Origin of the sequence: Xenophilus arseniciresistens (assembly GCF_028023875.1) — a bacterium.
In the GTDB taxonomy this organism is placed as follows: Bacteria; Pseudomonadota; Gammaproteobacteria; order Burkholderiales; family Burkholderiaceae_C; genus Xenophilus; species Xenophilus arseniciresistens.
Map to the genome: position 1 here is coordinate 223,893 of NZ_JAQIPB010000009.1, position 43,723 is coordinate 267,615.

36 protein-coding genes are annotated in these 43,723 nt (G+C 65.5%); 9 read left to right on the forward strand and 27 right to left on the reverse strand.

What is annotated here, in order from left to right; all coding sequences use genetic code 11:
• Positions 1 to 71: 71 nt before the first annotated feature.
• Positions 72 to 632 carry a YaeQ family protein gene (locus tag PGB34_RS18770; RefSeq protein WP_271429633.1) on the forward strand — a complete coding sequence of 187 codons (561 nt, stop codon included), beginning with the start codon at positions 72 to 74 and terminating at the stop codon, positions 630 to 632.
• A gap of 260 nt (positions 633 to 892) precedes the next feature.
• Here PGB34_RS18770 and PGB34_RS18775 read toward each other — a convergent pair whose 3' ends face one another.
• A complete protein-coding gene (locus PGB34_RS18775) occupies positions 893 to 2,572 on the reverse strand; it encodes a type IV secretory system conjugative DNA transfer family protein (RefSeq protein WP_271429634.1) in 1,680 nt (559 codons plus the stop codon).
• Positions 2,573 to 2,605: 33 nt separating this feature from the next.
• Here PGB34_RS18775 and PGB34_RS18780 point away from each other — a divergent pair, with 33 nt between their 5' ends.
• Positions 2,606 to 2,845 carry a hypothetical protein gene (locus PGB34_RS18780; protein ID WP_271429635.1) on the forward strand — a complete coding sequence of 80 codons (240 nt, stop codon included), beginning with the start codon at positions 2,606 to 2,608 and terminating at the stop codon, positions 2,843 to 2,845.
• A gap of 41 nt (positions 2,846 to 2,886) precedes the next feature.
• Here PGB34_RS18780 and PGB34_RS18785 read toward each other — a convergent pair whose 3' ends face one another.
• From PGB34_RS18785 to PGB34_RS18865, 17 genes are all read right to left on the reverse strand, one after another.
• The gene (locus PGB34_RS18785; protein WP_271429636.1) at positions 2,887 to 3,957 is read right to left on the reverse strand and encodes an XVIPCD domain-containing protein; all 1,071 of its coding nucleotides are present in this window, start codon (positions 3,955 to 3,957) and stop codon (positions 2,887 to 2,889) included.
• Between the two features lie 39 nt (positions 3,958 to 3,996).
• Positions 3,997 to 5,052 (reverse strand): lysozyme inhibitor LprI family protein, encoded by a 1,056-nt coding sequence (locus PGB34_RS18790; RefSeq protein ID WP_271429637.1) that lies wholly within the window; start codon positions 5,050 to 5,052, stop codon positions 3,997 to 3,999.
• A gap of 86 nt (positions 5,053 to 5,138) precedes the next feature.
• On the reverse strand, positions 5,139 to 6,578 hold the full coding sequence (locus PGB34_RS18795; RefSeq protein ID WP_271429638.1) for an XVIPCD domain-containing protein: 1,440 nt from the start codon (positions 6,576 to 6,578) through the stop codon (positions 5,139 to 5,141).
• Entirely contained in the window at positions 6,578 to 7,168 is a 591-nt protein-coding gene (locus PGB34_RS18800) for a hypothetical protein (RefSeq protein ID WP_271429639.1), read from the reverse strand. The genes PGB34_RS18795 and PGB34_RS18800 overlap by 1 nt, the downstream gene beginning before the upstream one ends.
• 3 nt (positions 7,169 to 7,171) lie before the next feature.
• Entirely contained in the window at positions 7,172 to 7,672 is a 501-nt protein-coding gene (locus PGB34_RS18805) for a DUF4189 domain-containing protein (RefSeq protein ID WP_271429640.1), read from the reverse strand.
• Positions 7,669 to 8,781: a type IV secretion system protein gene (locus PGB34_RS18810; RefSeq protein ID WP_271429641.1), complete on the reverse strand. Its 1,113-nt coding sequence runs from the start codon at positions 8,779 to 8,781 to the stop codon at positions 7,669 to 7,671. Before PGB34_RS18810 ends, PGB34_RS18805 begins: the two co-directional genes overlap by 4 nt.
• 287 nt (positions 8,782 to 9,068) lie before the next feature.
• A complete protein-coding gene (locus tag PGB34_RS18815; protein WP_271429642.1) occupies positions 9,069 to 9,890 on the reverse strand; it encodes a hypothetical protein in 822 nt (273 codons plus the stop codon).
• Positions 9,891 to 9,970: 80 nt separating this feature from the next.
• A complete protein-coding gene (locus tag PGB34_RS18820; protein ID WP_271429643.1) occupies positions 9,971 to 10,321 on the reverse strand; it encodes a hypothetical protein in 351 nt (116 codons plus the stop codon).
• Positions 10,322 to 10,388: 67 nt separating this feature from the next.
• Positions 10,389 to 12,869 carry a VirB4 family type IV secretion/conjugal transfer ATPase gene (locus PGB34_RS18825; RefSeq protein ID WP_271429644.1) on the reverse strand — a complete coding sequence of 827 codons (2,481 nt, stop codon included), beginning with the start codon at positions 12,867 to 12,869 and terminating at the stop codon, positions 10,389 to 10,391.
• A gap of 120 nt (positions 12,870 to 12,989) precedes the next feature.
• Positions 12,990 to 13,298: a type IV secretion system protein VirB3 gene (locus PGB34_RS18830; protein WP_271429645.1), complete on the reverse strand. Its 309-nt coding sequence runs from the start codon at positions 13,296 to 13,298 to the stop codon at positions 12,990 to 12,992.
• A 42-nt stretch (positions 13,299 to 13,340) separates the two neighbouring features.
• Complete coding sequence (locus tag PGB34_RS18835; protein ID WP_271429646.1) at positions 13,341 to 13,712, reverse strand: TrbC/VirB2 family protein; 372 nt, start codon at positions 13,710 to 13,712, stop codon at positions 13,341 to 13,343.
• A gap of 34 nt (positions 13,713 to 13,746) precedes the next feature.
• Entirely contained in the window at positions 13,747 to 14,697 is a 951-nt protein-coding gene (locus PGB34_RS18840; protein ID WP_271429647.1) for a lytic transglycosylase domain-containing protein, read from the reverse strand.
• A 38-nt stretch (positions 14,698 to 14,735) separates the two neighbouring features.
• A complete protein-coding gene (virB11, locus tag PGB34_RS18845) occupies positions 14,736 to 15,776 on the reverse strand; it encodes a P-type DNA transfer ATPase VirB11 (RefSeq protein ID WP_271429648.1) in 1,041 nt (346 codons plus the stop codon).
• A 12-nt stretch (positions 15,777 to 15,788) separates the two neighbouring features.
• Positions 15,789 to 17,039 (reverse strand): TrbI/VirB10 family protein, encoded by a 1,251-nt coding sequence (locus PGB34_RS18850; RefSeq protein ID WP_271429649.1) that lies wholly within the window; start codon positions 17,037 to 17,039, stop codon positions 15,789 to 15,791.
• Positions 17,036 to 17,797, reverse strand: coding sequence for a TrbG/VirB9 family P-type conjugative transfer protein (locus tag PGB34_RS18855; RefSeq protein ID WP_271429650.1), 762 nt, complete (start codon positions 17,795 to 17,797; stop codon positions 17,036 to 17,038). Before PGB34_RS18855 ends, PGB34_RS18850 begins: the two co-directional genes overlap by 4 nt.
• Positions 17,794 to 18,750 (reverse strand): virB8 family protein, encoded by a 957-nt coding sequence (locus tag PGB34_RS18860; protein WP_271429651.1) that lies wholly within the window; start codon positions 18,748 to 18,750, stop codon positions 17,794 to 17,796. The genes PGB34_RS18855 and PGB34_RS18860 overlap by 4 nt, the downstream gene beginning before the upstream one ends.
• The gene (locus PGB34_RS18865) at positions 18,750 to 19,313 is read right to left on the reverse strand and encodes a hypothetical protein (RefSeq protein WP_271429652.1); all 564 of its coding nucleotides are present in this window, start codon (positions 19,311 to 19,313) and stop codon (positions 18,750 to 18,752) included. Before PGB34_RS18865 ends, PGB34_RS18860 begins: the two co-directional genes overlap by 1 nt.
• Positions 19,314 to 19,635: 322 nt before the next feature.
• Between PGB34_RS18865 and PGB34_RS18870 the strand changes: the two genes are divergently transcribed.
• Together PGB34_RS18870 and PGB34_RS18875 are read left to right on the forward strand one after the other, a co-directional pair.
• Positions 19,636 to 19,893, forward strand: a complete 258-nt coding sequence (locus tag PGB34_RS18870; RefSeq protein ID WP_271429653.1) for a hypothetical protein — start codon at positions 19,636 to 19,638, stop codon at positions 19,891 to 19,893.
• A 269-nt stretch (positions 19,894 to 20,162) separates the two neighbouring features.
• A complete protein-coding gene (locus PGB34_RS18875; RefSeq protein ID WP_271429654.1) occupies positions 20,163 to 21,332 on the forward strand; it encodes an MFS transporter in 1,170 nt (389 codons plus the stop codon).
• 69 nt (positions 21,333 to 21,401) lie between these two features.
• Here the strand turns inward: PGB34_RS18875 and PGB34_RS18880 are convergent, their stop codons facing one another.
• The 3 genes from PGB34_RS18880 to PGB34_RS18890 form a co-directional block, all read right to left on the reverse strand.
• Positions 21,402 to 27,383, reverse strand: a complete 5,982-nt coding sequence (locus PGB34_RS18880; RefSeq protein WP_271429655.1) for an autotransporter outer membrane beta-barrel domain-containing protein — start codon at positions 27,381 to 27,383, stop codon at positions 21,402 to 21,404.
• A 96-nt stretch (positions 27,384 to 27,479) separates the two neighbouring features.
• Positions 27,480 to 29,351 (reverse strand): sensor histidine kinase, encoded by a 1,872-nt coding sequence (locus PGB34_RS18885; RefSeq protein WP_271429656.1) that lies wholly within the window; start codon positions 29,349 to 29,351, stop codon positions 27,480 to 27,482.
• The gene (locus tag PGB34_RS18890) at positions 29,339 to 30,031 is read right to left on the reverse strand and encodes a response regulator transcription factor (protein ID WP_271429657.1); all 693 of its coding nucleotides are present in this window, start codon (positions 30,029 to 30,031) and stop codon (positions 29,339 to 29,341) included. Before PGB34_RS18890 ends, PGB34_RS18885 begins: the two co-directional genes overlap by 13 nt.
• Positions 30,032 to 30,391: 360 nt before the next feature.
• On the opposite strand from PGB34_RS18890, the gene PGB34_RS18895 reads away from it, so the two are divergent.
• Entirely contained in the window at positions 30,392 to 30,628 is a 237-nt protein-coding gene (locus tag PGB34_RS18895; RefSeq protein ID WP_271429658.1) for a toxin-antitoxin system YwqK family antitoxin, read from the forward strand.
• Between the two features lie 38 nt (positions 30,629 to 30,666).
• On the opposite strand, the gene PGB34_RS18900 is transcribed toward PGB34_RS18895, so the two are convergent.
• The 4 genes from PGB34_RS18900 to PGB34_RS18915 all read right to left on the reverse strand — a co-directional run bounded on the left by PGB34_RS18900 (position 30,667) and on the right by PGB34_RS18915 (position 34,686).
• Positions 30,667 to 31,176 (reverse strand): hypothetical protein, encoded by a 510-nt coding sequence (locus tag PGB34_RS18900; RefSeq protein WP_271429659.1) that lies wholly within the window; start codon positions 31,174 to 31,176, stop codon positions 30,667 to 30,669.
• Positions 31,177 to 31,361: 185 nt separating this feature from the next.
• Positions 31,362 to 32,777: an IS1182 family transposase gene (locus PGB34_RS18905; protein ID WP_271429660.1), complete on the reverse strand. Its 1,416-nt coding sequence runs from the start codon at positions 32,775 to 32,777 to the stop codon at positions 31,362 to 31,364.
• A gap of 101 nt (positions 32,778 to 32,878) precedes the next feature.
• Positions 32,879 to 33,748 carry a LysR substrate-binding domain-containing protein gene (locus PGB34_RS18910; RefSeq protein WP_408647920.1) on the reverse strand — a complete coding sequence of 290 codons (870 nt, stop codon included), beginning with the start codon at positions 33,746 to 33,748 and terminating at the stop codon, positions 32,879 to 32,881.
• A gap of 26 nt (positions 33,749 to 33,774) precedes the next feature.
• The gene (locus PGB34_RS18915) at positions 33,775 to 34,686 is read right to left on the reverse strand and encodes an SMP-30/gluconolactonase/LRE family protein (RefSeq protein ID WP_271429662.1); all 912 of its coding nucleotides are present in this window, start codon (positions 34,684 to 34,686) and stop codon (positions 33,775 to 33,777) included.
• A 332-nt stretch (positions 34,687 to 35,018) separates the two neighbouring features.
• On the opposite strand from PGB34_RS18915, the gene pgaA reads away from it, so the two are divergent.
• The 4 genes from pgaA to pgaD are packed head-to-tail and all read left to right on the forward strand — an operon-like array spanning position 35,019 to position 41,551.
• Positions 35,019 to 37,643, forward strand: a complete 2,625-nt coding sequence (pgaA, locus tag PGB34_RS18920; protein ID WP_271429663.1) for a poly-beta-1,6 N-acetyl-D-glucosamine export porin PgaA — start codon at positions 35,019 to 35,021, stop codon at positions 37,641 to 37,643.
• Between the two features lie 23 nt (positions 37,644 to 37,666).
• A complete protein-coding gene (pgaB, locus tag PGB34_RS18925; protein WP_271429664.1) occupies positions 37,667 to 39,700 on the forward strand; it encodes a poly-beta-1,6-N-acetyl-D-glucosamine N-deacetylase PgaB in 2,034 nt (677 codons plus the stop codon).
• A 2-nt stretch (positions 39,701 to 39,702) separates the two neighbouring features.
• On the forward strand, positions 39,703 to 40,977 hold the full coding sequence (pgaC, locus tag PGB34_RS18930; protein WP_271429665.1) for a poly-beta-1,6-N-acetyl-D-glucosamine synthase: 1,275 nt from the start codon (positions 39,703 to 39,705) through the stop codon (positions 40,975 to 40,977).
• The gene (gene pgaD / locus PGB34_RS18935) at positions 40,970 to 41,551 is read left to right on the forward strand and encodes a poly-beta-1,6-N-acetyl-D-glucosamine biosynthesis protein PgaD (RefSeq protein WP_271429666.1); all 582 of its coding nucleotides are present in this window, start codon (positions 40,970 to 40,972) and stop codon (positions 41,549 to 41,551) included. Before pgaC ends, pgaD begins: the two co-directional genes overlap by 8 nt.
• A gap of 172 nt (positions 41,552 to 41,723) precedes the next feature.
• On the opposite strand, the gene amt is transcribed toward pgaD, so the two are convergent.
• Both amt and glnK read right to left on the reverse strand, forming a co-directional pair.
• Positions 41,724 to 43,154, reverse strand: coding sequence for an ammonium transporter (amt, locus tag PGB34_RS18940; RefSeq protein WP_271429667.1), 1,431 nt, complete (start codon positions 43,152 to 43,154; stop codon positions 41,724 to 41,726).
• 40 nt (positions 43,155 to 43,194) lie between these two features.
• Positions 43,195 to 43,533, reverse strand: coding sequence for a P-II family nitrogen regulator (gene glnK / locus PGB34_RS18945; protein WP_225781936.1), 339 nt, complete (start codon positions 43,531 to 43,533; stop codon positions 43,195 to 43,197).
• Positions 43,534 to 43,723: the final 190 nt, after the last annotated feature.

Here is a 43,723-nt window from a genome sequence, read left to right on the forward strand (position 1 = left end):
GGTTTGCGTTCAGCGTTCGGCGTCAAGCGGGCGCCACGCAAAACGCGCAACGCCCAACGCACGACCTCCCCATGGCCCTCAAATCCACCATCTTCAAGGCCAACGTGGCCGTGGCCGACATCGACCATGGCTACTACGCCGACCACGCGCTGACCCTGGCGCGCCACCCCAGCGAGACCGACGAGCGGATGATGGTCCGCCTGGTCGCGCTGGCGCTCAACGCGCACCAGTTGCAGGACACCTGCGGCGGCGACGGCACGCTGGCCTTCGGCGCCGGCCTGTCGGACCCGGACGAGCCCGATGTATGGCTGCGCGACTTCACGAGCCGTCCGCGCCTGTGGGTGGAAGTGGGCCAGCCCGAGGAAAAGCCCGTCATCAAGGCCTGCGGCAAGGCCGACGAGGTGCGGGTCTATGCCTTCAGCCACTCGGCCGACATTTGGTGGCGCGGCATCGAAACCAAACTCACGCGACCACAGAACCTGCAGGTTTGGCGCATTCCCACGGCGGCTTCGCAGCAGTTGACGGCATTGGCCCAGCGCAGCATGCAACTGCAGGCCACGGTGCAGGAGGGCGTGCTCACGCTGGGTGACGCCAGCACCACGGTGGACATTGAGCCGCTGCGCTGGCGCTAGCTGTGATGCGTTAATAGGTTGTTCATGGCCGAACTACGCGTGACCCGAGCCTTTGGGGTGACCCGTACCCGAATCAGTACCGCATTGAAGTAAAAACTTCCGGCTCCTCTGACATCGCCGTTGCGGTCTGCAGGCCGCAACGGCGCGCGAATTCGGCAGGTGTCTTTGAAACCGGCAGCAGCCCACTCAGACCGGCAGCGGATGCAGGCTTACTCCGCAGCATCGCACAATGCTGGAAGGCAGCGCCCGCGGCTCGGCGCTCAGATCGTCAGTTGCGGCACGCCCACCTTAGGCAAGAGTCGCTGTGTGAAGTGCTTGTCCTGATAGTAGCGAATCTTGTCGCATCTGATCGGATGAGGAACCCCTTCGAACAGGATCACCTCCTTGTCAGTGCCAAGCGCCTTGAGCTCCTGGGGCAGCATCAGGGCCCGACGCTCTTCGGACTCGCTTCGGCTCACCTCGCGGCCGCGGGTGATGTTCTTCTTTCGGATCGTGACGTATCCCATCATCTCCGAATAGTCGCTGGCATCTTGCTGTTCGCGCGGCGCATAGACGATCTGCAGAGCATGATTGGTGATCAGCGTACGCGCAACCTCCTTGCCGTAGGTCGCATCCAGTTGGGCCATGCTCTGGATGATCGGCAACAGGCGGACGTTGTAGCCGGCCATGTAGCTCACCGCCTGAGCAATGATGTTCACCTTCCCGATGCTGGTGAACTCGTCCATCAATAGCAGGCATTGATGCTTTAGCGCAGGATTGTTCTGAGGCAGCTCCTTGGTGTTGACGTTGATGAGCTGGCTGAAGAACAGATTGATGATCAATCGGCTTTCGGCCAACTTATTGGGCTGTATGCCGATGTAGACCGTCATCTTCTTGCGGCGAACGTCCGTCAACAGGAAGTCGTCGCCGCTCGTCGCTGCATCGAGCACCGGATTGATCCACGCGTTCAACGGCTCTTTAAAGGAGCCAAGTATCGAAGCGAAGGTCTCGGCCGCCTGCGAAAGCAGGTTCGCAAAGGCGGACCGTGCAGCTCCACCAAGGAACGGAGACTGGGCCAGACCCTCATAGAACTGTCGCAGATCGGTTCCATTTCCTGAAGACAGTTGATAGATGTGGCCGAGGGTTGGGACCACGCGGAACTTCTCTGGTACGCCGTTGCGGGCGTCTTCGTCTCGCCTCTCGAAAAGGTACAGCGAGAACGCCATGAACGCGTTGCGTGCCTGGCTGACCCAGAACTTCTGATCGTCAGAGCCATCCGGGTAGAGCATGGTTGCGATGCTCATGAGATCCGACACGCGGAACGCTTCATCGCTGGAGACGTAGGTCAATGGGTTCCAGCGGTGCGTGCGGCGGTCTTCGGCAAAGGGGTTGAAAAGAAAAATCTCCTGCCCCTGACTGGCACGCCATCCGCTCGTAAGGTCGAAGTTCTCTTGCTTGATGTCGAGCACCACGATCGACTCGCGGTAGTCCAGCAGGTTGGGAATAACCACACCGACGCCCTTGCCGGACCGAGTGGGCGCCGCAAGGATGACAAACTGCTGCCCCGACAACCGGAGGAATCGATCCTTGAATTTTCCCACCAGGACTCCCGAGTCCGAGGCCTTGAACAGGCCAAGTCTGGCAATATCAGCTTGGGTTGCAAAGCGCGCGTCGCCATGCAAGGAAGGACTTCGACGTCTGAGAAGCAACCCGAGCACCCCTAACCACAGTAGCAAGGCAGCCCCACCTCCCAGGTACCCGCCCCATTGGATGCGGTGCTGGTAGGGGCGATAAGCGGGCTGGTCCAACACGCGCAGATAGTCGATGTATGTTCTCCATGTCAGCGCGTCTGTGTCCACCTTGAGGAACAGCAAGGTGAGCCATCCCGCCATAAAGAGCCCCAATCCCGACAAAAGCGCGAGCGCAGCTGCACCCACAATCCATCGGCTTTTTGTGCTCATAGGTGATCCCGTCGCTTCTGAGTGAAGCGGAACATGCGTGGGAAGGCCGAGACCTTCGGCTCTGAACAACAGACAGCCGCTTCAGCAGCGGCGACGGTCGTCGCGTCGAGCCAGGATTCAGATGACTTCAGTCTGGCTATGACTGGCGCGAGTGGCCCGCTGTTGCGCATCGCCAGCCAAGGTTTACGCGGCGACGTCGCGGGCAACAGCCCGCGCAATCCGCGCATCTGCAACGTTCGCAACATCGCGTGGCCGGCACCAATCGCACGCTGACCAAACGCCTTTGAAACTGGCGCGCCCGTCACGAGAAGGCCTCAGTGCGTCGGCGCTAACTGAGGCGTGATTGCATGAGCCAAGGTGGGCCCGTCATGCTTTTGCAACGGTTCCTGAGCCTGCTCAAAGGCCTTGGCACTTGAGGCAAGCGAAGTGTCCAATGCTTGCAAGGTGGACGTATACGCCACCTTCGAGTGCACTGAGCCAGGTTTGCCTTGCAAGGCGACGAGCTTGCTGCCATCCTCGCTGGGCTCCAGTTGGTCGATGCGGCTGAGCCCCTTGATTGCAGCTGCCGCGGCAATCGCACCCGCGGCCTGCGTGGTGCGGTGGTCTGTGGCGATGCCGTGTGCGTTATTGAACGTCTGGAGGTGCACCAAGGCGTCTTTGAACAGGGGACTTGCTTGCAAGCGCTCGGCCGACAACGATGCGCCTTGCGCCCTAAGGCTCTGGGCCCCTCTTTCCACCAGGCTCCAATCCCCAGGCTGAATGCCGTCACCAATCTGTAGCGACCAAGCACTTTTGGCGTGTGCGAGCGTCGGCGCAGCATGGGTTTGCAGGGCATTGGAATAGGCGACGAGATTGCCGCTTCGATTGGCTGCCGAGACAACGGACGCCACAGCCGTCGCGTAGTCGGGGGACTTCGGGTCAAAGACCCCGCTGTGGTGCTTCTTCAGAAATTCATTTACCTGCGGTACCACGCCGATGGCCAGATGATTCTGCTGGTGCTTTTCGATGATCGCGTCCACCTTTGCGGCAATGGGGCCTTGCGGGTTGAAAACCGTCTCGTTCAGCGTCTTGCGCGCTTCCCTATATGAATCCGGGAACGCGACGTCGGGTCGCTTCACCGCATACTTCGCAAGATCGTCCGCCTGCGCTTGGGTGATGACCTTGTCAGTGACGCCCAGCGCTAGAATTTCTCTGTACGCTGCTTTGGCTTCTGAATTGTTGCCAATGTCGAGTTGGACCTGCCCGAAGGCAAAGCCAGATGCATAGCCATGGCCAGGCTTTCCTAAGACCGAATTCGGCACCGCGAGCGGCGCAATCTTGTTGTCGGCGGCGCCTTCAGATCCCTTTAGAACGGCGAGCGCTTCTTTGCTTGTGATGGAAGACATTCCGTACTCCTTGACTCAACGTGACAGTGTTTAAGGAATTTACTTTGGCAAAGGAAAGCTCTTTTTGGCAAGAGGCCTGAGAATTGAATATGGAATTTCACAAATGCAATTGCACGCGCCGTATCCGCCAAACGCATTGACGCCGTAAGTGACAATTGCTTTTTTCGCAGTGAAGGTCCAGTTCCGTAGGTCACCTGTCAGATCCGCGGTTTCACTCAGCGCGACATCTCCGCGATTGGCGTCGCCGTCCCAGTTCTTGATTTTCTGACTATTGGCTCGGTCGCGACAGTAAGAGAAAATTGTGTTGGCGTTGTCGGTGCCGAGTAGATCACCGAATTGAAGAATTTTCCCTGACTGCATTTCAATGTGAGTCGACTGCCTCCATGACTGGGGATGAGCTTGTCCGGTGTAGTAGTTTCCCTTGACGGTGGCAGAAATTATTTTGCTCGAAACAAAATTCAAACTCGGCTCAAGTGTCGAATAATATTGCTCGTCCTTTGCGGGCGCACTTGTGCTGCCTGCATGCCGAACGGCCTCCTGGAATTTTTCCTCCATAAAGGCATTTAAAGCCAGTTGTGCCTGGGTTGCCGGTTCCTCAAACTTCAAAAGCGTTGCCGTAATTTCTGCCCTTCCCTTGATGGCCGGCTGATGATGGAAATAGGGCCTGATCGGTGAAGGCGCGCTTCGCCCATCCTCCGAGCGCCCCTCCAGAAAATTGCGCCTTTGGATGTTGAGTCCAGCCAGGCAAGTACTTTCCTGGCCCGCACAAGCTCGATCTCGATCCTTGAGCCAAGCGCGCTGCGAAGCCTCTAAAGCGGCCTTCTCCTGGCCTGTGGCGATCCGAGTGTGGAGTCGGTCATAGGCCGATTCCATCGCGGCAGCCGCGGCCGCACTCTTTTTCTGCTGCGCTTGTGAGGCAGGCGCCTGCGCTGCCGCCATCAAGGGGAACACCAGTAGCGCAACAACCAGGTACCGATGCGCTCGCCGTGAGACTGGCCGCGGTGAAAGGCGCGCAACAAAGCGAAGCAATAGCTTTTGACCTTCCTGTGTCTCGGAGGACGCAAAAAGCATGGGATGAGTTGCGGCTATGTTCATATTGCTTCCCTGATCGATTAACTTCTTGTTTGGGCCACTCCGGGCCATTGCCGCTAGGCTACGGCGCCGACATCCCCATGAGGCATTCAATGCGCCATCGCTGGGGGCTGGACTTGGCCGCGCCCTTGACTGTGGCCTTGAGCCGGCGCCAAGCTCTCGCGCTGCGTCTGCTCAAACGCTCTGGAGCTGTCGGCCAGCGAAGTGTTCAAAGCCTGCTGTGTGGACACATCCACCAGCTTTGAATGCACGTGGCCGGGCGCGCCCTGCACGGCAATGAGCTTGCTGCCGTCTTCGCTGGGCTCCAGATGGTCAATGCGGCTCAAGCCCTTGGCGGCGGCCGCGGCAGCGATGGCGCCCGCAGCCTGCTCGATGCGCCGGTCGCTGGGGATGTCGTGGGCTGTGTTGTAAGCCTTCAGTTGGCCCAGGGCGTCTTGGTACAGAGGCTGGTCCACCAAAGCCCCCCGACCAGGGGGTGCAGGCGGCTGCACGACGCCTTGTATCCACGAGAGCCCGTCGTTGGCAGCGCCCCCGACTGCGCCTGCAGCCGTCTGCACCTGCGTGGCCGTGAACTGGGCGGCACCCACCATGGTCTGCTGCACCTTTTCGAGTGCGCTGCTCGAGATCGCATCGCTGGCTTGCATGGCCAGCCGCGCACGGGCCACGGTGGCGATGGGCAGCGGAAGGATGGCAGGGACCTCAGCGATCTTGTCCAGGTCGATGCGCCCCTGAATCACATCGCTTCGGTATTGCGCGATGGGCCCGGCATACGCCCGCGCACGCGCCTCGTTGGCCTCGCTCATGACCGATTCGCCAAGGATCTTGTTGGCTGGCAGGAAGTTGGCAATGGAATGGGCCGAGAGCTCGGCGGCCAGCAAGGGGTTGGCCGGCAGCAGTGAGCTACCGATGTAGCGCCCGCGCTGAAGGCCCTCGATGTCCTGGGCAGCGGCGTAGGTCTTGACCTGGCCCAGGTGATGGCCCCCCGCGCCCACCACGTCGGTGGCGCGCACGTGGTTGACGATGTTGGGAAAGCTGGCGTGCACATCAACCCCGTAGCGCCCGAGGTTGGTCAGGCCCCCGGGGCCGTAGGCGTTGAAGGTCTGCGCGGGGACGCCATACTTGGCGGCGGTGATCTGGGCCAGCGTGCCGCCCAGGGAGTGGCCGGTGATGGACAGGCTCAGAGGTTCGCCCTTCTTCTGCGCCTCCTGCCGAGCCAGCGCCATGGCCAGCTCTGTGAACTTCATGGCCTCGTCGAGTTGGTTGTTTCGACCGTGAAAAACCATGCCCAGGTCGGTGGCAGCGTCCTTCATGCTGGGCTCGGTGCCGCGGTGGGCGATGATGACTTGGCCTGTTCCGTCGGTGCGCCGATACGCTGTGCCCTGAAAACCCGTCTTGGGATCGTCCGCGACAGCAAGGATGGTGTATTTGACGCCGCTGATCGCGACGTCTTCACCACTCAGAAGCTCCTTTGATCGGTCCCTGTATGAATCGCTGGCCAGCCGCGCATTCTCGTTCGGGTCGTTCTTCATCACAGATCCCCCTTGGGCTCCAGAATCGTCGAGAAGAATTTTCCAGGGTCACGTCGAACGGCCTCGGTCAATGGCATTCCCCCTGTTTTTGTGTTTTTTATGACGAAGGGATCGTTGAAGTAGGACTTGGGAAAGTACTGAACCCTGGGGGAGCCAGTAGCGACTTCTTTCCCATCAAGACTTGCACCAAAAGTTACCTCTCCGGCCTTCATCTGCGCGTTGAAGGACATCAGACTCCATCGGCAAACCCCCAAGCCGTAATAGTCCTCATCCTGGAGCAGATCCAGATACACCGTGCCCCGATAGGTCTTAGGCGCTGTCTGGTGCAGCGTGACAGGCACACGATGGTCCACGCTAAGAACGGCTCCACTTATCAGCTGCATGGGCACGCAGTTCTCGTCGGTTTGGTAGTAAGAGAATGCGATCACCGACTCGAACGGCCCGGGGACGTCCTCGTCAATGGTCAGGGTGACTTCGTAGCGAAGCTTGGGATTTGGGTTGAGTTTGATATCGGGCTTTTTCATGGACTGGCCGCAGGCAGCGGTGGCAATGGCAAGGCCTAGCGCTAACACTGGCAATAGTGATTTCATGATCTACCGGACCCGTACAGGCAAGCTGCAGCCTTGGTAGTAGAGACGGCAGTTCTTGCCACTACGCTTGGTACATCGTTCAAATGCCGAATCGATTGCTCCTTGAAGCGTGTCTTCGGTGGTGAAGCTGTACCCCGCATCATGCGCTACTAATGCAGTACAGCCATTCCTATAAGAGTTCTCGAGAACACAGCTCGTGTTGCCCTGGGCCCTGCAGTCGTCCATGGCTGTCTTCTCGGCCTCGCTGCGGCTACGCATGTTGATCGCAGCGCCTAACGTGCCGCCGTTGGTGTCCACAGCTAGAGCGCCATAGCGGTCGTGCCAGATTTCGGGGCGCTGTTGGGGTTGCTGTTGCCCCGTGTAGTTGGGGTCGGGGCCACAGTAAGAGTTTGTAGGGGTGTGGTAAAGAATGGTGCCAGGCGAGCACTGCGCGTGAGCGGCAAAGCTCGCGAAAACCACAAGCAGCAGCCCCAGCACGCCCCGTATCAGTTGTCTGGTCATCATGCACCTCCATCAACCTTAAGTGCCCTTGGCGGTGGCAATGACGGCGCCGGGGCCTGCCTCACTTCGTCTGCTGCGCTCGGAACAAGCCCTCGGCGGCTTCCGGTCGTACTGTCAGCGAGCGGGGGAGTGCTTCTATCGGCTGCCCGTCCCTCTTTACCAAGCGACGGCTGGTACCCCACCTGCCCCGGCAGCCCCGATGCATTGGCCTGCGCCCCGCCTCCGCCCATGACCTGCGACACGCTGGAGAACTGGCCCACCGTCGCCCCAAAGAACTGAGCGGCCATGGGCGGCGCGGTCACCAGCAGCACCGTCATCAACAACCCGATGCCGCCTTGCTGCATCGCCTGGCTTGTCAGGCCCGCTCCCCCATCGCCCAGGCTCAACAGCGTGTTGATGGCACCCGCTGCCCACAGCGCCGCCGCCACGCGCAGCATCATCTCCATGATCACCGAGCACATGAAGCTCAGAATCGCCAAGCTGAACATGGTCGCGATTCCGTACTTCAGCCATCCATGGAACAGCTGCTTGGTGGACTCGTGCACCAGGCACAGGATGAAGATCGGCCCCAGCCCCACGAACAAGTTGATGGCAAAGGTGTACATCAGCAGCATGGCCCCGGCCGTGATGGGCGGGCCGGCCACGCCCAGCGCGCCGATCACCCAGGCGCGGCCCACGCTGGCCACGTTCTCGCCGCTGACGCCATTGTTCAGGCCTTGCACGTTGTCCATCGCGCTCATCACCACCGCGGTGTAAGCCAGCACCTTGTCGATGGCCTCATCGGGCGAGTCGTTGTTGCCCGTCACCAAATGGTGCACCCCTCTGGGCAGATCCGTCAGCAGCATCTGCTTGAGCGGAATGTTGCCCACCGCCATGGTCGTGGCCCCTGCCACGATGACGGCAATTCGGCTCATGTCCAGCACCATGCCCATCGCAGATTCGTGGCTGCGTCCGGTAAAAATGCGGAACCCTTTGGTGAGGATGATGATGGTGAGCACGACCAGCGCGATGCTGGTCGCGAAAGTCATCGTGCTGCCCAGCAAGTTGTCCCCGAAGTCGTTGATCTGCCGGGTGAGGTATTGCTTGATCAGGGCGAAGTAGGCGGCGTTCATGATGCTGTCCCTGCCTGAATGCCCGCAAGGAGAAGGGGGAGGGGTGGGCGATTCGCTCGTTTATGGCTGTGGAAGGCAGCGACGCAGATCAGCATTGGCTTCAGGGCGATCCTGAATGCGCTGCGACAGACCAGATCGTGGCGGGGCGCCCCTGTGCAGGCCACTGCCTGCCCAACAGCTCTCACCAGGCGTCGCACGGCGGCGGATAGCTCAAGCGGTTCCTGCAGCTTCATCGTGCCCATGGGTTGTGTCCGACTGCTTGATGTGCAGAAGGGCAGCCGTACGCGTCAGCGAATTGCCAGCGCCGCTGCAAGGGCACCGGTCTGGATCAGCTGGGCAGTCTGATTGCCCTTGACGCTGGCTTGCGTCAGCGCGTTCTGCTGGGTTTCATGAAACTTGATCGCAGCCTCGTACATGCCCAGGCGTGTGCGCCAGAAGCCCATCTCTGCCTGAAGTTTGTTGAGGGTCCGCAAAGATTCGTTCGTATTTGCCCAAAGGTCGCCCTGATTGCTGATGGATTCGCGTTTGCTGTCGATCTCCGTGAGTTGTTCGCTGTACTTCTGGAAGCGATTGACCATCTCGACACTGTCGTTGAGAGCCTGCACACGAAGCTGGATCAGCTCTTGGCAAATCCTCTGTTTGACGGTGGTGGGATCGCCTGAACTGAGCGTGGTCAGGCTGGTCAGCTGCTGACTGGCGATGCTGCCCTGGCCGGGGCAGGCCTTCTGTACGACCATGGCGGTGCTTGTGACCTTCTGAAGCTGGTTATTGGGCGTCAAGGTCGCGGTGAAGGCCAGCTTGGAAACCTTCGTCTGTATCTCTTTGAGGATGTTCGAGGCGGTCTTGTCAATACTAGAGGCCGTCTTGTCAATGCTGGAGGCCGTCTTGTTCAAGTCGCCGTCGCCGATGTTCTTGTTGATCTCCTTGAGCGTACTTCGGGCTTCCGTGTCGTAGACCTGAACGCCTTGTTGAGCGTGCGTGATACCGATGAAACCCAGGGAAGCGATGCCCACCAGGGTCATGCGAAGCAGGCGTCCAGCACCCAGCAATGTCTTCTTTGGCAGGGCATTCGCGAGGCGGTGGCGAAGAGGATTGGGTCGGCGATTCATGGTGGAGTCCGGAGGTTTATTGCTTCGCGCATTGCATCGACCAAGCTATGAGCCGTGGCCGTTGCGGGCGCTGGCTGCGCTTACGGGACGCGGCCCCATTGGCTCATGATGGCGTTTGAGATGGCTTGGTTGCCTGGGGTATTGGTGGAGCCCTGGCAGTTGTTCATGTACTGCTGGCGCACCTGGTAGGAGATGTCTTCCCAGAACTTGACGACGGGGTAGTAGGTCCACACCGCAAGGCCGGCCGGTGAAGGCGTATGCCAGAACTGGATCGCCGACGTGCAGCTGGCGGACGGACTGCCTTGCCCAGAGACGCTGGCCATGCAAAGGTAAAGAGCGCATGGGTCGGGGGCCTGAGCGTGCGCCGGTGCACAGAGACCGGCGGTCCCCAGCGCAATTGAAAGGGCAATGGTGCGGGTGTGCAGTCCCATGGTGAACCTCCTTGATTTTTGAGAGATGGTTGAGCGGATGAGTGGAAGTCGATTGGGGCAGGGTCTTCTAAGCAATGAGCCGCGGACGCTCGGTGCGCCGAGAATCCTGGCCTCGTGGCTCAAGCTTGCCGCTGCCCTTCCGGTTGTCGTAGAAGTCCTGCAGCCATTGCTCGGGCCGCAGGTCCTCGGGCGCAACACCTTGAGCCCGAGCATTGCGCTCCAAGACCGCGTGCAGAATCTCGATGTTGTCGGTCGAGGCTGAGATCACCGCAAGCGCGTCATCCATTCCGCGCAGGTCAAGTTGGCACACCGACGACATGTGGCCCTGCTTGACCAGAAAGCGCCGCGACCGTTCGTCGAGGCTGACGACAACCTGGTACTCGGATTCGGTAAGCTTCAGGCCATCGATGTAATCCTCGCGGCTGGCGTTGGGATTGGGCAGCAGGATCATCGTGGCAGTCTGCTCAATGAGGGCTGCAGAGATGTCGCTGCTCAGGGCATCTTCCGGACTCTGGGTGGCGAAGATGCCCATGCCGTTCTGCTTGCGAATGGTCTTTTGCTTGTTCTTCGCGAATTCCTTGAGAGCCCCGCCGCCGTCGAGGATCTTCCAGAACTCGTCCATGACGTAGATGAGACGGCGCCCGTCGATCAATGCTTCAAGTCGATGAAGCAGATAGTTAATGACCGGGACTCGAACTTCAGGGTTATCGATGATGTCGGTGTAGTCAAATCCGATGATGTTGGCTTTGTGCAGGTCGATGGTGTCGCGCGCGTTGTCGAAAACCCAGCCGAGCGAGTTTCCCGCGGTCCACTTGCGCATGCGCACAAAGAGCCCATCGTCGCCCATGTTCGGCAGGCTCTTCTGAAAGTTGGTCATCGTGCGCAGATTCATGGGCGTGTCGAGGATGGCTTCGACAGCACGGTAGATCTCCTCTTCCTCGCGAGATGTGTACGCAGCCTTGCCCGCCAAAACTTTGATGAGGCCAGCAAGGAAGTGGACGTTGGCTTCTGTGAACCCACAGTGGAAAGGATTGAAGCCGGTGGGCTGCCCGTTCTCGAGTGAGAGGTAGTTGCCTCCGCAGGCTCGCACGAAGATCTCTGCGCCGCGATCCTTGTCGAAGAAGAAGATCGTCGGCGCCGGGTCCAACTTCTGCACTTGGCTCAGCAGGAAGTTAATGAGCGCCGTCTTGCCGGTGCCGGACTTGCCGATGACCATCGTGTTCGCGATGGCCTTCTCGCCCAGGGAGTTCTCACCTGGCAGGGTGGCATGAAAGTTGAAAAAGTAGGGCTGACCGTTGACGGTCTGCAACGTGGTGACGCAATCGCCCCAGGGATTGTTCTCTCGCTTCCCGATTGCAAAGTTGTGCAACGGCGAGAGCCCCAGAAAATTGAGCGAGCTGACGTTGGCCAGGCGCGTGCGGTACTTCCAGTTCCCAGGAAACTGCGCATAGAAGGCGGCGCTGACGGCCAGGTCTTCTTTCACCGAAACGAAGCCAGCGTTGGACAACTCCGCGCGTGTGGTCGCGATGTGCTGGGAAAGCGTGGCCTGGTCAGGCGCATACACGGCGATGCTGAAGTGATACTGCCCGAGCACAAAGTTGCCTGAAGACAACTGGTCCATGGCCTGCTCTAGCTCCACGATCTGGCTGACGGCTTTGTCACCCGAGGAGATCATCATGCCGCGGGTGCGCTCGAGCGTCTTGAGCGCATCATGCCGACCCATCGGGCTGAATGAGTGGGTGATGACGTACTCGAAATCCAGGTACTTCAAGCCATTGAGGATCCCGGGGAACGTGCCGTCAGGGTACTCCTTGATGTTGAGCATGGCTCCAAAGTGGTTCTCGCCCGCGGGGGTGCTGATCACGAAGTCACCCGTCTTTGCGGAGAAGCGCTGTCGGCTGACCGGCAGATAACGGTAGACCGGAGCCTTGAGCACCGGAACCGGTTCATCAATGCGGTTGAGCAGATAGCCGAAGAGCTCCAAGGTCTCCGAGAACACGATACCGTTGGTCGCCTCATACATGCGCAGGCGCACGGGGGCATAGTCCTTGAGGACCGCTTCCATGTTGCTTGCCAGCTCGAGCACCTTGTCGATGGCCTGCTGTTGTTCGTTTGCCAGCCGAACGGTGTCGGCGGACTTTTCAACGAAGCGTTTTCCGCTGACGACAGGCCGGTAGATCAGCGTCACATACAGCTCGTTCTGCATGAGCTTCTGCGCAGACAAGGCCTTGAAGTAGCTCTGAGACAGCTCCTGGTTGAAAGCCTCCTTGAAACGGGCGTGGTCATCCACGCTGCGACGACGGCGAACATCGTGAACCCAGAACGCGACATTGGTGAAGTCGGGCGCACGCAGTGTTTGCACCATGCGATTGAAGGTGTTGTGCCTGTGCTCGATGTCCCATTCTTCACGGCCGACAAAAGGCAGACCATCCAATCGCCATGTCATGAAGTAGTCTCCGCCAGTGGTTTTGAGGACCGTCGGCGAAACGTGGGTGGACAACGGCACGAACTCGCTGATAGGCGTGTCGGGGCTGAACGTGGTGGACATGGCTGGTGCCGAAAATTTCTTCAGAAGCAAACAGAGCTGACCGCCGCGGCGGAGCCTGGGAGTCGGGCTGCACCGGCCGCAGCGGCTGTGGCGTGGGGAATGGCCTGGGTTTCCTGGGTATCAGACATGGTCTTTCGATTGCCCACGATGGGTGTTGGGCGTAAAGACCCACATGCCATCGTTTTGCTGGCGGTTGCGCACGCGCGTCAGAAACTGCAGCCGGAGGCCGTACAGACGAAAGATCATCTCGTCACGCTTGGCCATCATGCGCATGACAAAGATGACTGGAGGAATCATCAGCAGGCAGAACAGATTGATGTACATCGCCAGCAGCATGCAGCCGCCTGCGCCCAGGAAAAAGGGAACATAGGGCACGCCCATGAACATCGGCGGGCGGGTGCACCCGCGGAACATCGTGTTCTTCTGCATGCTGTGCCTAGGCGAAAGACTGGCCCGCTTGGACTGTTCCCATCAGTTGCAGCCGCCACCGGCGCTTCCAGAGAGAAAAAGGTTTGCAATCTGGCTGGCTGCGCCGATCAGGATGGCGCCGATGAACACGGGCGCCACGTCGCTGATGCGCTTGTGGGCGAACGAAATCTGATAGCCCGAGAAGATCACGGCGATCGTGACCACCACAATCGAGATTGCGTTCAACACCGACTTGACGTTGTTGAGGAAGCCACAGGTCGTCGAAGCCAGATCGGTGGAGCCCGTGACTTGAGCCAGTGCCAAGCAGGGCGCCACGATGAGTGCAGCCACTCCGACCTGGCGCAGCACGCGCAGATGTTGGCCGAGGTTGATTGCATCGATTTGGCGTGCCGAAGAGCGAGCGAGATGAGTCATGAGAACTTCCTTCCTGATGGTTGTGATGCGAGAACTAGAAAACGAACGCTTCGTCGTCCGTGCGGGCGGACGAGGTGGGAGTGGACGGCGACCCGGACGCGCCGCCATGCAAAGGGGATGCGGAAACGGCACCCAGACTGCGTACCTGCGGCACGAAGACCTGAGTCGAGGCAGCCAAGGGCACGCTGGCTTGCGGCCTCTGAACACCTGACGCCGCGTCTCGAGCAGCCATGGCTGCTCCAGCCTGCACTTCCATCGCTGGAAGGATCGGGGCGTTCAAGTTTTTCGCGTGAGAGGGAGCTGCCGCCCGAACGCTTGCGGGCACCGCGATACCAGCCCCATTGAGTACAGGTCTCGCAGCATCAGCGGAGAGCAGCGGCGTCACGCGCATGGCGATCCGCGACTCGGCAGAGGAAGGCTCTGCCGAAGAAGTTGCTGGCGCCGAAGGCACGCGTACAGGGGTAGCTGATTTCGGCCCCTGATCGTTGAGCAACTGCACTGGGATCGGGGGCACGACCGACGCTTGGGGGGCCTGCGTGGTCAGGCTGGATCCGCGGCTGATCGAGTCGTAAATCTTCTGGACATATCCATGCCGAAAGCCTGTCACGAAGTCGCCGGAGTAGTAGCAGCTGAAGGCTTTGCCCCAGTTGCCTCCGGCACTCGAGCGGCAAGCAGCGAGGATGGCCGCGCCTGCAGTCAAGTTGGCACACCGGTCGAATGCCTTCTCGGGGGTGTCGAGGCCATATCTTTGTAAGTTGGCCTTGTTCACCTGCGCAACGCCCACCGAGTAGTTGTAGCCGGCGGTTTCGAGCATACGAACCGTAGCGCTAGCCTCGGCCAAACTTCTGGGCTGCCGCACCAAGCGGCCGCCGACGACGCCAATGGCGAATGGATTGGCGCCCGACTCGACTTCAACGAGGTGGCGCATCACCGTAGCGGGGACTGCGAGATTGGGACAGTCCACAAAGTCCAGAGCAGGGAGCATGAACGGTGCCTCTTTTTTTCCACGAACGTGGCGGCGGCCTAAGCGACCACATCCCCCAGCGCACGCCCGGGATTGAAGTCGATGCCGGTGATGTAACGCCGGCCCGCGTGAGCCTTGATGTGCACCACGACGTCGATGGTCATCATCAGCAGGCGCTTGATGACGCCGAACTCCAGGCCAGCGCCTTCAGCCGACGCCTTGACCATCAGCGCCAACTGATCCCAAGTCTGTTCAGTGCTGCCCGAATGGCAGCTGGTGATGGAACCTGGGTGTCCGGAAGCGCAGTTCCGAATGAAGTAGAAGGATTCATCGCCGCGCAATTCCGCCAGAATGATCCTGTCGGGCTTCATCCGCAGGCAGGCTTCCATGCAGACCTTCGCTGTGATGTTGGCAGAGCTTTGACCACCCTTGGAGTACAGAAGATGCACTGCGTTCGGCTGTTCGATAAACAGCTCCCGCGCATCCTCGATCGTGACCAGGCGTTCATCCGCGGGTATGTGGTTCACCAGAGACTTCATGAAGGTGGTCTTGCCGCTGCCCGTCGCGCCGGAAACAACGATGTTCTTCTTGTAGAGCACAGCTTGCTTGAAGAAGTCCGCGTACTGCCGGCAAGATCTCAGTTCCAGCAGCTCTCGGTCATGTTCACTGATGTCCGCGCGCTGCTCGAGAATTTCATTGAAGAAGCCGTCCGACTGGTACTCAGACAGCGTCCGCGTGCGCTTCGAAGGCAGGCGGATCGTGATCGATACGCGCTCTGCCTCTACGGCGGGAGGAATCACAAACTGCGCCCGTTGCCCGGTGGGAAAGGTCAGCGAAACAACAGGGTTTACATCGGTGACGCGCTGTCCGGTCTTGCTTTCATTGACCACCGTTGTGCAGAACTGCAGGGCGCGCGCGTAGGTGAGCCCTGGCACAGATTCACGGCGCCACCCTGATCGGTCCTCGAGGTACACCTCACCCGGCCGGTTCACGCAGATTTCCGTCACGTCCTCAGATTGCATGAACTTCGCAATACCAAGCACCTCGTACTGGTACTGCAGAAACTCGTTCGAGACGACGGCAATCAGGTCTGCAGACATGACGCATCCATCTCAGAAACGGGCGACCACGCCGCTGAAGTCCACGTCTTTCGCGACATAGACATTCACGACCGTTCCCTGGTTGATGGTGACCGTGTCCGGCCGGTTGGCTGCGCGCCGCACCGCCATGCTGGCCAAGCTCTGCAAAGTCTGTGCGGTGTAGCTCTCGAAGGGCGACTGCACGGCAATGCCCCCGCCGGTCACCGTGGTCGACTCCGGCCCGTTCTTCGCGGCGCCGTACTTGAAAGCGTCGGCGAACAAGCTGATGAGCAAGGCGGAGCCAACGCGTGAGAACCAGTGTTGGTCGAGATGTCCGGGATGGCCGGCCCCCCCCAGGTTGTCGACACCTGGGCTTGCCATGTTTACATCAATGCCATTGGGCGTGACGATGCGATCCCAGATGACAGCAAGGCGGGGACCGTTAGGCTCGGTGTCGTACTTCCCAAGTACTTTTGAGCCCTTTGGAAGAAGCAGCCGCTTGCCGTTCACGGAGTACACCGGCTCCGTCACCACGCACGATGTGAACCCTGGGATGTCAGTGATGATGCGTGTTTCCAGAACGCAACGCAGGTAGGTGCCGCGGACCATGAGGGCGTCAGGGTGCAGAAGAGGCTCGGCACTGGCGGTGGGCGCCAAGGGTTTGGCGCGGTAGGCGCTGTTCGGCCCGATGGCCGGCTCAGCGCCCGGCACTCCTTGGATTCCGGGTATACCCGCCAGGCCAGCAAAAGGGGCCACCGGGTTCGCCACAGCCGGCTGCGTTGCATCGCCGGCTACGGCAACGGTGCCCGGACCTGCACCCATGCGACGCTCCATCAATGAGGGCCCCTGGGATACCGGCCGGGGCGCGGCTACCGGAGGAAGCGGAGGCGCACTTAAGGGAATTGGCTCGGCAGCAACGATAGGTGCGGCCGTAGGAGGAGGAGGCGATGGAAGCGGCGGCGGCGGCTTTGGGGCCGCCGGCACGGTGACCAGTTCTTCGCGATGCTGTGTCTTCTCGCTGCGCATCACGTTGCCAACCATCCATATGCCGGCCAATCCCAGAAGGAGCACCAGCGCCACCAGGAATCCGATTGCGCGCATGTTCATGCGCTGCTGCTCGCTCGATCTGAGCTGTGGTGCTTGTGCATCCAGATCCGGCATCGCCGGCTGCTCCATACGCGCAGCGTAGGGATTTCCGGGAAGAGCAAACAGGTCTTCCCGGCCGGGCTCTTCGGGAGGATGCTGTGGGTCAGCATCGCCGGTGGTGTGAGGATGCTGGTTCACTTTGCACTGTTCCTGCGAAGGCCGATGACGTTGTCGCCATGACGGACCACCAGATAGGGGTAGGTGCCGTGAACGACGATGGTGTTTCCTTCCACAGTGGTATTCACCACAGAGTCCTCATCACGCTCGTTCTGACGCATGTAGACCGTGGGGAAGTTGCCGGTAGGGAACTGTTTCAAGTCGCTCATGCGCAGGTACGTGAAGCGAGCGTCGTCGTAGACGCTCACAGGCGTCAACCAAGGCGCCCCAGCGCTGTCTGTCGCGTAGTCATAGTTGAAGTTGTAGCTGCGGTCCTTGAGCAAGGCGGTGCTCATGGCTGGGGCCTGCGCCACTCTCTTGGCTTCTTTCGAAAAGCTGGTTTCAGCCGGATAGGTGAACTTGATCCGGTACTGAACACCCGCTTTGCGCGCCTGTTCCAATGTTCGCCAATCCGTCGCCACGACCCTGAGCTCAAAGATGTAGGAATGCATCGCGGTGCGAATCATCAAGTTCGTGTCCACATCCACGTTCTTGGGTTTGAGGTAGAACACGTTGTCGCGTCGGTTCAGGTCCCAGCCGGTGCTGAAACCCGTGCTGTAGTCCAGGATCCTTTCTTCGGGACTCAGCTCAATTTGCGTTGTGATGCCTAGCCCTGTGCGCACGGCATAGATGCCCTCGGGTTGATATTCGTACTCCTGCACTGTCTGGGCGACAGCCGGCAAGAATGCGAACAGAGTCACAGCGAGAACCGCTGCTTCATATGAAATGAGAGGCTTCATGGGCGACGCGCTCCTGAGCGCGGTGTGGCAGCTGCAGGTGCAATGGGTGCAGTGGCCGCAGAGGTGGGCGAAGGAAGACCCGCACCCGAGAGCGGGGGTGCTGGTGCGGTCGGCGCAGGGATTGAGGGCAGTTGCAGGCTCGCGCCTTCAGACGAAGCCTCGGGCGCAAACGGTGCACGCGACGCGCTCTCAGTTGCCCTTTCCAAAGGCAGCGCCTCTTCCGGGGGCGGAGACGCGAAATCCGAGTCAACCCGATAGTCGGTCACCTGAAAACCCAGCGGGTTCTCAATGCGCTGCTGCTCGTTCATCTTCAAGTTGGCCTTGTAGGTAAAGGCCAGAGTGGCGATCTTTGCGTCGAGCGGTTGGGTGCCGCCGGTCTGTTTGTCGAACACGCTGCGCTGAAAGCGCACGGTAGCGCCGCTGGGAGGAACGCTCGCGCTTCCTCCGATCAGGGTGATACTCAGGATCCGCGTGCGTATCGCCCGGTTCTTGCCGTATACCTTGTACGGATTAACAGGGTTCAGCTCCGAATAAAGGTTGGTGTAGCCAGAAGCCACCTCTGGCGAGGACATGGTCAGGACGGTGGTCCAGTCGCGCAGGTTGGTCAGCGCGAGGTCATACGACTCCCGCGCTGCTATGTAGTGGGCAACGTTGCTGCGATTGATTGCCTCGCTGGTCGTGATGCGCTGGAGGTTTCCCTCATCGGTCAGCCGCGCTGCGGTGCTGGTTCCTGTGTATGCATCTGCGATCACCAGGTACGGAACCTTCTCTTTCAGCGGGAGTATGTAAAAGTAGCCGCCCAGAAGAATGAGCGCCATGACGATGGCACAGCACGCTACCCACCATGCACGCCTTTCGCTGCGAGCGGCAATTTCCGCAATGCTGAGTTCGAAGTTGACCGACTGCGAGATCGCATCTTCCATCTTCGAAGAAGAGGGCTTTCTCTTGAGCATCAGGGCCTCGTGCTCGCAACACCGCTGGCCTGCTGTACCACAATGCGCCGCCCGTCGGCCACGGCGGCGAGTCCTTGCGGGGCATAGATCTCGCTGAGATGCGCAAGTGCAGCTCGCAAGTCCGTCGTCCGAATAGTGGCGGCAGCCTTGTGCAGCGTGAAATCGGAGGTCGCTTCATAAGCCAACTGAAGATCGTTGTCAGCGGCCCAACGACCGAGCATCGCCTGAACAGTGCCGTCCATTGGCGATGCATAGAAGATATAGGAAGGGTGCAGAGGGATCTCTGCCGGAGCGGCCTGGAATCGGTTGACTGGCATCCATGAGCCTCCGAATTGCTTCGGGGCGGGCGCGCCGCACCCAGCCAGCATGCCCATCAACACAACGCCCATTCCAACCCTGGCCCGCAGGACTGGTCTCTGCCTTACCGCCGAACCATGGCGCTTGTGATTGTCAAACCCAGCCAGAACGTCAAACTGCTGAGTGGGACCTGCGCCTATGCGTATGCTCCAGTTCAACGCGCGAAACCGGCCCTCGCCCATGGATTCAACCGCACGGTCGTTCATCTGTGCCCTCCCTTAAGAGCCTGCTTATTAGTTCAAAAATTCTAGTGAGCGGTAGTGCGAATTGGCATGACGGATGCCTCATGACCTCCAAATTGATGCGCAATGCAAGAATTTGTCACATCGTGCAAGTGCTTGATTTCAGTAGGGACCGATTTGGTATCCAGGTAAAGGGCCGATCGCTGCCAGGGCTCCCCGCCGTCGCGACGTCGAAGGCTCCGAGCCAGCGCACAGAGAGCCTGGGCGGCTCGATGCGCGAGGTTGTTTGAAAGCTCATGCATCTGCGCAGCGCTCTGCCATTGGGCAGAGCGCGGACGGTCGCGCCATGGCCCTTGGACGCTCTTTTGAAACCGCCGACTACAAGCTCTTCCCCTCGCCGCGCAACGAGCACCGCATCGTCTTCGAACACCAGGTGTTCGTGCCGCAGCCCTATGCGCTGGTCGACTTGCCCAGCTACGACCTCAAGGGCCGCTACAGCCTGTTTGCCGCCTGCCGGTTGTCGGACGGCAAGATGGGGCAGTTGGTGACGCTGGAAGATGAGGCGGATGTGGGGAGGTTCCATGCGAGGTTTGTGCCCGACTGATTGAGCAAAGCTCAACTTCATGGCCCCTGCCGCAGCCGATGCACAATCGGCCTCGAGTTCACAAGCTCATCGCATTGCGCCATGCGCGCGGCCCTCACCCGGCCCTCAAGGCCCGGTGAACCCAAGCTCCTGTTGACCCGACAAGAGCCACTCAGTGCCCATCCACAGGGATGGGGCTCGTGTTGTCGTCAGGTCATCCGCCCTCTCTTTCAAAGAGCCGGCGGTTTGGGGAGCACTGCATGCTTTCGCACCATCCAAGCGGGCCGCCGTTGGCGTTGCTCATCGGCTTGTCCGCGCTGGGCGTCTTGCCGTTCAACATGTTCGTGCCCTCATTGCCGAACATCGCAACGGAGTTCGAGACTGACTTCGCCACGGCCAACGTCGCCGTGGCAGGGTACGCGGTGCTTACGGCGTTCACGCACCTGATCGCAGGCGCACTTTCCGACCGCTTCGGGCGCAGACCTGTTCTGCTGGCTGCATTGGCGATCTTCGTGATCGGCTCCGCGGGTTGCTGCCTGGCCGGGAGCATCCACATCTTCCTGGGCTTTCGGATGCTCCAGGGAAGCGCCGTTGCGGGGTTCGCCCTGTCTCTGGCCATGATCCGGGACACGGCGGGCGAGCGGATGACCGCGCAGGTCGGATATGTCTCGTCCGCCTATGCCCTTGCGCCAATGCTCGGGCCCTCTCTTGGCGGGCTGCTGGACGGCTGCTTTGGCTGGCGCGCGAACTTCGCTGTCTTTGTGATTCTGGGCGCCAGCGCCATGCTCCTGGTTCTGCGCTATTTTCCTGAAACGCACCTGCGTCGGTCCGCATCCATGGCGCAGCAATACAAGGGCTATGGCCGGCTGCTGCGCTCTGCGCAGTTCTGGGCTTATGCGCTTTGCATGGCGTTCGCCATTGGAACGCTGTATGTGTTCATCGGTGGCGCGCCCATGGTGGCCGCGCAGGCCCATGGCGCCTCCTCGACCACCATGGTCGGCATCTACCTGGGCCTTGTTCCTGCAGGCTTCGTGGTCGCGAGCTATGCAGTGGCGCGGCATGGTTCGCACCTGCCTTCCTCCGGCCTGATCGTCGCGGGGCGCCTGCTGACTTGCACGGGTCTGCTGATCGCTGCGGTGTTGGCCGCGTTGCAGGTCCATCACCCCCTTGCCTTCTTTGGCCCATGCATCTGCGTGGGGCTCGGCAACGGATTGACGATGCCCGTGACCAACGCTCGCGTGCTTCGCCTCTACGCCGAGCTGTCCGGCACGGCCCTGGGCCTGGCATCGGCGATCACGACGGCGGGCGCTGGGGTCATCGCATTTGCCGCTGGCCTGCTGATCGAGGCGTCGAATGCCCGCGTCCATGTCCTCGCAGCAATGCTGACGACGTCGCTGCTTTCCCTGTGCGCTGCGGCGCTCATCCTTCGCTGGGAATCAAGGGCTGGTGATGTTGCCTGACAGGAACGCGGCTGTTCTGCATCCACCACCGGCACCACGATCCGCTAGAAGGCGCGCTCGCGCGCAGGCCTACCAGCGCACCTTCACCCCCAGGCTGCCGTTGAGCCCGCTCCCGTTGCGCGCCTGTCCGCCCGAGGCCCAGAGCTTGCCGGCCTCGCCGTACACGCTCACCGTCGGCGTGACCTGCCAGTCGGCGCCGACGGCCAGCTCGGTGCTGCTGCCGCCCGTGCCGCTGAGGATGTCGGCCAGGCCGCCCGGCGCGGCGAAGCGCGTGCGGTCGGTGCCGCCGCCGCCGCGGTGGACGTTCACCCGCGCATAGGGCCGCAGCGGGCCGCTGCGGGTGTCGATCTCGCCTTTCACGCGCACGCCCACGCGCGCCTGCCAGCCGTTGTGCAGGTCCTGCTGCACGGTGGTGGCGCCGACCAGGGCCACGTCGTCCAGGCGCAGGCGCTGGTGGATCAACTGCAGCTGTGGCTCGACCTGCCAGCCGGGGGCAATGGCCCAGGCCTTGCCGACCTCGACGGAGGCCAGCAGGCTGCGCCCCTTGCCGCCGCTGCTCGCGCCCAGGCCCGAGCCGGCGGTGTAGCGATGGCGCCCGGCCTGGACCACGCCGTCCACGTACAGGCCGTCGCTGCCCTTCCACGTGAGATAGCCGCCCAGGAACTGGCTGCGCAGGTCGTTGCTGCCGGCCGCCAGGCCCCACACGCCGCGCGCGAAGCCGTTGACCCGCATGTCGCCGTCGAGCTGGCCCACGTAGAGGCCGGCTTTCCAGTTGCCCTCGGCCCAGAGGTCGGTGCCGGCCTGCAGGCCCGTGAGGCGCCCGCGGCTGGTGGCGCCGACGGTGCCGCCCTGGCCGATCTCGCGGTCGATGCTGATGACGCGGCCCCAGGCCTGGCGCCGGCCGGCTTCGGGATGCGCACCGTCATCGCCAACGCGCTGGTGGTGGTTGGCCAGCATGCCCAGGCTGGCCTGGCGCAACTGCTCGGGCAAGGCCGCGAACAGCGGCACTTCGGCGCGGTAGGTGGGCAGGCCGATGCCGGGGGCCGGCGATGGTGCCGGTGCCGGGCCGGGCGGCGGCGATGACAGCGTGCTGCTCAGATAGGCGCCTTCCGCCGTGCTGTTCAGCTGGTACTCGTACGCGCCCGCCAGCAAGGGCGCAGCCAGTGCAAAGGCGCCGCCCTGGATGCGCGCGCCGTCCTCGGTGCCCACCACTTCGATGCCTCGGCCGGTGGTCTGCGCACCCAGGCCGCCGACATTGCTCACCTGCACGAAGGTGTTGCCGCTGGCCACGGCGCCGGGGCCGCTGAGCAGCAGCCGGTCGCTCGCGCTGTTGTCCGTGCCCAGCGTGGTGCCCACGGCCAGCAGGCCGCCCTGCCCGACCCACGGGCCGGTGACGGTCAGCGTGGTGCCCGGCTGGCTGCCGCGCAGGCTCACCGTGCCGGCGTTGGTGATGCCCGCGACGCTCTGGTGGAAGCCGGCCAGGTCCAGCACGGCGCCGGCCGCGATGGTGTGGATTGATGCCGCGCTCAGCGCCTGCGCCGCACCGGCGCGCAGCGTGCCCTGCGCCACGTGCGTGGCGCCGCTGTAGCCGTTGTTGGCGGCGCCCAGGACCAGCGTGCCGCTGCCGCTCTTGCTGAGATCGGCATTGCCGCTGATGCCGCCGCTGAGCGTGGCGGTGTTCGGGCCGGTGTCGAAGGTGGGATCGTCCTCGCCGGTGAACACGATGGGGTTGGCCAGCGCGAGGCCGTCGGCCGCGAAGGCCAGCGTGGTGCGGTCGTCCATGCGCACGATGCCCGTGCCCAGCGCCGTGCTGCTGCCCACGGCGACCGTGCCCTTGCGCACAGCCGTGCCGCCCGAGTAGCTGTTGTCGCCCGTCAGCATGGTGGTGCCGGCCCCCAGCTGCTGCAGCGCGCCCTCGCCGCTGATGGCGCCGGCCAGCGTGAGCGCATCGCTGCGGTCCACGGCCAGGCTGGCGTCCCGGGCGATGGCGATCGGGCCGGTGCCCACGCTGCCCGCCGTGCCGCCCTCGCCGAGCTGCAGCACGCCGGCCCGGATGCGCGTGTCGGCCGCGCCCAGGTCGCGGTCCAGCATCCAGGTGCCCGCCCCTTCCTTGACGAGGACGCCGGCAAAGGTGGTGCGGCCGCCAACGGCCTCGGACTGGCGCTGGCGCGTGCCGGCCGCGGCCTCCAGCGTGAGCGTGGAGGCGGTGTTCGCGCCGATGCCCAGGTCGCCCGCGATCTGGCTGCCGCCTGCCAGCGTGACGGCGTGCTGCGCCGTGCCGGCCAGCCGCACGTCGCCTGCCAGCGTGCCGGCGTTGTGCAGTTCGGTGGCGCCGCCCGACTGGATGCTCGCGTCGCCGCTGGCGGCGATCCGTCCGCCTGCGCGGTTGAGGATGCGCACCGCGCCCGCAGCCGTGCGCGCGTCGACGGCCATGCCCAGCGCGCCCGCGTTGTCCAGCGTGGCGCCGTCGCGCAGCTGGATGCCGTTGCCCAGGGTGACGCCCGCATCGACGCGCAAGGTGGCGCTGCCGACGCTGACGCCGCCGCTGCCCAGCGCGCCGCTGCCGGCGGCCACCAGCGTGCCGGCCTCGACGGCGGTGCCGCCCGAGTAGCTGTTGGGGCCGGAGAGCGTGAGGGTGCCGCTGCCGGTCGTGACCAGGCCGTTGCTGGCGCCGGGGCTGTCGGTGATCGGCGCCGAGATGCTGGCGTGCACGCCCGGCATGGTGTTGATGGTGCCGCGCGGCGCCGCGGCCGAACCGGCGGCGGGCGCGATGACCAGCGACCCCACGCCGGGCGCGCCGTCGATGGTGTAGCCGTCGGTGAGGAACTGCAGCGTGTCGAAGGCCATGTCGCCCTGCACGCGCACGTCGCCGCGCGCACCGCCGAACACGGCCACCGAATTGCCCCAGCCCACCGAGCGGCTCAGGTCGGGGTCGGGCCCGTCGGCCTGGCGGTCCAGCCAGTTGCTGGCCATGGCCTGCCAGGTGCCGCTGCCGCCCACCCAGCCGGGCGGCTCGGCGCTGTTGCCGCCGTTCCAGAACTGGATCGTCTGGCCCGCACCCTGCACCGAGAGATTGACCTGCCCCGGCGTGCCCGGCGCCGCCGGCGTGCTGGTGATCCGGTAGCTGGCGGCCGGGTCGCCGCCGATGCGCACGCTCGACGTGCCGGCATCGAAGCCGCCGCTGCGCTGGCCCATGCCGTCGCTGGTGCCGTAGTTGAAGAGGCGGTACCAGCCCGCCGATGCGGCGTTGGCCTGCAGGCTGCCGTCCAGCGTCAGGCTGCCGCCCACGTTCACCAGGTCGTTGTTCGCACCGCCCGCGGTGCCGGCCTGGCCCAGTTCGAACTGCGTGGTGGAACCCGCCGCCAGCACCAGGTCGCCGCCGATGTTCAGCGTGCCCGGGCTGTGGCCCGGCGCCAGCGTGCCGCCGCTGTTCACGCGCACCGTGCGGCCCGCGCCGCCCACCGTGCCGGTGCCGCCCAGCGTGGCGCCGGCATTGACGTCCACGTTGCCGCCCAGCGTGCCGTCCACGCGCAAGGTGCCTGCGTCGATGTGCGTGCCGGCCTGGCCCATGTTGCTGGTGCCGCTCAAGGTCAGCGTGCCCGCGCCCGCCTTGACCAGCGCGCCGGTGCTGCCCGCGAAGGCCGTGCCGGTCGCCACGTTGAAGCCGTGGGTGTCGAACACCAGGCCGCGCGCGCCCACGCCCGCGACCGGCAGGTTCTGGAAGAACTCCGACTGATCGCCCGTGGCGCGCAGCACGCCGCCATCCAGGTCCAGCGCGGCCGAGCCCTGGCCGCCCACGATCTGCGAGGTAGCGAGCACGCCGCGGCCGATGGTCTCGCCGCCAAGCAGGCGCAAGGTGCCGCTGCTGCCCGCTTCCTGGGCCAGGATGAGCGCGCGACCGGTCTGCACCAGGCCGCCGGCATCCACGCTGAGCGTGCCCCGGCCCCGCTGGCCGACGGTGAGTTCGCGGGCGCTGGTCCAGCTGGAAGCCTGCCCCTGGGCATCCGTGCCCATCACCGTCGCCGAGCCGAAGCCGCCGGCCTGTTCGCCGAGCACCCCCAGATAGCCGCTGACCGCGCCGCCCTGCGAAACCGTCAGCGTGCCCGTGCCCGCGTTGCCGACCAGGACTTCCCCCTTGCTCGTCAGGCGCGCGCCGCTGCCCGTCACGGTGATCGTGCCCTTGCCGCTCGCCATCTCCCCGAGCCGCACGCGTGCGCCCGCGGCCAGCCCGCCGGCCTCGACATGGATTTCGCCGGTGCCGTAGCGCGCCGCGCGCAGGATGCCCTGGCTGACCCACTGGGAGCCGGCCCCCCGAACCGTCACCGTGCCCCTGGACGGGGCGAGCACGCCCACGGTGGCCGCGGTGCCCTGGGCCGACACCACCGCCCCGTCCGCAATGGTGAGCGTGCCGACGCCGTCGTTGCCCACCGCCAGGTCGTCGGCGATGGTCCATGTGCTGCCGTCCCCCGTCACCGTGGCCTTGCCCTCGCCGGTGCCGTAGGCGCCGATGCGTGTCCAGCCACTGGAAAGCGCCGCCCCGGCCTCGACCAGGAGATCGGCCCGCCCGTGCTCGCCGACGTGGAATTCGCCGCCGCTGCCCGTGGTCCATGCAGTGCCGGGGCCCGACAGGCGCACCGCCGCCGAACTGCCGGCCGCGCGCCCGATGTAGCCGGCGCGGCTGGCGAGCCGGCCCCCGCCCTGGATCGCCAGCGTGCCGCCGTCCGCGGTGGCGGCGCCGCCCAGGCTGCTCGCGCCAGTGAGGCTCAGCGTGCCCGCACCCTGCTTGAGCAGCGCGCCGGCATCGCTGGCGAAGGCCGTGCCCGTCGCCACGTTGAAGCCGTTGGTGTCGAACACCAGGCCGTTGGCACCCAGGGCCACGGTCGGCAGGTTCTGGAAGAACTCCGCCTGGTCGGCTGCGGCGCGCAGGATGCCGCCGTCCAGGTCCAGCGTGGCCTGGCCTTCGCCGCGCACCAGGCCGGCGCTGTGCAGCACGCCGCGGCCTTGCGCATTGCCGCGCAGGTGCAGGCTGCCCTGGGCCGCGGAAGCGGCACCCAGGAGCACCTGCGCGGCCATGGAGACCTCGCCGCCCGCTTCGATGCGCAGGCTGCCCGAACCATCGCCGCCGACCAGCAGCTCCCTCGTCCCCGTCAGACGCCAGACGGAGCCCGTGCCCGACACCGTCACGGTACCGCCGCCTTGGTCGGAAGAGCCCACCGTGCCGCGCTGGCTCGACACCTGGGCGCCGTTTTCGATCGTGAGCCTGCCCGGGCCCAGGCGACCGACCCTGATGTCGCCGCTGCTGGTCCACGAGGAGCCCTCGTCCGTGACGCGGACCTCGCCGGTGCCGGAGGTCGCGTTCCGGTAGCCGACGTCTGTGTCGCTGTTGACGACCGTGCCGCCCTTGCTGACCGTCAGGGTCCCCAGGCCCTCCAGGCCGAGCAGGATGCCGGTTGAACTCAGCCGCGAGCCGACGCCCGTCACCTCCACCGATCCGACACCGGTGCTCTCTTCGCCCAGCACAAGGGACTCGGTGTCGAGCCTGCCGCCGGCCTCGATGACGATCGATCCACGCCCCTTCCCGCCAACGAAGATACTGCCCCGCCCGTGCTGCCACAGGGCGTTTTCCCCGGTGATGCGAACGCTTCCCTCGGCACCGGCGGCAGCACCGATCAAGGCCCTCTTGCGGACGTCCGGATCGCTCACCATCTGGCCACCCGGGCCAATGAGGATGCGGCCCGTGCCCGGGCTATCGCTGGTGCCGCCCACGAACAGGTGGGTGCCGCCCAGATCCCACGGCGATGGCGGCACCGCAGGTACCGGGGTCGGCTGCTCGCTGAAGTTGGGCGCGGTCCACACCGAGCCCTCGGTGCGCACCGGCTGGGCCGCCGCCGGCGCCGCGCCGCCCAGGGCCGCGGCCAGCAGGGCCAGCGCCGCGAGGGGCACCGCGTCGCGCCGTGCGCGACCGGGCTTGCCGCGCCCGCGCGCGCATTCGCTGGCCACCTGCCACGTGCCCGTGGCCCGGTTGAACACCACGCGATAGATCCGGTTCATCCTCGTTCTCCTGCCACTTCAAAGAAGGCTGGCGGCGAGGCTAGAAAGATCGTGTCGTGGGGTAAATCGCTGAATTCCGTGATTTCGCGGGGCGCGTCATCCCCGCGGGGCCTGCGCCTCGGGCGGCGCCAGCGGCAGCCGCAGCGCCAGCACGGTGCCCTGCGCATCGGTGCGGATCACCAGCTCGCCGCCCAGGCGCTGGGCGCGCGCGCGCATGCTTTGCAGGCCCAGGCCGCCGGGCGCGGCGGACTCCTGCGGCTTCGCCTCGAAGCCGTGGCCGTTGTCGGCCACGCTCAGCGCCAGCTGGCCGTCGGCGGCTTCGAGGCGCACCTTCACCTCGCTGGCGCCGCTGTGCTTGAGCACGTTGGTCAGCGCCTCCTGCAGCAGGCGCAGCAGGTCCAGGCTGCGCCGCGCGTCGAGCCGGCAGTCGGCCAGGTCGTGCAGCTCCCAGCGGCAGGTGATGCCCGCGGCATCCAGCAGCCGGGTGCTGCGGTGGCGCAAGGGCGCCAGGCGTTCGACGAAGCGGTCGGTGTCGTCCAGCGAGGCGCCCTCGATCAGCAGGCGCAGGTCGGCGTTGATCTCGCGCAGGGCCCACAGCGAGCCGCTGTCGACCGCGCTGCCGCGCGCCTGCAGCGCGTGGATGTGGCCGCTCAAGGTCATTCCCAGGCCGTCGTGCAGGTCGCGCACCAGGCTCATGCGCTCGGTCAGGCGCGCGCGCTCCAGCTCGCCGGCGTGCTGGCGGTGCAGCATCTGGGCCAGGCGGGCGGTCGCCGCGTCCACGCGCTCGCGCAGCTGGGCATTGAAGTGCTCCACCATCCGGATGCCGCCGATGAGGTGCAGTGCCAGCACCGAGGCCATGCCCAGCAGCATCAGGCTGGAGACGGCCGGGAAGTAATAGGTGTTGGTGGTGATGAAGCGCAGGTAGACCAGCAGGTCGTGCACCGCGGTGGCCATCGGCAGCACCACCCACACGGCCAGGGCGATGGCTTCGGTGCGGCGTGAACGCCAGGCATGCCACAGCAGCAGCGAAGCGCCGGCCAGGAAGATCGCGGCCGCCACCACCACCGCCGCGTTGCGCGCCTGCGCCAGCCACGGCACGGGCGTGAACGCCACCGCGGCGATGGCCGCCACGCAGGCGCCCAGCACCAGGCTGCGCAGGCGCGGCAGGCGCAGCTGGCCGAAATGCAGCGCAAAGAACACGAAGCTGGTGGCGCTGGCCAGCAGGAAGGCCAGGTTGGCGAACTGGAAGGTGGCGGTGTCGGGATAGGGCCAGATCTCGGTGGCGATGTAGTGGTAGCCGTAGGGCAGCCGCAGCAGCGAGAACAGCGCGAACCAGCCGTAGACCTGCTCGCTGCGGCGCAGCAGCCAGATCATGCCGAACAGCACCATCGAGGCCAGCGTCACGCCCACGCCGATCTGCAGCAGCGCGCGGCGCACGACCTCGGCGCGGTCGTAGCTGTCGGCCACCGTGCCTGCATCGCCGATCGAGACCGCCCCGAGCCCGCCGTGGTAGACCGCCATGCCCGACACCCGCACCAGCAGCTCGTTGACGCCCGGGCGCAGCAGCGGCGGCGCGATCAGCCAGTGGCGCGGCCGGTTCCACGAGCGCGACAGCGGCTCGACCAGATGGCTGTCCTGCGCGATCAGCAGGCCGTTGACCGACACCGCGCCGGCCATCGTGATCGAGTCGATCATCAGCGCCACCGGCTGCGTGGCATCGGCCTGCTGCCAGCGCAGCCGGTACCACACCACGCCTTCGTGCCCGGGCCAGCGCGCGATCCACTGGTCGGGCAGCGAGACCTCGGTCCACCCGGCCTGCGGCGGCGCGGTGGCGCTCCAGTCGCTGTGCACCGCCTCTATGCGCTCGAAGGCCGGCGGCACCGGGGAGGCCGACTGGGCCTGCGCGGCCCCCGCCAGCGCCAGCAGGCCGCACACCCACCCCAGCAGGCGATGCCTCAGCCCAGCCATCCCTGCTGCTGCGCGCTGTGCACCGCCGCGCTGCGGTTGTGCACCGCCAGCTTGCGGAAGATGTTCTTCGCGTGGGTCTCGATGGTGTTGATCGACACGTGCAGGCTTTCCGCGATCTCCCGGTTGCTGTGCCCCTGCGCCACCAGGCGCAGCACCGCCAGTTCGCGCTCGGTGAGCTCGGCCCTGTCGCCGCGCGCGGCGGTGGTAGTGGCCGCGGCGGCGGACGCCTGGGCTGGCGGCGCCTCGGCACCCGCCTGCTCTGGCGCATTGAGCTGCAGCAGGATGCGCCGCGCGATCACCGGATCGATGGGCGCGCCGCCGCGCTGCATGCTGCGCAGCGACAGCTCCATCTCCATGTCTTCGCCGTTCTTCAGCAGGTAGCCCACGGCCCCGGCGCGGATGGCCTGCAGCACCGTGGCATCGTCGCCCAGGCTGGAGACGATCACCACCTCGGCCTGCGGCGCGTGCTGCCGGATCCAGGGCAGCAGCGTGACGCCGCTGCCGTCGGGCAGGTTCACGTCCAGCAGCACCAGGTCGAAGGCCAGCGCGCCCAGCAGCGTGCGCGCCTGCGCCAGCGTGCCGACCACCGTGCACACGCCCGCGCCATACACCTGCTCGGCCACGCGCTGCATGCGCGCGCACATCGGTGGGTCGTCATCGACAACGAGGATCCGGGTCATGGGGGAGAGATCGGTTGGAGGAAGTGCTACAGGAACCACAGGACGCCCGCCGATGCGAGGCAAGGCGCGATGCCGGCGATGCTAGAGAGCGGCCGGCCCGCAGGCCATCCCGGAATTCCGTCAGGCGGCGCCGACCGTTGTTGTTGCTGCTGCCGGGCGTGTGGCGTACCTTACAGCACCGCACGAAGTGCCGGGCGTTCAAGAGTTCTGCTGGGCGTTGCGCTGTTGCTTGGTGGCTGCTGTTGGGGGGGCGGCATTGGGCTGGTTGAGCCAAGAGCAACAACTGAACAGCAGATTGAAAGGCCGCGCCGGGCGCCGTTCAGCGCAGGCGCGTGCGGCAGAATCCGGCCAGGAGCTGACGTGGAATATCCGATGCAACCAGAAGAGCGAATCGAGTACTTCAAGGACGGCAGCGTCCGTGCGCGTGGCTGGATGCTTGAGGGAATGCTGAGTGGCTACTGGGAATGGTTCCGCAAGAATGGCATACGGATGCGCTCCGGTCATTTCGAGCGCGGAGTGCAGGTTGGGGAGTGGACCACCTACGACCAGAACGGTGCGGTCTACAAGAAGACCACTATGAAGCCAAAGGGCACCTGACGGCCACTACCGGCCCTTCATGAGCTTGACTTAAGGGCTCAGTCGCAGAGTTGCGGTACGCCGTGATGCATTAGCCGCGCGGGCTCCGGGACCGCCTCTAGATGGAGGTGAATCTCTTGGTCATCCCCCAGAATTCCGCTCTCGGGAGGCGACGTGTACGCCGTGACTCTGTAGAACCCATCCGTCAAGCGAATTACCTGCTCATCATCGCAGGCGGCGTCCCAGGACATCAGTTCATACAGGTCTCGAATCTGCAAGATGCCATCACGGACCTCGACACCCAGTCGAACCTTGAAGTGGGCCTGAACTAGCGCGGCTTCGTCAGGCGGGTCAGTACGCAGATGCAAGCGCCATGTGCCAGGAGAGCCGGTGCAAAACGCGGCGATTTTCGACGAATTGATCAGCTCCGCAACATCAGCCGGGTTGGTGAAACTGCTGGTGAGGAAGTCCTCGCCTTGCGCAATGTTCGACGTTGCCCACGGCGAATGAAACACGATACCAATGCCCGAGGTCTCAAGGCAGATGGTTTGGGGCAATGTCTTTGGCATGGCAGTTCGCTGATGCTTACGGGCAAACGACTTTAATCGAACGTCCGCTTTCGGATATCGCGACCGGCTGCTATGGGCAGATTGTGTTGAAAAACTCGTCTCGAATCCTGTGCGCATAGACGATCACCGACGATTCGCAGCTCAGTTGCGGGGGCGTTGGAACCTGAGAGGCCTCGCGACCTATCTCACGCGATCCTCATTGCCACATCCGCTTCAACTGGCATCAACCACTTGGCCATTCGCCTGAGATTCTGGGCAGTTGCCGCCAGCAGGAACTCGTCCTGCGCACCACTGAGTCCGCGAAGCCGAAGTCGATCCAACTTCATGATGCGCTTGAGGTGCGCGAACAGCATCTCCACCTTCTTGCGATCTCTGCGCGACTGGCTGTACTCAGGTGTCTTTGCGATGGACCGTGCCGTCTCGCGGGCACCTTCATGGATGCTGCGGGCGATCTTGCGCGATGGCGTGTTCGGGCAGCACTGATTTTTGGCCGCACAGCCGACGCAGTCGGTCTGGCTGGCTCGGTAGATCACGGTGTCGGCCTTCGTGACGTGGCTGCGCGCGATCGTGAACCGGCGTCGCTCGTTGCGCAGCGCGTGACCTTCGGGACACACGTACTCGTTGCGCTCTGGCACCCACTGGAACTCGCCGCTCGACAGGCTACCGTCCTTGCGAACCGTCTTGTCCCACACCGGCACGTGAGGTTCGATCTGCTTGTCTTCGACCATCCAGCCAAGTAGCGGCGCAGTGCCATACGCCGTGTCGCCCACAAGCCGTCGCGGCTTGATGTCGAAGCGCTCTTCAACCCGATCGATCATGGTTCGGGTGGAGTCGACCTCTGATGTGCGATGCGCAGGCGTTGCCTGCACGTCCATGATGATGCCGCCCGAGAGATCGATCAGGTAGTTGGTCGAGTAAGCATAGAAGGCTGGACCACCCGGTGCTGCGGTCCATCGTGCAGTTGGGTCGGTCGGGGAGATGTTCCGGGATGCGGTCTGCGTGTCATGCATCCCTTCGGGCACATCGTCCGCAACCGGATTGGCCACGTCGAGCGCGTCAAGGTACTCGCGCACCGCGCGACTGCATTGGGTGCCCTGGCGCCACTGCGCGACCTCGGAGACAGGAACATGGCGCGCGCGGTTGGCGTCGGCCTTGATGATGCTGGCGTCGATGGCAAAGCCTTCGCCTTGGACCAGTCCTTCGGTCATGCAGCGGCGAAGAACCGCCTCGAAGACGAACCGGAATGCATCGCTCTGGCGAAAGCGGCCATGTCGGTTCTTAGAGAACGTTGAATGATCGGGCACTCGGTCTTCAAGGCCCAGGCGACAGAACCAGCGGTAGGCCAGGTTGAGATGGACTTCCTCGCACAGCCGACGCTCGGAACGGATGCCCATGCAGTAGCCGATGACGAGCATCCGGATCATGAGTTCGGGATCGATCGAAGGCCGGCCGGTGTGGCTGTAGAACGGCGAAAGATGTTGGCGTAGCTCGCTCAGATCGAGGAAGCGGTCAACGCCTCGAAGCAGGTGATCACGTGGGACGTGATCGTCGAGGTTGAAGGCGTAGAACAGCTGATCTTGAACGATGCTCTGACCCATCATGGCGCGTACCCCCATCGATCTGGGTACGACACCCGAACGGCACGGCAGTTCTCAGATTCGGCAGAGTTTTTCAACAGAATCGGCACATAGCAGGCCTTCACCTACCCCACCATCCAATCCACAAACGCCGCACACTCCCACCGCTCCAGCGTGCCCGGCTTCCAGCAGATGTGGTTAGCGTTGGGCGCGGGGGCGCTGCGGGGTGAGAGGCGCACCAGGCGGCCGCTGTCGAACCAGGCGGCGCCCATTTCCTCGCGCACCAGGGCCACGCCAAAGCCGCTGGCCGCGGCGTCATAGACCAGACCCAGGTCGTTGAACTGGGCACCCACGTAGGGCTCGGGCAGGGCCAGGCCGCAGGCGGCGAACCAGCTGCTCCAGGGCTCCAGCGGGCTGCGGATCAAACGGGCCTGCTGCAGTTCGGCCAAGGTGTCGAAGCCTTCGAAGGGGCCGAATTCCTTCAGGTAGCTGGGGCTGCACGCAGGGGTGACGCGGTCGTGCGTGACCACGCGCGATTCGCGATCGGCGTAGTGGCCGGGGCCGAAGCGCACTTCCAGGTCGGCCTCTTCGGCCGTCACGTCCAGCAGCGGGATGGAGACCTGGAAGGTCAGCTCCACTTCGGGATAGGCATTGCGAAAGGTCTCCAGCCGCGGCATCACGTAAACGCGCGCGAAGGTGGGCGTGACGGCCACGCTCAAGCGCGTGGCGGCCTGCGCGCCGCTGCGCGCGGGCATGCGCTGGAAAGCGGCCAGGCCTTCGCGCACGTTGGCCAGGTAGGCGGTGCCATCAGCCGTGAGCGTGAAGTCGCCACGCACGGCAAAGAGCTTGAAGCCCAGGTGCGCCTCAAGCTGGCGGATGCGGTGGCTGACGGCGCTGACGGTGACGCACAGTTCGTCAGCCGTGCGGCTGGCGCTGCGCAGGCGCGCCAGCAGCTCGAAGGTGACCAGGCACTGGATGGGCGGGATGGAGCGCATCGGCAAGAAGAAGAAAAAGCAAAGGGTCAGTCGTCGAAGAAATCGACGGGTACGCCTTGCACTTCGCTGCGCGCCATGAACACCTTTCCGGCGTGCGACTGGCGCTGCAGTTCGTCGGCGGGGCGGCCCTTGCGGCCGGTGGTGACGAACAGGGTGCGCAGGTCTTCGCCGCCCAGGCAGGGCATGGTGGGGCACTGGGCCGGCAGCGGCAGCGATTGCTGCACGGCGCCTTGCGCGTCCAGGCACAGCAGCTGCGCGCCTTCGTACATCGCGACCCAGTAGCGGCCCTGCGCGTCCAGCGTGGCGCCGTCGGGGCGGCCGCCGTAGGGCTGGCCGGCCGCCGCGCAGCCGGCCTTGTCGGCAAACTGGTGCAGCAGGCGCGCGGCGCCCAGGGTGTTGGTCTGGCTCTCCCACTCCCAGGCGCGTATGGCGTGGCTGGGCGTGTCGGTCCAGTAGAGCGTGTGCTGCGTGAAGGCCAGGCCGTTGGCGGTGGTGGCCTCGCCCAGCACGGGCTGCAGCACGGGCGGCGCGCCGGCGGGCCTTTGCAGGCAGTAGAGCGTGGCGTCGCGCGCGGTCTTGGGCTCGTTGAGCGAGCCGGCCCAGAAGCGGCCCAGCGGGTCGCACTTGCCGTCGTTGAAGCGCAGCGTGGCCGGATCGTGCGGCGCGCGCACCATCCGCTGCAGCTCAGCGCCCCATTGGCGCGCGCGGTAGATGCCGTCTCGCAGCGCGATGACCAGCCCGCCGCTGCGCGCGGGCGCCATGCAGCCGGGCTCCTGCGGCATCGGCCAGCGTTCCACCTGCACGTCGGCACCGATGGCGCCGCGCGTGCGCAGCAGCGCACGGCCGGGAATGTCGAGCCAGTAGAGGGCGGCTTCGTCGGGGTGCCAGAAGGGCGATTCGCCCAGTTCGCAGGTGCTGTTGGCCAAAGGGGTCCACATGGCGCGCATTGTGGGGGAAGGCAGGGCGCGCCGATGTATCGCCCATTTGCTGGCGGTTCGCAAAGGGCAGCGGGCATGGCCTGAAATGAAACCACCCCCACGCTCCCCCGCTTCGCGAGGTCCGCTGCCCCCCGAGGGGGTGCCTCAGTGCCTTCGGGCGGCCGGGCGCCACTGAGATGTCGGTCAAAAGTACACATATCCAGACGCTCTTGTCCGACCTGGGGCCCCCGCTTCGAGCGGGATGCTGCATGTCGTGGGCAGACGCCCGCCTCGGCCAGAGGGGTGCAGCGCACCCGCCTGCGCCCCTCGGAACTTGAAAAAGCGGATCTCCCTTGCACCAGCAGCAGCCTTCCCATGCACCCAACGCACACGCCCCTGACCCGGCCCTGCGTACCCCGCCCGCCGCGCGGCGGCGCCTGCTCGGCCCGGCCGGCGCGTTGGGCGCCCTGTTGTTCACCGCCCTGGCGGCCCAGGGCCAGCAGCAGGCGGCGCCGTCCGGGCCACCTGGCGCAGCCTATTCCTCTGCGGCGCACGATGCGCTGATCCTCGCGCGGCGCGAGGGGCGCATCGGCCCCGGCGAAGCGCTGGAGCGCCTGCGCGCCTGGCTGGCACAGGCGAGCGAGTCGCATCCGGCCCGTGCGCGGCTGGCGGCGGATGCTGCGCTGCTGGCCATCGACCTGGACCGCGCCTGCGACGCCGTGGGCTTTGCGCAAGCCGTGCCGCCCAGCGACGTGCCCGAATACGCACTGGCCCCGCTGGTGTCTGCGGCCCGGCACTGCGGCCAGAGCGCGCTGCAGGCGGCGCTGATCCAGGTCTGGATCCACCGCATGCCCGCCGCGCGCGAGCCCGTGCGCCAGGCCGCCTTCTGGCACCTGGACACGGGCGATCTGGCCGGCGCGCAGCCGCTGCGCGAGCGGCTGGCCAACCCGATGCCCACTGACGTGGGCGAGCGTGTGAACCTGCTGGAGCTGGACGCGGCCATGGCGCTGGCGCAGCAGCAGCGCACCCGCGCGCTGGGCCTGTACCAGCAGATGCTGGCGCTGCAACCCGAACATCGTCAGGCGCGGCGGCAGACGGTGCTGATGCTGTCCGAAGCAGGGGGCGCCTCGTCGGCCTGGGAGCAGGCGCGCCGCGCGCAGCAAAGCCGGCCGGGCACCTTCACGCCGCTGGAGCTGGCCGGGCTGCAGCAGGCCGCACTGGGCGAACAGGTGGGCTGGGCCACGGCCGAGCGCGACCTGCGGCTGGGCCCCACGCGCACCCAGCCGCTCGATGAAGTGCTGGCCGCACTGCAGTCCGCCGAGGGCGAAGCGCTGGCCCAGTCACAACGTGCGGGCGATTCGCCGCAGGCGGCCGAATGGACGGCGCTGCACAAGCGCCTGCGCTGGGACCACGTGCTGGCGCTGGTGGAGAGCGGCCAGCCCGAAGCCGCCATCAGGCTGTACCGGCAACTGCTGGGCGAAGGGCTGCAGCCGCCCTTTCATGGCCAGATCGCGGCGGCGCGTGCGCTGGCGCGCATGGGACGCTCGCATGAGGCCGTGCGCGTGTACGAGCAGGCGCTGGCCGGGGCCGACGAGGAACGCAACGACGTGCGCCGCGCACAGCTGGGGCTGATCTACACCTATGCCGATGCGGGCCGCTTCGACGACGCGCACGCGCTGCTGGAACGGCTGCAGCAACGCACGCCGGTCTTCCTGCGGCTGGCGCCCGTGGCGCAGACGCCCAACCCCGAATACTCCGAGCTGCATGAGATCGAGGCCGACCTGCTGCTCATGGGCGACCGGCTGGATGCTGCGCAGGCGCGCTTTGCCACGCTCTCCGGCGCTGCGGGCATGCATGCGGGCTTTCGCGCCGGTGCGGCCACGGTGGCACAGCGGCGCGACCACCCCGAACGCGCGGTGGCCCAGTACGAAGCCCTGCTGGCCGACGACCCGCGCGGCATCCAGACCCGCGCCGGCCATGCCGAGGCGCTGATGGCGGCCAACGAATGGCGGCCTGCGCGCGAGCAGGTGGAATCCTTGATGGCCGACGCGCCCGACGACACCGTGGTCGAGCGCGTGCAGCGCCACCACGCGGCCGCCACCGGCGCGCGGCTGGACGTGGAGGCCGGCGGCGAATCGGGCAACCTGGCCACGGCCAACCGTGTCTGGCAGCTCGACAGCCGGCTCAGCTCGGGCCTGATGAACGACAGCTGGCGCCTATTGGCCGGCTACACGCGCGCCCAGGGCGAGACGGATGACGGCGGCTACCACCACTGGCACCGCGGTGCGCTGGGCCTGAGCTGGTCGCGCAGCAAATGGGACGCCGAGGTGCTGCTGCAAAGCGCCAACAGCGGCCCCTACCGCCACAGCCTGGCGGCCAGCCTGGCCTACCGCCTGAGCGACCAGTGGCGCCTGGCGGCCCGCTTCGACGGCGACAGCACGCAGACGCCCTGGCGCGCGCGCACGGCCGGCATCGGCGCGCGCAGCACCGAGCTCGAAGCCAGCTGGATCCACAGCGAGCGCCGCAGCATCGGCCTGACGCTGAACCACCTGGCGCTGAGCGACGGCAACGCGCGCAACGGCGCCACGCTGCAGTGGCGCGAGCGCTGGCTCAGCACGCCGCGGCTGCAGGTCGAAAGCACGCTCTCGGCCAGCGAAGGCAGCTGGCGGGAGCAGCAGCAGCGCCCCTACTTCAGCCCCGACCAGGAGCGCAGCGTGCAGGCCAGCGTGTGGGCGCAATGGCTGACCTGGCGTGAAAACGAGCGCGCGTTCTTCCAGGGCGTGGAGCTCAGCGCGGGCGGCTATCGCCAGAGCGGCTTTGGCAGCGGCTCGCTGTGGAACCTGCGCTACGAGCACCGCTGGCAGTTCGGCCCGCACGCACAGCTGCGCTACGGCCTGTCCGTGGGCAGCCACCCCTACGACGGCCGGCGCGAGCGCCAGCGCCGGATCTATCTCCAGCTTTCGGTTCCGCTGTACTGATGTCTCTGCCCGACCTCCCCCTGATGACCCGGCGCCGCGCGCTGGCCTTCTCTGCCCTGTTGGGCGCCGGCAGCGCGTGGCCGCTGCAGGCCGCCGCGCAGGTGTTGCCGCCGCCCGATGCCGAGGACGGCAGCAGCTTCCGCGTGCTGGCCTTCCACGACATCCGCGACGACGTGCGCGCCGATTTCGAGGCCGGCGTGGACGGCACCGCGATCAACGAAAGCACGCTGGTGGACTTCTTCGCCTGGCTGGTCCAGCACCGCTACAACGTGGTCAGCCTGCAGCAGGTGATTGCCGCGCGCACGGGCGGCGCGCCGCTGCCGCCGCGCGCCGTGCTGCTGAGCTTCGACGACGGCTACCGCAGCACCTACACGCGCGTGTTCCCGCTGCTGCGCCAGCATGGATTTTCGGCCGTGCTGGCCCTGGTTTCGAGCTGGATGGAAGTGCCGTCCGGCGCCCGGGTGCCCTACGGCAGCCACATGCTGCCGCGCGAACAGTTCCTGAGCTGGGACCAGGCCGCCGAGATGGCGCGCTCGGGCCTGGTGGAGCTGGCCAGCCACAGCCATGCGCTGCACGAAGGCATTCAGGGCAATCCGCAGGGCAACCTGCTGGCCGCCGCCACCACTTTGCGCTTCGACCCCGCGAGCCAGCGCTATGAAGACGTGGACACCCATGTGCGCCGCGTCGAGGCCGACCTGCGCCGCAGCCGCGAGTTGATCGAGGCGCGCACCGGCGCGCGCGTGCGGGCGATAGCCTGGCCCTATGGCGCGTACCACAGCGCGGCCGTCGCGGCCGCCGCGCGGGCCGGCATGCCCGTCACGCTGACGCTGGACGACGGGCCCAACACGCCCGCGCAGCCGCTGTCGGCCATTCGGCGCGCGCTGCCTTCGTACCTGCTGTCGGCGCCCGAGTTCCAGTGGCTGCTGCGCCAGAGCGCCCAGGGCCAGCCGCGGCCCATCAACCGCATCATGCATGTGGACCTGGACTACGTGTACGACCCCGACCCGGCGCAGCAGGAATTGAACCTGTCGCTGCTGATCGAGCGCGTGGCCGCGGTGGCGCCGCGCGCGGTCTTCCTGCAGGCCTTTGCCGACCCCGATGGCGACGGCGTGGCCGAGGCGCTGTACTTCCCCAACCGGCACCTGCCCGTGCGCGCCGACCTGTTCAGCCGCGCGGCCTGGCAGATCTACACGCGCGCCGGTGCGCGGGTCTATGCGTGGATGCCGGTGATGTCCTTTCGCCTCCCCGAAGGCCACCCGCTGGCTGCGCGCGTGGTGCAGGCGCAGGACCCGTCGCTGGCCAGGGGCCGCTACCAGCGGCTGTCGCCCTTCGACGAAGAAGTGCGCACGCTGATCGGCGACATCTACGAAGACCTGGGCCGGCATGCGCGCTTCCAGGGCCTGCTGTTCCACGATGACGCCTTCCTCGGCGAGGACGAGGACACCAGCCCCGCCGCGCTGCAGACCTATGCGCGCTGGCAGTTGCCGGCCGATGTGGCGCGCATCCGCAGCGAGCCAGCCCTGATGCAGCATTGGACCGCCGCCAAGACGCGGCACCTGACCGAGTTCACGCACATGCTGGCGCAGCGCACGCGCGCCTGGCAGCCGGTGCTGGAGACCGCGCGCAACTACTACGCGCGCACGGTGATGGAGCCGCAATCGCAGGCCTGGTTCGCGCAGGACTACGCGGCCGCGCTCGATGCCTATGACTACGTGGCGCTGATGGCCATGCCCTACATGGAAGAAGCGGCAGACGCGAAGCAGTGGCTGGCGCAACTGGCGCAGCGCGTGGCCGCCACGCCCGGCGGTGCGCAGCGCACGCTGTTCGAGCTGCAGGCGCGCGACTGGCGCAGCAATCGCCCGCTGGCCGATGCCGAACTGGCCGAGCAATGGGAGCTGCTGCTGCGCCACGGCATGCGGCACCTGGGCTACTACCCCGACGACTTCCACAACAACCAGCCCTCGCAGGCGCTGCTGCAGCGCATGCTGTCGGTGCGCAGCGAACTCGCACGGCCGCAGGTGTGGGCGCGCGATCCGGCGGCGCGGGGCGCGCAATGAACATGGCTGATTTCGTGGCCAACGTCCTGCCCGGCTGGCTGTTCGGCTTTGTCTTCTACTACCCCTTCTTCATGGCCTATGTCTGGATCTCGGGCGGCCTGGCGCATTCGTGGGTGTTCGAGCACGGCATCGACTTTCACGAGAACCCGCTGTCCGAGCTGCCGCCGGGCGCGTATCCGCTGGTGACGGTGGCCGTGCCCTGCTTCAACGAAGAGCCGCATGTGGAGCAGGTGGTGGCGCAGCTGATGGCTTCGCACTACCCGAACTTCGAGCTCATCGCCATCAACGATGGCAGCAGCGACCGCACCGGCGAAATTCTGGACGCGCTGGCGCTGCAGCACCCGCGGCTGCGCGTCATCCACAACGTGGCCAACCAGGGCAAGGCCGTGAGCCTGAACACGGCCTGCCAGCTCGGTGGCGGCGAATACATCCTGGGCGTGGACGGCGACGCGCTGGTCGACCCGCATGCCATCGCCTGGATGCTCGCGCCCATGCTGCGCGACGAGCGCATCGGCGCCGTCACCGGCAACCCGCGCATACGCACGCGCACCACCGTGCTGGGGCGCATGCAGGTGGGCGAGTTCTCTTCCATCATCGGGCTGATCAAGCGCTCGCAGCAGTTGATCGGAGCGCTGTTCACGGTCTCGGGCGTGCTGGCGATGTTCAGGCGCAAGGCCGTCATGGAGGCCGGCTTCTGGAGCCACGACGTGATGACCGAGGACATCGACATGAGCTGGCGGCTGCAGATGCGCGGCTGGCGCCTGCGCTTCGAGCCGCGCGCGCTGTGCTGGATCCTGATGCCCGAAACCCTGCGCGGCCTGTGGCGCCAGCGCCTGCGCTGGGCCGTGGGCGGCATCCAGACCATGACGCGCTACACGCCGCAGACGCTGCGCCTGCGCAACCTGCGGCTGTGGCCGGTGTACCTCGAATACATGACCAGCGTGCTGTGGGCCTACGCCATGGCCTTCGTGCTGCTGATGGGGCTGCTGCGGCCCTGGCTGCCCGAGTACTCGGCCTGGCAGACCTCGGCCGTGCCGCAGTGGCAGGGCATGCTGCTGGCGCTGAGCTGCCTGCTGCAGATGCTCACCAGCCTGTGGATCGACCGGCGCTACGACCGCGACCTGCTGCGCTACTACGTGGGCACCATCTGGTACCCCATCGCCTTCTGGGCCATCACGATGGTGGCGACGGTGGTCGCGCTGCCCAAGGCCCTTCTTCGCCGCCGCGGCAAGCGCGCGGTCTGGACCAGCCCCGACCGAGGAGTCACCGATGCCTGATCACGACCTTGTTGCACGCCGTCCCCCTGCCTCCACCGCGCTGCCGCCGCGCCAGCGCCCCTGGAGCCAGCCGCCCGGCGTGGAGGAGCCCATCATCGACGCGGCGCGCGTGCCCCTGTCGACCTACCTGTCCAGGCAGGGCCCGCCCTGGTCGCCGCTGCGCCGCATCGCCACCTTCGTGTGGCTGCGCATGCTGCGCCCGCTGCTGACCCTCTTCATCTGGGTGGCCGCGCTGATGTACGCCTGGCCCTATGTGCTGGGCACGCCCTCGCAACCCGAGACCCGGCACCTGCTGGTGCTGTATGCCGGCGTCATCGCCGTGATCTTCGTGGGCATGGTGATGGTGGCGCCCGTGCGCAGGCTGCAGCAGCGGCGGTCCAGGCAGCAGTTCAAGGCCGACGATTCGTCGCTGATGGCGCTGGCCGACCTGATCGAGATCCCGCCCGCGCAGCTGAGCCTGTACCAGAAGGCGCGGCGCCTGTTCGTCCAGCACAACCCGCATGGCCGCCTGCACCAGGCCATGACGCAGCGACCCGCGCCACAGCCGATGCGCCAGATCGACAGGAGCCGCTGAACGGCCCGGAGAAAGAGGAAGGAAAAAAGAAACCCGCCGGCGCACGAAGCGCGGGCGGGCAAACATCCAAAGGAGACTCTTGCTGAAAAAAACCGGAGGCGCGGGGCGGGTGGTGGTCGACCCTGCCCCGCGCCGGTGAAAGCGGCAGTGGCTCGCGCCACTGCCCGGGGCATCAACGGTTGTAGGCCGTTTCGCCGTGCGAGGAGATGTCCAGGCCTTCGCGCTCTTCCTCTTCGGTCACGCGGATGCCCACGGTCAGGTCGGCGATCTTGAAGGCGATGAACGCCACCACGCCAGACCACACGATGGTGAACAGCACGCTCTTGACCTGGATCCAGACCTGCGCGCCCATCGAGAAGGTGTCGGGCGTCAGGCCGCCGGTGCCGCCCAGGCTCTGGGCCGCGAACACGCCGGTCAGGATGGCGCCGACGATGCCGCACACGCCATGCACGCCGAACACGTCGAAGGCGTCATCGGCCTTGAGCATGCGCTTGAGGCCACCCACGCCCCACAGGCCGACGAAGCCTGCGATCACGCCCAGCACGATGGAACCCATGGGGCCCACGAAGCCGGCCGCGGGCGTCACGGCCACCAGGCCGCCGACGGCGCCGGAAGCGGCACCCAGCATCGAGGCCTTGCCCTTGTGCAGCGCTTCGCCCAGGATCCAGGCCAGCGTGGCAGCGGCGGTGGCCAGCACGGTGTTGATGAAGGCCAGGCCGGCAGCGCCGTTGGCGGCACCGGCGGAGCCGGCGTTGAAGCCGAACCAGCCCACCCACAGCAGCGATGCGCCCACCATGGTCAGCGTCAGCGAGTGCGGCGTGAAGGCTTCCTTGCCGAAGCCGATGCGCTTGCCCACCACGTAGGCGCCCACCAGACCGGCCACACCGGCGTTGATGTGGACCACGGTGCCGCCGGCGAAGTCCAGCGCGCCGTCCTTGGCCAGCAGGCCGCCGCCCCACACGATGTGGGCCATGGGCAGGTAGCTGAAGGTGAACCACAGCACCGAGAACACCAGCACGCCGGCAAACTTGGCGCGTTCGGCGAAGGCGCCCACGATCAGCGCCACGGTGATGGCGGCGAAGGTGCCCTGGAAGGAGATGAACACATGCTCGGGGATGGTCGTGAGCGCGCCGAAGGTCTCGGTCGTCACGCCCGCCAGGAACAGCTTCTCGAACCCGCCGATGAAGCTGCCGTCACCCGTGAAGGCCAGGCTGTAGCCGTAGATGGACCACAGCAGGCTGATCAGCGAGAAGATCACGAAGACCTGCATCAGCACCGACAGCATGTTCTTGCTGCGGCCCAGGCCGCCGTAGAACAGGGCCAGGCCCGGGATGATCATCAGGATCACCAGCAGGGTGGAGGTCAGCATCCAGGCGGTGTCGCCCGAATCGACCTTGGGGGCCGGCGCGGCGGCCGCGGGGGCGGCTTCGGCGGCAGCGGGTGCGGCGGCAGCGGGTGCGGCGGCGGCAGGTGCAGCCGCAGGCGCGGCGGCTGCAGGGGCCGTGGCGGCAGGCGCTTCGGCGGGCGGCGTCTGGGCGCTGGCGCCCAGACCCAGGGTGAGGACGCTCAGGCCGAGCGCCAGCGATGCAAGCAGTTTTTTCATGTCCTGTCCGTTTGTCTTGTTCTTGGGGCCGGTCGCCGGATCACAGAGCCTCGCGGCCCGTCTCGCCGGTGCGGATGCGCACGACCTGTTCCACGTCGTAGACGAAGATCTTGCCGTCGCCGATCTTGCCGGTGCGCGCGGCGCTTTCGATGGCCTCGATGACCTGCTCGACGATGTCGTCGGCGATTGCCGCCTCGATCTTGACCTTGGGCAGGAAGTCCACGACGTACTCGGCGCCACGGTACAGCTCCGTGTGGCCTTTCTGGCGACCGAAGCCCTTGACCTCGGTGACGGTGATGCCCTGCACGCCGATGGCCGAAAGTGCTTCACGCACCTCGTCGAGCTTGAAGGGTTTGATGATGGCGGCAATCATCTTCATGATTTCTCTCCTCGGAAGGGAATGGGTGGCACGCGGTCTGAGAGCAAGTTCCAGGCCGCGGCAGCCCGGCGGTGGATCAGAAGGACTTGGCGAGCGTGACGATGAAGCGCGCCTTGTTCACGGACTGCGCTTGCGCGCCGTAGATGAACGAGCCGTCGCCATACACGTCATAGCCGTCGGCCGTGCTCAG

What these genes read in the sequence shown, in the direction of transcription:
- PGB34_RS18885 (WP_271429656.1), bottom strand. Translation starts at nt 29,351, where the DNA reads ATGGCTGGGCTGAGGCATCGCCTGCTGGGGTGGGTGTGCGGCCTGCTG.
- PGB34_RS18785 (WP_271429636.1), bottom strand. Translation starts at nt 3,957, where the DNA reads ATGTCTTCCATCACAAGCAAAGAAGCGCTCGCCGTTCTAAAGGGATCT.
- PGB34_RS18855 (WP_271429650.1), bottom strand. Translation starts at nt 17,797, where the DNA reads ATGAAGCCTCTCATTTCATATGAAGCAGCGGTTCTCGCTGTGACTCTG.
- PGB34_RS18810 (WP_271429641.1), bottom strand. Translation starts at nt 8,781, where the DNA reads ATGAACGCCGCCTACTTCGCCCTGATCAAGCAATACCTCACCCGGCAG.
- PGB34_RS18805 (WP_271429640.1), bottom strand. Translation starts at nt 7,672, where the DNA reads ATGATGACCAGACAACTGATACGGGGCGTGCTGGGGCTGCTGCTTGTG.
- PGB34_RS18910 (WP_408647920.1), bottom strand. Translation starts at nt 33,748, where the DNA reads ATGCGCTCCATCCCGCCCATCCAGTGCCTGGTCACCTTCGAGCTGCTG.
- PGB34_RS18905 (WP_271429660.1), bottom strand. Translation starts at nt 32,777, where the DNA reads ATGATGGGTCAGAGCATCGTTCAAGATCAGCTGTTCTACGCCTTCAAC.
- PGB34_RS18860 (WP_271429651.1), bottom strand. Translation starts at nt 18,750, where the DNA reads ATGCTCAAGAGAAAGCCCTCTTCTTCGAAGATGGAAGATGCGATCTCG.
- PGB34_RS18915 (WP_271429662.1), bottom strand. Translation starts at nt 34,686, where the DNA reads ATGTGGACCCCTTTGGCCAACAGCACCTGCGAACTGGGCGAATCGCCC.
- PGB34_RS18835 (WP_271429646.1), bottom strand. Translation starts at nt 13,712, where the DNA reads ATGACTCATCTCGCTCGCTCTTCGGCACGCCAAATCGATGCAATCAAC.
- PGB34_RS18825 (WP_271429644.1), bottom strand. Translation starts at nt 12,869, where the DNA reads ATGTCCACCACGTTCAGCCCCGACACGCCTATCAGCGAGTTCGTGCCG.
- PGB34_RS18770 (WP_271429633.1), top strand. Translation starts at nt 72, where the DNA reads ATGGCCCTCAAATCCACCATCTTCAAGGCCAACGTGGCCGTGGCCGAC.
- PGB34_RS18830 (WP_271429645.1), bottom strand. Translation starts at nt 13,298, where the DNA reads ATGCAGAAGAACACGATGTTCCGCGGGTGCACCCGCCCGCCGATGTTC.
- glnK (WP_225781936.1), bottom strand. Translation starts at nt 43,533, where the DNA reads ATGAAGATGATTGCCGCCATCATCAAACCCTTCAAGCTCGACGAGGTG.
- PGB34_RS18815 (WP_271429642.1), bottom strand. Translation starts at nt 9,890, where the DNA reads ATGAATCGCCGACCCAATCCTCTTCGCCACCGCCTCGCGAATGCCCTG.
- PGB34_RS18790 (WP_271429637.1), bottom strand. Translation starts at nt 5,052, where the DNA reads ATGAACATAGCCGCAACTCATCCCATGCTTTTTGCGTCCTCCGAGACA.
- amt (WP_271429667.1), bottom strand. Translation starts at nt 43,154, where the DNA reads ATGAAAAAACTGCTTGCATCGCTGGCGCTCGGCCTGAGCGTCCTCACC.
- PGB34_RS18900 (WP_271429659.1), bottom strand. Translation starts at nt 31,176, where the DNA reads ATGCCAAAGACATTGCCCCAAACCATCTGCCTTGAGACCTCGGGCATT.
- pgaC (WP_271429665.1), top strand. Translation starts at nt 39,703, where the DNA reads ATGGCTGATTTCGTGGCCAACGTCCTGCCCGGCTGGCTGTTCGGCTTT.
- pgaD (WP_271429666.1), top strand. Translation starts at nt 40,970, where the DNA reads ATGCCTGATCACGACCTTGTTGCACGCCGTCCCCCTGCCTCCACCGCG.
- PGB34_RS18840 (WP_271429647.1), bottom strand. Translation starts at nt 14,697, where the DNA reads ATGCTCCCTGCTCTGGACTTTGTGGACTGTCCCAATCTCGCAGTCCCC.
- pgaB (WP_271429664.1), top strand. Translation starts at nt 37,667, where the DNA reads ATGACCCGGCGCCGCGCGCTGGCCTTCTCTGCCCTGTTGGGCGCCGGC.
- PGB34_RS18890 (WP_271429657.1), bottom strand. Translation starts at nt 30,031, where the DNA reads ATGACCCGGATCCTCGTTGTCGATGACGACCCACCGATGTGCGCGCGC.
- virB11 (WP_271429648.1), bottom strand. Translation starts at nt 15,776, where the DNA reads ATGTCTGCAGACCTGATTGCCGTCGTCTCGAACGAGTTTCTGCAGTAC.
- PGB34_RS18880 (WP_271429655.1), bottom strand. Translation starts at nt 27,383, where the DNA reads ATGAACCGGATCTATCGCGTGGTGTTCAACCGGGCCACGGGCACGTGG.
- PGB34_RS18775 (WP_271429634.1), bottom strand. Translation starts at nt 2,572, where the DNA reads ATGAGCACAAAAAGCCGATGGATTGTGGGTGCAGCTGCGCTCGCGCTT.
- PGB34_RS18865 (WP_271429652.1), bottom strand. Translation starts at nt 19,313, where the DNA reads ATGAACGACCGTGCGGTTGAATCCATGGGCGAGGGCCGGTTTCGCGCG.
- PGB34_RS18780 (WP_271429635.1), top strand. Translation starts at nt 2,606, where the DNA reads ATGCGTGGGAAGGCCGAGACCTTCGGCTCTGAACAACAGACAGCCGCT.
- PGB34_RS18820 (WP_271429643.1), bottom strand. Translation starts at nt 10,321, where the DNA reads ATGGGACTGCACACCCGCACCATTGCCCTTTCAATTGCGCTGGGGACC.
- PGB34_RS18800 (WP_271429639.1), bottom strand. Translation starts at nt 7,168, where the DNA reads ATGAAATCACTATTGCCAGTGTTAGCGCTAGGCCTTGCCATTGCCACC.
- PGB34_RS18795 (WP_271429638.1), bottom strand. Translation starts at nt 6,578, where the DNA reads ATGAAGAACGACCCGAACGAGAATGCGCGGCTGGCCAGCGATTCATAC.
- PGB34_RS18870 (WP_271429653.1), top strand. Translation starts at nt 19,636, where the DNA reads ATGGCCCTTGGACGCTCTTTTGAAACCGCCGACTACAAGCTCTTCCCC.